Origin of the sequence: Propionivibrio sp. (assembly GCF_029255185.1) — a bacterium.
Taxonomy (GTDB): domain Bacteria; phylum Pseudomonadota; class Gammaproteobacteria; order Burkholderiales; family Rhodocyclaceae; genus Propionivibrio.
On sequence record NZ_JAPUVO010000130.1, the window covers coordinates 55994 to 105970 of the forward strand.

General features: G+C 59.3%; 42 protein-coding genes, 1 tRNA gene, 1 pseudogene and 1 riboswitch (1 of these 45 running past the window's edge). Of the genes and pseudogenes, 22 read left to right on the plus strand and 22 right to left on the minus strand.

The genetic code is table 11. The features are described from left to right. From kdpA to Q1J43_RS13655, 3 genes are all read right to left on the minus strand, one after another. On the minus strand, positions 1-1029 hold the 5' portion of the coding sequence (gene kdpA, locus Q1J43_RS13645; RefSeq protein ID WP_301103053.1) for a potassium-transporting ATPase subunit KdpA. 750 nt of this gene lie to the left of the window's left edge; 1029 of the gene's 1779 nt are visible here — the first part of the coding sequence; it begins with the start codon at positions 1027-1029; the stop codon falls past the left edge of the window. After that, positions 1026-1118 carry a K(+)-transporting ATPase subunit F gene (gene kdpF / locus Q1J43_RS13650; RefSeq protein ID WP_301103054.1) on the minus strand — a complete coding sequence of 31 codons (93 nt, stop codon included), beginning with the start codon at positions 1116-1118 and terminating at the stop codon, positions 1026-1028. Before kdpF ends, kdpA begins: the two co-directional genes overlap by 4 nt. A 259-nt stretch (positions 1119-1377) precedes the next feature. Further along, positions 1378-3576 (minus strand): UvrD-helicase domain-containing protein, encoded by a 2199-nt coding sequence (locus Q1J43_RS13655; protein WP_301103055.1) that lies wholly within the window; start codon positions 3574-3576, stop codon positions 1378-1380. Between the two features lie 233 nt (positions 3577-3809). On the opposite strand from Q1J43_RS13655, the gene Q1J43_RS13660 reads away from it, so the two are divergent. Further along, entirely contained in the window at positions 3810-4166 is a 357-nt protein-coding gene (locus tag Q1J43_RS13660; RefSeq protein ID WP_301103056.1) for a hypothetical protein, read from the plus strand. A 32-nt stretch (positions 4167-4198) separates the two neighbouring features. On the opposite strand, the gene Q1J43_RS13665 is transcribed toward Q1J43_RS13660, so the two are convergent. Next, positions 4199-5095: an SPOR domain-containing protein gene (locus Q1J43_RS13665; protein ID WP_301103057.1), complete on the minus strand. Its 897-nt coding sequence runs from the start codon at positions 5093-5095 to the stop codon at positions 4199-4201. 120 nt (positions 5096-5215) lie between these two features. On the opposite strand from Q1J43_RS13665, the gene fbaA reads away from it, so the two are divergent. Next, positions 5216-6289 (plus strand): class II fructose-bisphosphate aldolase, encoded by a 1074-nt coding sequence (gene fbaA, locus Q1J43_RS13670; protein WP_301103058.1) that lies wholly within the window; start codon positions 5216-5218, stop codon positions 6287-6289. A gap of 35 nt (positions 6290-6324) precedes the next feature. Here the strand turns inward: fbaA and Q1J43_RS13675 are convergent, their stop codons facing one another. After that, positions 6325-6687, minus strand: coding sequence for a hypothetical protein (locus Q1J43_RS13675; RefSeq protein ID WP_301103059.1), 363 nt, complete (start codon positions 6685-6687; stop codon positions 6325-6327). Between the two features lie 82 nt (positions 6688-6769). Between Q1J43_RS13675 and Q1J43_RS13680 the strand changes: the two genes are divergently transcribed. Then, positions 6770-7930, plus strand: a complete 1161-nt coding sequence (locus tag Q1J43_RS13680; RefSeq protein ID WP_301103060.1) for a UbiH/UbiF family hydroxylase — start codon at positions 6770-6772, stop codon at positions 7928-7930. Between the two features lie 24 nt (positions 7931-7954). Continuing rightward, positions 7955-8662: a DsbC family protein gene (locus Q1J43_RS13685; protein ID WP_301103061.1), complete on the plus strand. Its 708-nt coding sequence runs from the start codon at positions 7955-7957 to the stop codon at positions 8660-8662. Positions 8663-8728: 66 nt separating this feature from the next. Here the strand turns inward: Q1J43_RS13685 and Q1J43_RS13690 are convergent, their stop codons facing one another. Beyond that, the gene (locus Q1J43_RS13690) at positions 8729-9010 is read right to left on the minus strand and encodes a hypothetical protein (RefSeq protein WP_301103062.1); all 282 of its coding nucleotides are present in this window, start codon (positions 9008-9010) and stop codon (positions 8729-8731) included. Positions 9011-9088: 78 nt separating this feature from the next. On the opposite strand from Q1J43_RS13690, the gene Q1J43_RS13695 reads away from it, so the two are divergent. The 3 genes from Q1J43_RS13695 to Q1J43_RS13705 all read left to right on the plus strand — a co-directional run bounded on the left by Q1J43_RS13695 (position 9089) and on the right by Q1J43_RS13705 (position 11753). Beyond that, positions 9089-9176, plus strand: a tRNA-Ser gene (locus Q1J43_RS13695). 161 nt (positions 9177-9337) lie between these two features. After that, positions 9338-10447, plus strand: a complete 1110-nt coding sequence (locus Q1J43_RS13700) for a diguanylate cyclase (protein WP_301103063.1) — start codon at positions 9338-9340, stop codon at positions 10445-10447. A gap of 79 nt (positions 10448-10526) precedes the next feature. Next, a complete protein-coding gene (locus Q1J43_RS13705) occupies positions 10527-11753 on the plus strand; it encodes a DUF484 family protein (RefSeq protein ID WP_301103064.1) in 1227 nt (408 codons plus the stop codon). Here the strand turns inward: Q1J43_RS13705 and thiC are convergent. Then, entirely contained in the window at positions 11719-13635 is a 1917-nt protein-coding gene (thiC, locus tag Q1J43_RS13710) for a phosphomethylpyrimidine synthase ThiC (protein ID WP_301103065.1), read from the minus strand. The two genes, Q1J43_RS13705 and thiC, sit on opposite strands and share 35 nt — an antisense overlap. 64 nt (positions 13636-13699) lie before the next feature. Continuing rightward, positions 13700-13798, minus strand: a riboswitch (TPP riboswitch). 129 nt (positions 13799-13927) lie between these two features. Between thiC and Q1J43_RS13715 the strand changes: the two genes are divergently transcribed. Next, positions 13928-15214 carry a carbonic anhydrase family protein gene (locus tag Q1J43_RS13715; RefSeq protein WP_301103066.1) on the plus strand — a complete coding sequence of 429 codons (1287 nt, stop codon included), beginning with the start codon at positions 13928-13930 and terminating at the stop codon, positions 15212-15214. Here the strand turns inward: Q1J43_RS13715 and Q1J43_RS13720 are convergent. Beyond that, positions 15198-16100, minus strand: coding sequence for a DUF4392 domain-containing protein (locus Q1J43_RS13720; RefSeq protein WP_301103067.1), 903 nt, complete (start codon positions 16098-16100; stop codon positions 15198-15200). The two genes, Q1J43_RS13715 and Q1J43_RS13720, sit on opposite strands and share 17 nt — an antisense overlap. Continuing rightward, on the minus strand, positions 16097-16879 hold the full coding sequence (locus Q1J43_RS13725; RefSeq protein ID WP_301103068.1) for a putative hydro-lyase: 783 nt from the start codon (positions 16877-16879) through the stop codon (positions 16097-16099). The genes Q1J43_RS13720 and Q1J43_RS13725 overlap by 4 nt, the downstream gene beginning before the upstream one ends. Positions 16880-17158: 279 nt before the next feature. Here Q1J43_RS13725 and Q1J43_RS13730 point away from each other — a divergent pair, with 279 nt between their 5' ends. Together Q1J43_RS13730 and Q1J43_RS13735 are read left to right on the plus strand one after the other, a co-directional pair. Further along, entirely contained in the window at positions 17159-18127 is a 969-nt protein-coding gene (locus tag Q1J43_RS13730; protein ID WP_301103069.1) for a TAXI family TRAP transporter solute-binding subunit, read from the plus strand. Between the two features lie 97 nt (positions 18128-18224). Then, on the plus strand, positions 18225-20816 hold the full coding sequence (locus Q1J43_RS13735) for a TRAP transporter permease (protein WP_301103070.1): 2592 nt from the start codon (positions 18225-18227) through the stop codon (positions 20814-20816). Between the two features lie 53 nt (positions 20817-20869). Here Q1J43_RS13735 and Q1J43_RS13740 read toward each other — a convergent pair whose 3' ends face one another. Genes Q1J43_RS13740 through Q1J43_RS13750 form a run of 3 tightly spaced genes read right to left on the minus strand, consistent with a single transcriptional unit; the run spans position 20870 to position 23007 of the window. Beyond that, positions 20870-21844 (minus strand): cation diffusion facilitator family transporter, encoded by a 975-nt coding sequence (locus tag Q1J43_RS13740; protein WP_301103071.1) that lies wholly within the window; start codon positions 21842-21844, stop codon positions 20870-20872. Beyond that, positions 21837-22640: an aldehyde dehydrogenase family protein gene (locus Q1J43_RS13745; protein WP_301103072.1), complete on the minus strand. Its 804-nt coding sequence runs from the start codon at positions 22638-22640 to the stop codon at positions 21837-21839. Before Q1J43_RS13745 ends, Q1J43_RS13740 begins: the two co-directional genes overlap by 8 nt. Further along, a complete protein-coding gene (locus Q1J43_RS13750; RefSeq protein WP_301103073.1) occupies positions 22633-23007 on the minus strand; it encodes a helix-turn-helix domain-containing protein in 375 nt (124 codons plus the stop codon). The genes Q1J43_RS13745 and Q1J43_RS13750 overlap by 8 nt, the downstream gene beginning before the upstream one ends. A 21-nt stretch (positions 23008-23028) precedes the next feature. Here Q1J43_RS13750 and tnpA point away from each other — a divergent pair, with 21 nt between their 5' ends. Further along, positions 23029-23445: an IS200/IS605 family transposase gene (tnpA, locus tag Q1J43_RS13755; RefSeq protein WP_301103074.1), complete on the plus strand. Its 417-nt coding sequence runs from the start codon at positions 23029-23031 to the stop codon at positions 23443-23445. A 131-nt stretch (positions 23446-23576) separates the two neighbouring features. Further along, the gene (gene dnaE / locus Q1J43_RS13760; protein ID WP_301103075.1) at positions 23577-27053 is read left to right on the plus strand and encodes a DNA polymerase III subunit alpha; all 3477 of its coding nucleotides are present in this window, start codon (positions 23577-23579) and stop codon (positions 27051-27053) included. A gap of 53 nt (positions 27054-27106) precedes the next feature. Here dnaE and Q1J43_RS13765 read toward each other — a convergent pair whose 3' ends face one another. The 8 genes from Q1J43_RS13765 to hyfB form a co-directional block, all read right to left on the minus strand. After that, positions 27107-27709 carry a peroxiredoxin gene (locus Q1J43_RS13765; protein WP_301103076.1) on the minus strand — a complete coding sequence of 201 codons (603 nt, stop codon included), beginning with the start codon at positions 27707-27709 and terminating at the stop codon, positions 27107-27109. Positions 27710-27826: 117 nt separating this feature from the next. Then, complete coding sequence (locus Q1J43_RS13770) at positions 27827-28120, minus strand: acylphosphatase (RefSeq protein ID WP_301103077.1); 294 nt, start codon at positions 28118-28120, stop codon at positions 27827-27829. A gap of 11 nt (positions 28121-28131) precedes the next feature. Continuing rightward, positions 28132-28656: an NADH-quinone oxidoreductase subunit B family protein gene (locus Q1J43_RS13775; protein ID WP_301103078.1), complete on the minus strand. Its 525-nt coding sequence runs from the start codon at positions 28654-28656 to the stop codon at positions 28132-28134. Further along, entirely contained in the window at positions 28653-30200 is a 1548-nt protein-coding gene (locus Q1J43_RS13780) for an NADH-quinone oxidoreductase subunit C (protein ID WP_301103079.1), read from the minus strand. Before Q1J43_RS13780 ends, Q1J43_RS13775 begins: the two co-directional genes overlap by 4 nt. 8 nt (positions 30201-30208) lie before the next feature. Further along, positions 30209-31660 (minus strand): hydrogenase 4 subunit F, encoded by a 1452-nt coding sequence (locus tag Q1J43_RS13785; protein ID WP_301103080.1) that lies wholly within the window; start codon positions 31658-31660, stop codon positions 30209-30211. Beyond that, positions 31657-32346 (minus strand): formate hydrogenlyase, encoded by a 690-nt coding sequence (locus tag Q1J43_RS13790; RefSeq protein ID WP_301103081.1) that lies wholly within the window; start codon positions 32344-32346, stop codon positions 31657-31659. Before Q1J43_RS13790 ends, Q1J43_RS13785 begins: the two co-directional genes overlap by 4 nt. Next, positions 32343-33296: an NADH-quinone oxidoreductase subunit H gene (locus Q1J43_RS13795; RefSeq protein WP_301103082.1), complete on the minus strand. Its 954-nt coding sequence runs from the start codon at positions 33294-33296 to the stop codon at positions 32343-32345. Before Q1J43_RS13795 ends, Q1J43_RS13790 begins: the two co-directional genes overlap by 4 nt. Positions 33297-33300: 4 nt before the next feature. After that, the gene (gene hyfB, locus Q1J43_RS13800) at positions 33301-35310 is read right to left on the minus strand and encodes a hydrogenase 4 subunit B (protein ID WP_301103083.1); all 2010 of its coding nucleotides are present in this window, start codon (positions 35308-35310) and stop codon (positions 33301-33303) included. 471 nt (positions 35311-35781) lie between these two features. Here hyfB and tkt point away from each other — a divergent pair, with 471 nt between their 5' ends. The 6 genes from tkt (at position 35782) to Q1J43_RS13830 (ending at position 44408) form a co-directional block, all read left to right on the plus strand. Continuing rightward, positions 35782-37797, plus strand: coding sequence for a transketolase (gene tkt / locus Q1J43_RS13805; protein ID WP_301103084.1), 2016 nt, complete (start codon positions 35782-35784; stop codon positions 37795-37797). A 247-nt stretch (positions 37798-38044) separates the two neighbouring features. Further along, on the plus strand, positions 38045-39307 hold the full coding sequence (locus Q1J43_RS13810) for an outer membrane protein transport protein (RefSeq protein WP_301103085.1): 1263 nt from the start codon (positions 38045-38047) through the stop codon (positions 39305-39307). An 86-nt stretch (positions 39308-39393) separates the two neighbouring features. Further along, positions 39394-41772: a 3-hydroxyacyl-CoA dehydrogenase/enoyl-CoA hydratase family protein gene (locus Q1J43_RS13815; RefSeq protein WP_301103086.1), complete on the plus strand. Its 2379-nt coding sequence runs from the start codon at positions 39394-39396 to the stop codon at positions 41770-41772. A gap of 19 nt (positions 41773-41791) precedes the next feature. Further along, on the plus strand, positions 41792-42994 hold the full coding sequence (locus tag Q1J43_RS13820) for an acetyl-CoA C-acyltransferase (protein ID WP_301103087.1): 1203 nt from the start codon (positions 41792-41794) through the stop codon (positions 42992-42994). Positions 42995-43109: 115 nt separating this feature from the next. Further along, positions 43110-43637: a DUF2802 domain-containing protein gene (locus Q1J43_RS13825; protein ID WP_301103088.1), complete on the plus strand. Its 528-nt coding sequence runs from the start codon at positions 43110-43112 to the stop codon at positions 43635-43637. Positions 43638-43664: 27 nt separating this feature from the next. Further along, the gene (locus tag Q1J43_RS13830) at positions 43665-44408 is read left to right on the plus strand and encodes an SPOR domain-containing protein (RefSeq protein ID WP_301103089.1); all 744 of its coding nucleotides are present in this window, start codon (positions 43665-43667) and stop codon (positions 44406-44408) included. Here the strand turns inward: Q1J43_RS13830 and Q1J43_RS13835 are convergent. Beyond that, the gene (locus tag Q1J43_RS13835) at positions 44398-44751 is read right to left on the minus strand and encodes a hypothetical protein (RefSeq protein ID WP_301103090.1); all 354 of its coding nucleotides are present in this window, start codon (positions 44749-44751) and stop codon (positions 44398-44400) included. The genes Q1J43_RS13830 and Q1J43_RS13835 overlap by 11 nt on opposite strands. Before the next feature lie 139 nt (positions 44752-44890). Here Q1J43_RS13835 and Q1J43_RS13840 point away from each other — a divergent pair, with 139 nt between their 5' ends. From Q1J43_RS13840 to Q1J43_RS13855, 4 genes are all read left to right on the plus strand, one after another. Next, a complete protein-coding gene (locus Q1J43_RS13840; protein ID WP_301103091.1) occupies positions 44891-45289 on the plus strand; it encodes a RidA family protein in 399 nt (132 codons plus the stop codon). Beyond that, positions 45267-47312, plus strand: coding sequence for an ATP-dependent DNA helicase RecG (gene recG, locus Q1J43_RS13845; protein ID WP_301103092.1), 2046 nt, complete (start codon positions 45267-45269; stop codon positions 47310-47312). The genes Q1J43_RS13840 and recG overlap by 23 nt, the downstream gene beginning before the upstream one ends. A 144-nt stretch (positions 47313-47456) precedes the next feature. Beyond that, positions 47457-49037: a methyl-accepting chemotaxis protein gene (locus Q1J43_RS13850; RefSeq protein WP_301103093.1), complete on the plus strand. Its 1581-nt coding sequence runs from the start codon at positions 47457-47459 to the stop codon at positions 49035-49037. 49 nt (positions 49038-49086) lie between these two features. After that, positions 49087-49440, plus strand: a complete 354-nt coding sequence (locus Q1J43_RS13855; protein ID WP_301103094.1) for a CZB domain-containing protein — start codon at positions 49087-49089, stop codon at positions 49438-49440. Between the two features lie 80 nt (positions 49441-49520). Here the strand turns inward: Q1J43_RS13855 and Q1J43_RS13860 are convergent. Beyond that, positions 49521-49977 (minus strand): annotated as a pseudogene (locus tag Q1J43_RS13860) (hypothetical protein); the annotation flags it as partial.

The following is a 49977-nucleotide window of genomic DNA, read 5'->3' on the forward strand; positions in this document are numbered from 1 at the left end:
GACACCCAACTGGGTCAATAACGGATTGGCCTGCTGCTCGAAATGCATGGCGGCATAGGCCAGGACGACGAACATCAAGGTCATCGCGGCAAGCACCGCCCAGCCTTGGCGCGCATCACCGACCATACGGCCGAAGGTGAAGCAGAGCGCCGCTGGCATCAGGAAGATCGACAGCATCTGGATAAAGTTGGAGAGCGGTGTCGGGTTTTCATAAGGATGTGCCGAGTTGGCGTTCATGAAGCCGCCACCATTGGTGCCCAGCATCTTGATTGCTTCCTGTGAGGCCACCGGGCCCATGGCCAGCGTCTGGGTCGGTGTTTCAGCTGGCTCGGTGATGGCAACGCCCTTGTCGTCCTTGAGCGGCTGACCGGCGGCATCAACCTTTGGGTTGTCATACTTGGTGACTTCCAGTGTCGTCACATCCTTGTAGGCGTCGAAATTCTGGATGACGCCCTGGCCGGTTAGGAAGACCGCATAGACGATGGAAATCGGCAGCAGCACATGCAGCGTGATGCGGGTCAGATCAACCCAGGCGTTGCCGACTGTCTTGGCGCTATGTCGCGCAAAGCCGCGGATCAGGGCGATAACGACGACGATGCCGGTAGCCGCCGAGAAAAAATTCTGTACCGTCAGGCCCAGCAGCTGGGTCAGGTAGCTCATCGTGGCTTCACCAGCGTAGCCTTGCCAGTTGGTGTTGGTGACAAAACTGACGGCAGTGTTGAAGGCGGAGTCCGGGCTGATATTGGGAAAAGCCTGCGGATTGAGCGGCAATGAGAACTGCAGACGTTGCAGGGCATAGACCACAAAAACGCCTAGGGCGTTGAACGACAAGATAGCGAAGGCGTATTTCAGCCAGCCCATTTCCTCGTCCTGGCGAATGCCACACAGTCGATAGACCGGGCTTTCTATTTTGCCAGCCAGACGGAAGCGGCCTTCCATAACATTTGCGATGTAAGTCCCCAAGGGCTTGACGGTCAGCAACAGGACAGTAAGAAAAATTCCGATCAGAATCCAGGCATGGTTGCTCATGAGAGGTCCTCCGGATTAAGCAGTGCTGCGATCAGATAGATCAGCAGGCCGGCAGCAACGGCGCCACTGAGAACAAAAAGCCAGGTCATTTGGCACCTCCCAGCCGGGCACAGCCGGTGGCGAGGGCGAGCATCAGGGTAAAGAACAGACCGATGCCGGCAAGATAAACGAAATCCATGAGTACTCTCCGTGTTGGTTATTGCGACGGAGTCATACTATGAAAATCGTTATTAAAATTTTCGAGAAATATGGGGGGAGGAATATAAAAAAACGGTAAAAATTAGCTTCGCATCAACGAAAATGACGGAAGTGGATGCAGGCGGTGTCAGCTGCACGGCAGCTTGGTCATCACGCCGGTGTCAGTTTTGCGTATTCGAGCGCCAGCCATTTCATACCCTGTGCGCCGAAATTGACCTGGACGCGTGCATCGTTCCCGCGCCCTTCAGCGGAAACAATTACGCCCAGACCAAACTTTGCGTGCTCTACATTTTGCCCGATGCGCAAGACGTTGGTCGGGGATTGTTCGGCGGCCATCAGCGCTTTTGCCACACGTGACGGCGCGCGCTCCGTATACGCTGGCGCTCGATTGATCTTGCGCAACAGTTCCCCGGGCAGTTCTTCGAGAAACAGCGAGGGCAGGCAATAGCGCATCTGCCCATGCAGCATGCGCGTCTGCGCGTGCGAAAGGTAGAGCCGCCGCCGGGCACGAGTGATGGCCACGTACATCAGCCGCCGCTCCTCCTCCAGGCCATCGCGCTCCTGTGCGGCGTTGTCGTGCGGGAATAACCCCCGCTCCAGCCCGGTGATGAACACCACGTCGAACTCCAGCCCCTTGGCCGCATGAACGGTCATCAACTGCACCGCCTCCTGCCCCTCACCGGCCTGATGCTCACCGGCTTCGAGCGCGGCATGGGCGAGAAAGGAGGCGAGTGGACTGGCCTCGGCCGGGTTAGCCTGGGTATCGGACTCTTCCTGCAGGAAGTTGGTCGCCGCATTGATCAGTTCGTCGAGATTTTCCAGCCGCTCACGGCCCTCCTTCTCGCCGAGGTAGTGCTGGCGCAGACCGCTTTTCTCGATCAGGTGATCAATCACCTCGGGCAAAGGCAGTTTCTCCGTCTCGGCACGCAGGGTTTCGATCAACCGGATGAAGCTGCCGACCGATGCTCCGGCCTTGCCAGCGAGGCTCGCCGCCGCATTGTAGAGGCTGGAATTGGCACGGTGCGCGGCCTCCTGCAAGGCTTCCAGACTGCGACTGCCGATGCCGCGCGTCGGGAAATTGACTACCCGAGCAAAGGCGGTATCGTCGTCCTGATTGCCGATCAGACGTAGATAAGCCAGCGCATGCTTGATCTCCTGACGATCGAAAAAGCGCAGCCCACCATAGACGCGGTAGGCCACGCCAGCGGTGAACAATTGATGTTCCAGAACGCGCGACTGGGCATTGGAGCGGTAAAGCAGGGCAATCTGCGTGTGCGGGAAGCCGTCGCGCACCAGTTCGCGCACTTCATCGACGACAAAACGTGCTTCGTCGACGTCCGAGAAGGCCTCGAAGACGCGGATAGCCTCACCAGCGCCGGCATCGGTCCACAGGCTCTTGCCCAGGCGACCGCGGTTGTTCTTGATCAACGCATTGGCCGCATCAAGGATGTTGCCGTGCGAACGGTAGTTCTGTTCGAGGCGGATCACGTTGGCGACCGCGAACTCGCGTTCAAGATCGCGCATATTGCCGACCTCGGCGCCGCGAAAGGCATAAATCGATTGGTCATCGTCGCCAACGGCAAACAGGCAGGCGCCATCTGGCCTTATCTCACCAGGCTCGGTCGCAGAACGCTTCTGCGCATGCCCGGCCAGCAGTTTCAACCACGCATACTGCAGGCGATTGGTATCCTGAAACTCGTCGACGAGAATATGCCGGAAGCGCTCCTGATAATGCCGGCACAGCGGCTCGTTACGTGATAGCAGCTCGTAGGAGCGCAGCAGCAGTTCGGCAAAGTCGACCACACCCTCGCGCTGGCACTGGGCGTCGTACTCGGCGTAAAGCTCGACGCGGCGCCGGGTGTACTCGTCGTAAGCCTCGGCCAGCGGGGCGCGGATACCCTGGTCCTTGTGTGCGTTGATAAAGCCGGCAAGTTCACGCGGCGGAAACTTGTCGTCATCAACGTCGAGGCGCTTTAGCAAACGCCTGATCGCCGAGAGCTGGTCGGTCGAATCAAGAATCTGGAATAGTGCCGGCAGGCCGGCCTCGCGGTAATGCGCGCGCAGCAGCCGGTTACATAGCCCGTGGAAAGTGCCGATCCACATACCACGCGTGTTGATCGGCAGCAGCGCGGAAAGACGCGCCAGCATTTCCTTGGCCGCCTTGTTGGTGAAAGTCACGGCGAGAATACCGTGTGGCCCGACCTGCCCGGTCGAAATCAGCCAGGCGATACGGGTCGTAAGCACTCGCGTCTTGCCACTGCCCGCCCCGGCAAGGATCAGAGAATGTTGCGGAGGCAGCGTGACGGCAGCCAGTTGGGGTGGATTGAGATTGGCGAGCAGATCGGACATGGAATGGAGGCTGAATGGAGGCGTCATGTAAGCAGCGCCGATTATACCGGTCGCGACGATGCGCGAATGTTGCAATTGCACTACGCAGGCGCCTCCTTGTTAGTAAACTTAGGTGAAAGAGCCTAATGCCAAGTACAAAAACGAACTATACTAATGCTGCGCTGCAACAATAAAGGCTTGCAAGACCTGATTTCCCAGTGCCCGGCAACGGCCGGAACACAAGGAGAAACACCATGAAAGCACCGAAAATCCTACCGTGGATCGCCAGCAAAGCCGGCATCAGCGAAGAACTTGCACTCAATCTGTGGCGCCGTGCCGCCAGCGAAGCCGAAGCACTGACCGCGTGCTGCACCCGCTCGGACTATTACCGTCTGACCGTTGAGCACTTCATTGACCTGGCAGAAGAAGAAAGCGAGAAGTACGCCAATAGCGACCCGCTGACCGGCACGTTAAGCATCCCACGCTTTAACTGGATGCGGCGCTACCAGGAGCGGATTTGGCTGGGTAATCTGCTCTCGGCACAAAACACTTACCGCTTGTGGCTCACCAGCTGGACCAGCATGATCACAGGCCATAAACAATCAGCCTGAAGGCAGCTTGCCGGAACGAGGGCCGTCCCTGCTCAATGCCTGATGACAACGGGAGTGCTTAACGCCAGCGACAGCCTGAGCTTTTCCGCCAGCGCATGGGCCTCCGCTGGCGACGGTAACTGGGTAACCCGAACCGAGTAACGATAGCCGCCTTCCGCACGGCGCGGCTTGATGCTGACGGAATAACCGGTGGCACGAGCCCGGTCATAGAGGGCTAGCGCATTGGACTCGCCATCAACCGCCGCCAGTTCAACCATCCATTGACCGCCACGTCGGGCATAGCCACTCCCCTGCTGAATCTCAGTCTGTGCCGCCCACTCGTTGATCTGTTCAAGATCGACACGGGACACCGGATCGGGCGCGGCCCCTTTGGGAGCCACATAGAAGCTTAGGGGTTCGCTCATCTCGCGAACCTCGTCCAACGGATGAAAAACGGAAATCCGTCCTTCGAGCAGGCAGAGCAGATCGCGTTCGTTATCCGACTTGCCCCACAAGTCGGTGCCGCGGATACCTGCGGTAATTGTCGCAATACGAACGTTGACTGCCCGTTGCTCACGTTGCGTAGAGAACACGCCGGTGGTGAACCGGAAGGCGCCCCTGGCCACATCCAGCGCCGCAGTGAACACCCGGTTCTCGCGCCGTCCCAACGCATTGAGATCGAGCTGAGCATTTTCGCCGAGCTTGACCGCGCTTCCCTCAGCTAAGCGGATGAGCACCCGTGCCCCAGTTCCGGTCAGCACCCGATCGCGGTTGCGCAGCGCCTTCCCTGGCTCGAGCGGTTGCCGAATTCCGTTGCGCTCAACCCAGGCTGGCATCTGCACACTATCGACAACAGCAAAGTCACCAACAACGGCCAGAGCCCTCTGCGCCGTAAGGCTGTAGAGCAGCAAGCCGGTAGCGAGAAGAAAATGCGGTGCGAGCTTCTTCATGAAACAACCTTTCTCGGGGTGGCAAACGCGATTCTAACAGGCTGCGCTAGCAAATTGACCCGAAATACGCAGACATAGTAGGATGGACTCCCTTGATCAACCGTTATCGGAACCGAAACCATGAATGCTCTACAGATAAAGCCGGGTGTTGTCTCCGGCGATGATTTGCAAGCCCTATTCGCACTGGCCAAGACCAAAGGTTTCGCTCTTCCAGCCATTAACGTTATCAACACCAGCACGGTCAACGCTGTCATGGAAACGGCAGCAGAACTCAAGTCGCCGGCGATTCTCCAGTTCTCCAATGGCGGCGCCCAATTTTATGCCGGCAAGGGGCTGAAGAACGAAGCCCAGAGCGCTTGTATCGCTGGTGCTGTTTCAGGCGCCAACCATGTGCACGCTCTCGCCGAAATGTACGGTGCAAGCGTCGTTCTGCACACCGACCATGCCGCCAAGAAGCTTTTACCCTGGATTGATGGCCTGCTAGATGCCGGCGAAAAGTTCTACCAGGCCAACGGCAAACCGCTGTTTAGCTCGCACATGCTCGATCTGTCGGAAGAGCCGCTGGAAGAGAACATCGAAATCTGCGCGCGCTACCTTGAGCGCATGAGCAAGATCGGCATGACCCTCGAAATCGAACTCGGTGTGACCGGCGGCGAAGAAGACGGCGTCGACAACAACGATGTTGACAGCGCCAAGCTCTATACCCAGCCTGAAGACGTGTCTTACGCCTACGAGCACCTGTCCAGGATCAGCAATCGATTCACCATCGCCGCCTCGTTCGGCAATGTGCACGGCGTCTACAAACCGGGTAACGTCAAGCTGCAACCGGTGATTCTGAAGAACTCCCAGGAATACATCCAGAAAAAGTTCAGCACCCAGGCTCGGCCAATCGACTTCGTATTCCACGGCGGCTCAGGCTCCTCACTCGCAGAAATCCGCGAAGCGATCTCCTATGGCGTAATCAAGATGAATATTGACACCGATACGCAGTGGGCCTTTTGGGATGGCGTCAAAAACTACTACAAGAAGAACGAAGCCTACCTCCAGGGCCAGATCGGCAACCCGGAAGGCGACGACAAACCGAACAAGAAATACTACGACCCGCGCGCTTTTCTGCGGGCCGGCGAAGAGGCTTTCAAAGCCCGCCTCAAGCAAGCCTTCGCCGACCTCAACAACGTCGGCACTCTGGTTTGATCAGCACCGCGCAGCGCAGGAAAACCGGCTCAGCATTAAGCCGGTTTTTTTTCGCCTGCGGCCAGGACTAATGCCCCGATATACCCGCGCCGACCACGCTTGAGCAGTTTCTTAAGCTGCCGCTCAGCCTCGTGTCGTGTTAAACAAACGTGGTCGAGAAAGGCATTGCACGCGGCCCAGCGCCCTTCCGGCGTACGCAGCACAGCCACGCTGCGACCACCATCGACGCTGGCCACGACGCACTCGAATTCGTCATTGCGCCACGCGGCAGCAAGCAGATTCATGGCCTCGTCACGCGGCACGCAAAGGGCAAGCAGTGCATCAATCGGCGAGTCGCACTCAACGCAAAGGATGGCCGGGAAGTAACTGATTGATTCGGAATGCTCACATGAATTCATGGAAGAAGCTTCTAACACGCGCCGCCACGCTTGTAAAACGACAGCGCGACAGGGCACAATCGCGGCTTACCGGAGGCATTGAATGCAGTTTGATGTAGTCATCGTGGGTGGTGGGCTGGCTGGACTCTCGCTGGCTTGTGCCCTGCGCGATACGCGCCTGAAAATTGCCTTGGTCGAAAGTCGTGCGCCGGTGCCAGCGACGGGGTGGGATGCGCGCGTCTATGCCATCAGCCCAGCCAATGCCGATTTTCTCCGGCAAATTGGCGCGTGGAAACATCTGGATGCCGAACGCATAACGCCGATCAAGGCCATGAAAATCCTCGGCGACGGCGGCGCACGACTCGACTTTTCCGCCTATGAGACGGGCGTCCCGGAACTTGGCTGGATTCTTGAATCGTCACTTATGGCCGGCGAACTATGGGAAAGCGTCAAACGGCAAGGCAACCTCACCTTGCTTTGCCCGGCTGCACCGCACGCCATTAACATCACAGAGGCCGCCACCCTGCTAACGCTCGACACTGGTCAAACGCTGTCGACACGCTTGCTGGTCGGCGCGGACGGCCGCGACTCCTGGATCCGTGAGGCCGCCGGCCTGCCGGCGATCAATACTCCCTACGATGAAATGGGGCTGGTCGCCAACTTTGAATGCGAACGGCCGCATCGCGGCATCGCTCGCCAGTGGTTTCGCGACGACGGCGTCCTGGCCTGGCTACCGCTGCCCGGACAGCGCATCTCGATCGTCTGGTCGACACCCGATACCAACGCGCAAGCGCTACTGACGCTTCCGGCAGAGGCGTTTGGCGCCCGCGTTGCTGCGGCTGGCAACGACGAACTGGGCAAGCTCAGACTGATTACGCCGGCTAACGCCTTCCCACTGCGTCTGATGCGCGTTCCACGCACCATTGCGCCACGACTGGCGCTAATCGGTGACGCCGCACACGGGATTCACCCCCTGTCCGGGCACGGCATCAACCTCGGCTATCAGGACGCCAGAGCGCTGGCTGAGCTGCTGGCTGCCACGCCGGAGTGGCAGGACATCGGCAGCGCGCGTCTGCTGCGTCGCTACCAGCGCGCCCGGCGCGAAGAAACGCTCCTCATGCAGTACACAACCCATACACTGCGCCGGCTATTTCGTGAGAAACTACCCGGTCTGAGACCCTTGCGCAATATCGGAATGAGCCTTACCAATGCCTTGCCAGTCCTGAAGAACTCGCTTGTACGCTACGCGCTCGGCGCCTTTTAACCCCTGTTCAAACGGAGAAACTCCATGCTCAACAAACTGCTGCCGTTCGCTCTGGCTGCCATCCTCAGCCTGACCGCCCTGGCCGACGAAGCCAGCGTCAAAAAAGCGGTTGAAGCCAAACTGGGGACCAAGGTTAGCAGCGTTGCCAAAAGCCCCTATCTCGGACTTTACGAAATTTACGCCGATGGGCAGATCCTTTACACCGACGAGAAACTCAATGCCATCATTGCCGGCACCTTGATCGACGGCAAGACGATGAAAAACGTAACCGCCGAACGCATGCAGAAACTCTCGGCGATCAAGTTTTCCGACTTGCCGCTCGAACTCGCCGTCAAGCAGGTGCGCGGTGACGGCAAGCGCGTTCTCGCCAGCTTCGAAGATCCGAACTGCGGCTACTGCAAGAAACTGGCGAAAGATATCGCCAAGCTTGACAACGTAACCCTCTACACCTTCCTCTACCCGATTCTTTCGTCCGACTCGCTCGACAAGTCGAACCAGGTCTGGTGCTCATCAGACAAGGCCAAGGCCTGGAATGAGTGGATGCAGGAAGGCAAGGCACTGACCGGCAAGGGCGACTGTGACACCAGCGCAGTCCAAAAAACAGTCGAATTAGGCCGCAAACTGGCGATCACCGGCACCCCGACCCTTTTCTTCATCGATGGCGATCGCGTCCCTGGCGCCGTACCAATAACTCAGATTGAAAAAAAACTGGAGCAAACGCCGAGCAAGTAAGCGGCAACTGCGAGCACAAACGGGACAGGGCGCCATAGCGCCCTGTCCCGTTTTACACTTCCACCCCTATGGCAACTTCGGCTCGTTGCTCAGCGCTTTTTCCGTAATTTCGTGATACAGATTCATCATCCGCGCCGCCAGCGCCTGGTACTCAGGATGGCGCGTCAAAAAAGGCCTCAATTCATTGGTATCGGCGAATACCCGGTCCAGAAAATCGATATCAAAATCATCCAGCACCCCACCCTGATCGACTTTTTCCTTGAGATCAATGGCCCTCGGCAGTCGCTGCGTTTCTATACGTTCAACAATAGCCGCCGCCACCCCAGCCTCTTGTGACTCATTAACCATGCTCACTCCTATCGTTCGGGCGAAAAAGGATGATAAAACGCACCTCTTGGCCAACTTGTGATAGCATGCCGCCCCGATGGAGAGGTGGCAGAGTGGTCGATTGTACCTGACTCGAAATCAGGCGTACTGCAAGGTACCGTGGGTTCGAATCCCACCCTCTCCGCCAGATGAATAATGGAAGCCCGCACTGCCACAAGCTTTGCGGGTTTTTCATTTCTTCCTGCCTATAATTGTAGTGTCGGTAGTATGGATATTCCTAAGAACCTATGTCATCATCCAACCACGTCGTAGCTTGCAAACCTCTTGGCTAGTAAGAGATCGTTCCCGATGATGAAATATCAAGAAACCGTCAATCAGAGCGCCGAATACCTGAGGCTGTCTCTACCCTTGATGTCACGACAGGCGGCGGCACTGCATCCGATCAGTTATGCCGTCTGGTATGAATACGTGGCGGGAATCAATAAACCGCTCCAAGCGGCCATCGATACACTCACCAAAAACGGCGCGCAACTCGATGAAACCATCACCGCCGACCTTTTCCAGAAATACATCGCCGAACTCGATGCGCAGACGGCGCAGCGTCTGGCGGACGGATTCCAGAAAGCTCTGAACGACATAGCGCAGTCTGCCGCACATGCCGAAGATCATGCTGATCAATTCGGCAACGAGCTGGTGCAATGTAGCGAAGATCTTGGAAACGTAGAATCGGACTCCGGCACAATCAAGGTGATCGACAAGCTGTTGTTCGGTATTCACGAAATGCAGGGCGCCATCACTACTCTGAAGGGGCGCCTCGACGACAGTCAGAGCGAAATCGAGAAGCTTCGGCAGGAAGTTGATCGGGCACGCGAGGAGGCGCTCGCCGACGGCCTGACTGGACTGGTCAATCGTCGGGGATTTGATCTGGCCCTGGCCGCCTGTTTGTCTACGGTGGAATCGGGCGAGCAAGGCCCCAGCCTGCTGATCGCCGACATTGATCATTTCAAGCAAGTCAATGATAACTACGGGCATCTCTTTGGTGACAAGGTGCTGTGCAGCGTGGCGAAAATCCTGCAAGCGAACATTAAGGGCAAGGATACGGCGGCCCGCTATGGCGGCGAGGAGTTCGTTGTCCTGCTGCCCGAGACGACAATTGAAGGCGCACACGCGCTGGCCGAAAAAATCCGCTCGACGATTGAAAGAAGCCGGATTCGACGCGCCAACAACGGTCAAGAAATAGCTCAGATCACGATATCGCTAGGTGTGGCCAGTTATTGTTTCGGCGAAACCGCCGGCGCCTTTGTTGAACGTGTGGACAACGCCCTGTACGTCTCGAAGAACCAGGGACGCAACCGCGTCACCCTGGCCCCGGCCGGGCCACAGCGCAAACCGGCGAAGGCTGCTACGGAAGATCTTATGCCCGAGCGTGGCTCTGTCGAGACTGTTCAACCCCTGTAATCCTGAGCGCCGAAACTGCGCGAGCCGCCCGACGCGTCCGACGGGTATCACCTTTGACTATTGGTGGTAGCATGCCGGCATGATCACGAACAATCTTCTTGAGGCAGAGAATGTTTCCCTTCGACAGCAGTTGGGAACCCTGCTGCACGAGGCGCGGCAAAACGAAGACAAGATGCGCCGTTTTGATCAACTCGAACGCCTGCTGATTGGCGCTGGCTCCCTGCTCGAACTGGTCCGTCTGCTGCTTGCCGAGTACAAGCTCGCGTTCGGGCTTGAGTTTGTCACCCTCGCGCTGGTGGATCGTGACGGCGAAGCCACCCGCATTCTGGAAAGCGGGCTGGACAGCGGGTTAAACAGCAATCGCGCCTGCACCGGACTCACTCTACTGTCGTCGCCAGCGCCGCTGGAAACGTTGTACAAGGCGTTACGCCGACCGTTTCTGGGCGCCTTCAGCGAACACCACCGGCCCCATTTCAATGCCCCACCGGGGGCCATTGCCTCGGTTGCCCTGTTGCCCCTGACGCGCCAGGGTGAGCTGATCGGCAGCCTACACTTTGGCAGCGCCGACCCGGAGCGTTACCGGACCGGTTGTGCAACGGACTTCCTCGAACGACTCGCTGAAATCATCGCCATTTGCCTGGAGAGCGCCCTCACCCAGGAACGTTTGAAGCTGGCGGGGCTGACCGACGGTTTGACCGGCGTGCAAAACCGCCGTTATTTCGAGCACCGCTACCCGGTGGAAATCAGCCAGGCTCGCCGCTATAAGCATTCACTGGCCTGCATGTTCCTCGATATCGACAAGTTCAAGCGGATCAATGACAGCCATGGTCATCAAACGGGTGATGAAGTGCTGCGCAGAGTAGCCAGAATCATCCAGTCCCAACTAAGGGCAGGCGATACGATAGCCCGCTACGGGGGTGAGGAATTCGTCGTTCTCCTGCCACAGTCCGGGCTGCATCATGCTCGTCAGGTCGCTGAACGGATTCGTAGCAGCATCGAAGAAATACGTTTGCAGGCGCATTCCGGGCAAGCCATCAAGGTCACCATCTCGATCGGCCTATCGATGCTGCCTGACACAGAACAGGCCGGACAGCATCCGCAACTCGCCGAGCGCCTAATCGCCGCTGCCGACCAGGCGCTCTATCAGGCCAAGAACGGCGGACGCAACCGAGTGGTCTGTGCCGGAAATCTGCCGCCGGGCCTGGCCAGAAACTCGCGTTGGGCGAGGATTTTGCGTCCGCTGCGGACGTGCGTTAGTCGCCTGAAGCGCGTCAAATTCTACGGTAGACCTCGGCGCCAGCCTTGACGAACTCGACGGCTTTGACCTCCATCCCCCTGACCAGCGCTTCGCTTTCGCTGACGCCTTGCTTGGCAGCGAACTCGCGGACATCCTGGGTGATCTTCATCGAGCAGAAATGCGGGCCGCACATCGAGCAGAAGTGGGCTACCTTGGCTGATTCCTTGGGCAGTGTTTCGTCGTGGAATTCACGCGCTTTGTCCGGGTCGAGGCCGAGGTTGAACTGATCATCCCAACGGAATTCGAATCTGGCCTTGGATAAGGCATTGTCACGGATCTGTGCACCAGGGTGGCCCTTGGCGAGGTCGGCGGCGTGCGCGGCGAGCTTGTAGGTGATGATGCCTTCCTTGACGTCGTCCTTGTCGGGCAGGCCAAGGTGCTCTTTGGGCGTCACGTAGCAGAGCATGGCAGTGCCGAACCAGCCAATCATCGCAGCGCCGATGCCACTGGTGATGTGGTCGTAGCCGGGGGCAATATCGGTGGTCAACGGGCCGAGAGTATAGAACGGCGCTTCACTGCACTGTTCGAGTTGCAGGTCCATGTTCTCCTTGATCATGTGCATCGGCACGTGGCCGGGACCTTCGATCATTACCTGCACGTCATGCTTCCAGGCGACCTGCGTCAGTTCGCCGAGCGTCTTCAGTTCGCCAAGCTGCGCTTCGTCGTTGGCGTCGTAGATCGAACCGGGACGCAGGCCGTCACCAAGACTGAAGGCGACATCGTAAGCCTTCATGATTTCGCAGATATCCTCGAAGTGCGTGTACAGGAAACTCTCTTTATGGTGCGCCAGGCACCATTTGGCCATGATCGAGCCGCCGCGTGAAACGATTCCGGTCAGGCGCTTGGCAGTCAGCGGCACATAACGCAGCAGGACACCGGCATGAATGGTGAAGTAGTCGACGCCCTGCTCGGCCTGTTCGATCAGCGTATCGCGGAAGATCTCCCAGGTCAGCTCTTCGGCGCGGCCAGAGACCTTTTCCAGCGCCTGATAGATCGGCACCGTGCCGATCGGCACCGGGCTGTTGCGGATGATCCACTCGCGCGTTTCGTGGATGTTCTTGCCGGTCGACAGATCCATCACCGTGTCGCCGCCCCAGCGGATCGACCAAGTCATTTTCTCGACTTCTTCCTGGATGCTCGAACTGAGCGCCGAGTTGCCGATGTTGGCATTAATCTTGGTCAGGAAATTGCGGCCGATGATCATCGGTTCGGATTCAGGGTGGTTGATATTGTTCGGGATGATGGCACGGCCGCGGGCGACTTCGGAGCGCACGAATTCCGGCGTGATTTCGTCGGGGATGCTGGCGCCAAAGCTGTGGCCGGGGTGCTGGCGGCAAAGGATTTCGGCGAAGCGATTGCCTTCCGGGCCGGAGGCTTTCAATTGTTCGACGTAGGCACGGCGGTTGTTGTTTTCACGAATGGCGACGTACTCCATTTCCGGCGTGATGATGCCGCGTCGTGCATAGTGCATTTGCGAGACGTTAGCGCCCGGCTTGGCACGCAGGGGCTTGCGTTGCAGGCCGGGGAAACGCAGCGCATCAAGTTTTTTGTCGGCCGCGCGAACACGGCCGAAGTCGGAACTCAAGTCGGTCAGAGCCCCGACATCACCGCGTTCGGTGATCCACTGCGCACGCAGCGCCGGCAGTCCGTTGCGGATATCGATCGTGGCCCGTGGATCGGAGTAGGGGCCGGAGCAGTCGTAGACGTAGATCGGCGGGTTCTTTTCGCCACCAAAAGCGGTGTCGGTGTCGGACTGTGAAATTTCACGCATAGGAACCCTTAGGTCGGGACGGCTGCCGGTGACGTAGATCTTGCGCGAATTCGGCAGCGGCAAAATGGCTGCGGCGTCCACGTGGGCGTCGGAGGCGATGAATTTTTCGTTGGCGTTCATGATGTTTCCTGGCTAAAGGGCACGACAAGCACGGGATGTCGGAGAGGGGCGGCAAAGAAGTGAAATGACCGGCTTTCCGCTTCCCTACGACGGCATTACCCGTACAGGTTCAAAGGGACTATCTCAGCAGCGCCATTATGGCGCGGCACCCCTAACGTGATTTTGCAAGTTACTGGAATTGCTAACTTTAAGCAAGACTCACCTGGCCCGTAGGGTCAGCACTCTGAAGTTTGTTCCGGGGATTACGGAAAATTCGGCTAAAGTATTCATCAGGTTTTCCGTGATCCAGAAGATGAGAGCAAAAACGAATAGCGGGAGTCCCGTCCTGTGCATCAAGCTTTGCGCTGCCCTGATTGCAACAGTGCTTCCGGCAATGGCCTGCGCGGCTTGGCAGGTGGTCGCCAGCGAACAGGGCAAGCGCGTTGAAATCGACCGGGCCAGCATCGTCAGCAATCCGAATGGTGAGGCGACAGCGACGGGGCGTATTGTTCTCGACAAGCCGATTGTCGACCCGAAAACGTCATCGGCCTACCGCATTATCGAGGTCATGAGTCGTTACGATTGCACCGAGCGTACACACTCGACGCTCAAACGCAGTTACTTCAAGGAAGAAGGCGAGTTGGTGCGGCAGGAGGAAGTAAAGATTCCCTATGACATGCCGGTGCGCTCGGGAACGCCCGACGATAAATTGTTGCGCGAGGTCTGCCGGCCGAAATCCGGAAGTCCGGCCGTCGCTCTGGCCAGCAGGACTGCCGAAAAAGTTAACGAGGCTGCCGGCGCGTTGCGCAAGGAGAACGAATCGCTCGTCGAAAAGGAAGTCCAGAAAGAGTTGAGGAAGATAACGTCGAATGCCTCGTCAGCCTTACATGGGATCCGGAAAGACGCTTCGGCCACGGACCTCTCCAACATCCCGTGGTCTTACGACGGCACTGGCGGAGCGGATAACTGGAGCCGGCTGAAAGCAGAATACGCGACCTGCGGCAGCGGTCGTCGACAGTCCCCGATCGACCTGCGTGATGGCATCGCGCTTGATCTTGAGCCGATTCAGTTCGCCTATCGGCCGGCGTCGTTCCGGGTAGTCGATAGCGGCCGCAACTTGCAGATGACCGTCTATGGCGGCAGCCTCGGTCTGCTCGGCAAGAACTACGAGTTGATCCGCATTCAGTTCCATCGACCGTCCGAGATTACGATCGACGGCCGAGCCTTCGCCATGGACGCGCAACTGGTGCACAAATCTGACGATGGGAAACTGGCCATCGCCGTCGTCCTGCTGGATACTGGAACGGAGAATCCGGTGATCCAGATGGCATTGAACAACCTGCCGCTGGAAAAAGGCGGTGAAGTGGCGCCACCGGCGCAGACCCTCGACCTTAGCCGCCTATTGCCTGGAGATCAGCGCTACTTTACCTTCATGGGGTCGCTGACAACACCGCCGTGCACTGAGGATGTACTGTGGCTGGTACTCAAACAACCACAGCAACTCTCACCCGAGCAACTGGCGATTTTCGAGCGCCTGTACAAGCCCAATGCACGGCCAGTACAGCCAGGGTGGGGACGCATCATCAAGGAGTCGCGATAGTTTCCAGGGCGCTCAGGGTTTCCTGATAGATGTCTGCGATAGTTCTCGCATAATCTGCCCAGCACAGCCCGTCCACCGACAGTTCATTTTTTTTCGTGCAGCCATCCACCGCACCTGCGGCGAGCAGGGCTTGCAGCACGGCGTACTCGTGCTCTGGCGCACGCAGCAGGAGGCGGCCGGCGAGCAGGGATAGCGTGGCGACCAGAGCAAAAGCGCCCCAGTTGGAAATTCCCGCAGGGATCAGGTAGTCCGCCGGCGTCGAGCAAAAAATGAGTTCGCCGTGGACGACTCGCCCCTTCAGCGACTCGCGCAGACTGCCGAAACCCAGCTCGTTGCCGCCGTCGCCGATGGCGATACTCCGGTACGCGGATGGCGATGCCAGCAGGCGATCTGCGGCGGGGACGAGGTCGTCGAGAATTTCGCCACGCATCGAGTAACAATGCCCGTCCGCAGCACGCCCTGGGCGTTCTATGGCGACCACCTGGCTTGGCGCGAAGGTGGCGAGGAGCTCCTCAATCTGGCGCTCGGCCACATCCTGAGGCAGACTCAGGGTAAGCGTCGGGAAGGGGGTGCCGAAGACCGTCGCGCCGGCACTGAGCAGACAGGCGCTGTACTTGTCGGTAACCAGCACCACCTCCTTGCCAAGTTGACGCAGAGCATCAGCGATGGCCAGGGCACCCGGCGGCCCGTCGGTTTCCCCGATCATCTCGGCGCGGATGCAAAAACCGGTAACCACGATCACGCGCTCGCCGCGCAGGAGTTCGGCGGCTGCGGGGAGAAGATGGCGGGTGTCGGCGAAAGACGCCAGTCCCCGGCTGCCCGGGTCGCGTCGCGCCAGTGCTTCAATGCGAGCGATGGCTTGCGTCATCAGGCTAGATTCATTCACGATTCAGCCAGGTCCTTGTCCCTGATGTCGGTGATGAACATATAACCCGGGGCATGAGTGATGACCAGTTCCGGCTTGGCCCGTTTGAGCGCCATCTGGGGCGTCACACCACAGGCCCAGAAGACCGGAATCTCGCCCTGGCGAATTTCCGGCGGGTCGCCGAAATCGACGCTTTGCAAATCTCTGATGCCAAGAGCGGCGGGATCACCGATATGCACTGGCGCGCCGTGCGCTTTGCGATATTTGGCGGTGATCGCGCGGGCCTTGCCGACCAGGGTCTCCGGGATGGGGCGCATGCTGACGACCATCGGCCCGGAGAATATTCCGGCCGGACAGCATTCGCGATTGGTGACGTACATCGGGACGTTGCGATCAAGTTCGATGTGCCGCACCGGGATGCCGTTATCCAGAAGATCCTGTTCGAAGGTGAAACTACAGCCGAGGAGAAAGGTGACCATGTTGTCGGTGAAATGATCGCGAATATGCTCGGTCTCCTGCTCCAGCACACCATTGCGATAGATGCGATAGCGGGGAATCTGCGTGCGGATGTCGGCGTCGGGTCCAGCCAGCGGCGGCGCGGTGATTCCGCTCTCGCAGACGTCAATCACCGGGCAGGGTCTGTCGTTGCGGGTGCAGAACAGTAGGAAATCAAAGGCGTATTTTTTGGGCAGGATCACGACATTGGCCTGGGTAAACCCTGAGGCCAGGCCGGAAGTCGGTTTGCGCCATTCGCCCCGCGCAATCGCGGCGCGAATTTCCTGTACTGTGCTAACGCCCATGGCAACTCCTTTTTGCACGGATCGATGATAGCCACCCCCGAAAGCGAGCGCTCATCCTAGCACGACTTGAAACAAGCCGACCTTGGCGTTGGCCTGGTCAAACGGCGCTTCCTCAGGGCATTTTTTGCAACGTACTTTACGAGTCAGTCGTTTAGCGCTACCCTACCCCCGGCTACAACAGGCCCAATTCATGTAGAGGTCGAGGGGACGCAAAGTAAGCGAAAGAGGCGCTTGCCTCACCAGCTTTCATTTATCGGCACACTAAAGGAGAGATCAACAATGAAGAAACTAACAATTATCGCCGCCGCTCTGGCGCTTGGTGTAACACTGGCCAGCCCGGTCGCCGTGGCACAACAGAAATTTGTCACCATTGGTACCGGCGGTGTGACCGGCGTCTATTACGTCGCTGGTGGCGCCATCTGTCGTTTGATGAACAAGGAAAGAGCCAAGCACGGTATCCGCTGCTCAGTCGAGAGCACCGCTGCATCGGTCTATAACATCAATACCATCAAGGCCGGCGAACTTGACTTCGGTGTCGCCCAGTCCGACGTTGAATACAATGCCGTCAAGGGCCTGGCTCAGTTCAAGGACGGTGGAGCGCACAGCGATCTGCGCGCAGTGTTCTCGGTATTCCCCGAGGCGCTGATGGTGCTGTCGCGCAAGGAAGCCAACATCAAAAAGTTCGAAGACTTCAAGGGCAAGCGCTTCAATGTCGGCAATCCAGGTTCCGGTACGCGCGCCACGGTCGACATGCTGATGGCCAGTATGGGCATGAAGACCAGTGACTTCTCGTTGACCTCCGAACTGAAGCCCGACGAGCACGGCCCGGCGCTGTGTGACAACAAGATCGACGGCTTTGGCTTTGTCGTCGCCAGCCCAGCGGCCAACATCCAGGATCCGACCACCACCTGCGGCGCCAAGCTGGTGCCGGTTACCGGTCCGGCAGTCGACAAACTGGTCAAGGAGTATCCGTACTTCGCCTACGCGACGATCCCCGGCGGCATGTATCCAGGTAACCCGGAGGCGACCAAGACCTTTGGCGTCGTGGCCAGCTTCGTCACCTCGTCCAAGGTTCCGGATAATGTCGTCTATGCCATGGTCTCGGCGGTCTTCGACAACTTCGAGGAGTTCAAGAAACTGCATCCGGCGCTGGCCAATCTCGAGCCGAAGGACATGATCAAGAACGGCATGTCGGCACCGCTACATCCGGGCGCCGTCAAGTACTACAAGGAAAAAGGCTGGATGTAAGAATGGCCTAGGCGACGCGATGCGCGCCTGCTGATTCGGGACGGCTCCTCAACGGAGCCGTCTTGCGTTTTATGTTATTTAAAATAGGGGGCAGTCAGTGAACGAAAATGAAGTTAAGACGTCGGAATTGACCGACGACGAAATCCGGCAAATGGTTGCCGAATCGGATACCGGGGGGCGCCGACCGAGTGGCCTGGCAGCCAAGATCGTAATGTACGCGGCGATGGCATGGTCGCTGTTCCAGCTCTGGATTGCCTCGCCGCTGCCGTTCGCGTTTGGCATATTTGTTCTCAACGATACCCAGTCACGCTCAATCCACTTGGCCTTTGCGATGTTTCTGGGCTACATGCTTTTCCCACCACTCAAGAGTTCGCCACGCACCCGCATCCCGGTGCAAGACTGGGTGCTGGCGCTGCTCGGCGCCTTTTGTGGGGCTTATCTATACCTTTTTTACGCCGAACTTGCCGCGCGGCCCGGTCAGCCGACCGCCTTCGATCTGGTGGTTGCATTGGCCGGCGTCACTCTCCTGCTGGAAGTAACGCGCCGCGTCATTGGCCTGCCGATGACGTTGATGGCTCTGCTCTTCATCGGCTACATCTTTCTCGGCCCTTACATGCCAGAGATGATTGCGCACAAGGGGGCATCGTTCGGCAAGGGCATGACGCATCTGTGGTTGTCCACCGAAGGCGTTTTCGGCGTTGCGCTGGGCGTCTCGTCGGGCTTCGTCTTTCTCTTCGTGCTCTTCGGTGCGCTGCTCGATACGGGCGGCGCCGGCAACTACTTCATTAAGTCAGCGCTCTCGCTGCTCGGCCACATGCGCGGCGGCCCGGCCAAGGCAGCGGTCGTCTCCTCGGGCTTGACCGGCCTTATTTCGGGCAGCTCGATCGCTAACGTGGTGACCGTCGGCACCTTCACCATCCCGCTTATGAAACGCGTCGGCTACAAGCCCCACGTGGCCGCTGCCGTTGAAACCGCCGCCTCGGTCGACGGCCAGATCATGCCGCCGGTGATGGGCGCTGCGGCCTTCCTGATGGTCGAGTACGTCGGCATTCCCTACACCCAGATCATCAAGCACGCCGCCCTGCCGGCGCTGATGTCCTACATCGCGCTGTTCTACATCGTGCACCTGGAGGCCTGCAAGGCCGACATTCGCGGCATCCCGCGCGATAACATGCCGCCGTTGATGAATCGCCTGATCGGTTTCGTACTCTCGGTGAGCGGCGTCATTCTCTTGGCCAATGTCGTTTATTTTGGCCTGGGCTGGATCAAGGGCGTTGCCGGTGACGCGTCCACGCTTGTCATCGCCTTGCTCATGCTCGGCGCTTACATCGGCCTGGTCAAGTACGAGTCAAATTATCCCGAGCTGCACATGGAGGATCCGAATTCACCGATTCTCAAGCTGCCCGAGCCGGGGCCGACGATCAAGAGCGGCCTGCATTTCCTGTTGCCGGTCGCCGCCCTGATTTGGAATCTGATGATCGAGGAGCTTTCGCCAGCGCTGTCGGCCTTCTGGGCAACGATGTTCCTGATCTTCATCCTGGTTACGCAACGTCCGCTTGGCGCTTGGTTCCGCGGTCAGCGCGAGATCAAGGCTGACTGGGCGCAGGGCTTCCAGGATCTGAAAACGGGCCTGATTGCTGGTGCGCGAAATATGGTCGGCGTCGCCATCGCCACCTCGACCGCTGGCATCATCGTCGGTACCGTAACGCTGACCGGCATCGGTCTGGTGCTGGCTGAAGTGGTCGAGCTGATCTCGGCCGGCAACCTGCTGCTGATGCTGTGCATGGTCGCCGTCGCTTCGCTGATCCTCGGCATGGGCGTGCCGACGACGGCCAACTACATCATCGTGTCGACGCTGATGGCGCCGGTAGTCGTCGAACTTGGCGCGCAGAGCGGACTGGTCGTCCCGCTGATCGCCATCCACATGTTCGTCTTCTATTTCGGCATCATGGCCGACGTGACGCCGCCGGTCGGACTGGCGGCCTACGCGGCGGCGGGCATCGCCAAATGCGATCCGATGCTGACCGGCTTTACCGCCTTCTGGTACAGCATCCGCACCAGCGTCCTGCCCTTCATGTTCATCTACAACACGCAACTGCTGCTGATCGGCATCGACAGCATTTCGCAATTCATTCTGGTCGTCGTTTCGGCCATTGCCGCCAGCCTGATTTTCGTTGCCGCGTCGCAGAACTGGTTCATCACCCGCAGCAAGTGGTACGAAAGCGCCCTGCTGCTGCTGATCGCGTTCAGCCTGTTCCGACCGAACTTCTGGATGGACATGATTGTTCCGCCTTACAACAAGGTGGCGCCAACGCAGATCATGCAGATTGCCGAGAAAGCACCGGCCAACGAGGATCTGCGCGTCTGGATCGAAGGTGAAGATCTGAACGGCAAGTTGGTCAACAAAGGCATGCTGCTGCCGCTCGGCGAAGCGGGCACGGCGGCCCAGCGCTTCGAGAGGTTCGGTCTGCGCTTGCAAACCAATGGCGATCAACTGGAAGTTGCTGCGGTCAAGTTCCGTAGCAAGGCTGACAAGGCCGGCTTCAAGCAGGGTCAGACAGTGACGGCGATTGAAATGGAATCCACTCAGCCGGCGCCTGAGTGGCTGTTCATCCCGACCTTGGGAATGCTGGCGCTGGTTATCTTCGTACAACGCCGGAGGGCGGCGGCTACGGCGGTAGCTGCGTAGTTTTTCGGGGTCGTATGCGCTACCTGAAAACGCTGCCTTCGGGCAGCGTTTTTTTATGCATCTTTGCTGCTGGCGGCGGCAGCGCGCGATAACCAGCGAACCGGGTGCATGGCAGACTCTGGCTGCAAGGTGACATGGGCAATTCCCTGATGCAGCAACACGTGCCGGGCAGCCGCCAGAACGTCGGGCCACTGGGAAAAGTCATCGACCACCAGATGCGCTGACAGCGCGATGCGATTTGACGACAAGGTCCAGATGTGCAGATCATGGACCGAGTTGACGCCGGGAACGGTCGCCAGCGCCTGCCCGACCTGCTCCAGGGAAAGGTGCGCCGGAACACCTTCGAGTAATGCGTGCAAGACCTCACGCAAGAGCCGCAGGCTGGAGCCGAGGACCAGCAAGCAAATGAGCAGAGAGAGCAGCGGATCGATCGGCGTCCAGCCGGTGAAAACAATCACCGCACCAGCGACCAGCGCCGCCACCGAGCCGAGCAGATCACCGAGCACATGCAGCAGGGCGCCACGTGTATTCATCGTTTGCTCACCATGCATGAGCAAGCAGGCAACACCGATGTTAATGAGCAGACCGGCCAGCGCAACCAGCGTTACGGCCTGACCATTGATTGCCGTCGGCTCAAGAAAACGCTGGATTGCGGCCACCGAGATGCTGACCACCACCACCACCATGAACAGGACATTAAGCAGAGCGGCCAGTGTTTCGACGCGACCCAGGCCGTAGGAGTGACGTTTTGAGGGAGGACGCCTGCTCAGCCAGACGGCAAAAGCGGCCAGGCCGAGCGAGGCACTGTCAGTCACCATATGCCCGGCGTCGCCGAGTAGCGCCAGCGACCCGGACCAGAAACCGGTTACCGCTTCAAGCACTGCAAAGCCGAGTGTCAACAGCAGGGCCCAGACCAGGCGCGGCCCGGGATCGGCGTGATGATGGTCGTGATGGCTGTGGTCGCTCATGGTCTTGGAAGGATAAGCCGACGCAGCGGAGAAGGGATCATAGGGCGCCAGGTCACGCAATGAGCAGGCTAACGCCTGCGGCAGCGCGCAAAGCGTCTACCGCCACATCGCCGCCCTGCAGAATATTGAAAACCCCGCCGGGGAACCCACAACGGCCGGTCAACTCGGCCAGCGCGAAAATCGCCGATGGTGTTTCCGGAGACGGCCGGATAACAACCGTCGAACCCGCCATCAGTGCTGGGACGGCAAGCCGCAAGGAAGAGAGCAGGGGGGCTTGTGCGTTGCCGACAATAGCTAACACTGCCGAAACATCGCCGGTTGGCGCAGAACGCAGGAGCGCCACAGCGTCGGCAACTTCGGCAGCGGCCAGCGCGCCGTCCTTACCGGATTCCTCGACGATCAGTTGGGCGAGATGCCCGGCATAAGCGGATACTGCCTCACCCACCTTAGCCAGCAGTGCAGCACGCGCTACGCTGGGTTGTGCCGCCCAGGCTGGCAGCGCGTCTGTTGCCGCAACGACCGCCTGTTTCACTTCACCCGCGCCACACAGCGGTGTGCGGCGCAATACCTCGCCACTGGCCGGATTGCGGACATCGAGAAAGGCCGGAGCTAGCGTGAGATAAGCGTGGCCATTGATCCACAGGGGGATCGCCAGCGGGTCGTCGCTCTGCATTAGTACATTCCTTTGCTGTGGTTTGCCTTGCTTACGGGCGCGAAGCAAAATATTTTTCCCTGACTTCTGGTATCCGACACACGCACGCAGCAGCTCCAGAGGAGAGCTAACGAACAGGGCAGCACGCATGATGTTGACATCCTCTCCGGCCTGAAGGCTGGGGATTCCTACGGCGTTAAACAAGCAAACCCCTGCTCAGTCGCATCGCGCCGACCAGATCGGCGTTGTTCTCGTAGCTGCAACCCACATCGATGCCGATGATCGAGGCTGAAGGATGGACCGGCTCTGCAATCTCGCGCTCAGTCTGAATCGACACGAACCACTTGCCGCCGTTGCAAGATACGGTGATGTTCTGCGCTGTGCCGAGAATGTCCCGGCTATTGCGGTAGCGAATCCAGCCCAGCTTCTTCTCGCCCTGCTCGTATCTGGCTTTCTGCATCGCCAGCGCCTTGTTGAATACGAACCGGCACGAGCCAACGAAGCGGCGCGTATTGCGCTGCTGGTCGCCGTTGGGCTGTAGTTCGTATTTGTAGGCTTGCAAGCAGTTCACGGCTAAATTATAGTTTGGTCTATGCAAACAAACAATGACATTCGACACGGGCGGCACTGTGTTTTTAACATGCACATCCACCTGGTTTTTGTGGCGAAATATCGCCGCAAGGTCTTCGATAGCGATGCAATTTACCGGCTCAAAGAATTGTTCGCTAAAACATGCACTGGCTTCGAGGCCGACCTGGTGGAAATGGACGGCGAACGTGACCATGTGCATTTGCTGGTGAACTATCCACCCAAGGTTGCCGTATCGGCACTAGTGAACAGTCTCAAAGGGGCTTCCAGTCGGGTACTGCGCAAGGAACGACCGGATATTGCCCAGCGCTACTATCTCAAGGGCGGATTGTGGTCGCCCAGCTACTTCGCCGCCTCCTGTGGCGGTGCCCCAATTAGCATCATTCGGCAGTACATCGAGCAACAGGCAACTCCCGATTGACAGCCAGGGCAAGGACACCTATGGCGTCCGCGCTATCCATCCCCGACCAAACTCGGCGGCTTCGCCTAAAGGGTACTCCGCAACCAGATCGTTGGGGCGAGGCTTTCCGCGCATTCGGGTAAAATGCCAGGATGCCTGAAACCCGTTTCGTCCATCTTCGTCTGCACAGTGAATATTCGATCACCGATGGCATTGTCCGTCTTGACGATGCGGTGGCCCGCGCGGTCGCTTACGGCATGCCGGCACTGGCGCTCACCGATCTGTCCAACCTTTTCGGTCTGGTCAAGTTTTATTCTTCGGCGCGCGGCAAGGGCGTCAAGGCGGTGCTCGGCAGTGATGTTTTCGTGGCCAACAAGAGCGATCCCGACCGCCCCTATCGAATGCTTCTGCTGTGCCGTTCGCGGCAGGGCTATCTGCAACTCTGCGAACTTCTGTCCCGCGCCTACTTGGCACCAAGACTGCGAGGGCGCGCCGAAATCACGCGCCAGATGCTGCGTGACGTTGGGGTCGATGGACTGATTGCACTCTCTGGCGCGGGTAGTGGCGACATCGGGGAATCTCTGTTGCAGGGTAATGTCGAGCAGGCGGCGAGTCGCGCCCGTTACTGGGCAAGCCTGTTTCACGGCGCTTTTTATCTGGAGGTGCAGCGCGTCCATCCGCGCGGACAGGCGCAACAGGAGTCGCTGATTGCAGCGACCGCCGATCTGGCCGCCGATCTGGGCCTGCCGCTGGTGGCCACTCATCCGATCCAGTTCCTTGTGCGCGACGACTTCAAGGCGCATGAGGCGCGCGTCTGCATCGCCGAGGGCTATATGCTGGGTGACGCGCGGCGTCCGAGACTGTACACCGAAGAGCAATACTTCAAATCAATGGACGAGATGGCAGAGTTGTTCTCCGATCTGCCGGAAGCGCTTGCGAACTCGGTGGAAATCGCCAAGCGCTGCAATCTGCAGATTACGCTCGGTAAAAATTATTTGCCCGATTTCCCAACCCCGGAGGGCATCACGCTCGACGATTTTCTCTGTCAGGAAGCGGCGCGCGGCCTTGAAAAACGCTTGTTGCAGTTGTTCCCGGATGCCACCGAGCGTGCGACACAGCGCCCAACTTATGCTACCCGCCTGAAGATCGAGACCGACACCATCGTACAGATGGGTTTCCCCGGCTACTTCCTAATCGTTGCCGACTTCATCAACTGGGCGAAGAAAAACGGCGTCCCGGTCGGCCCCGGACGGGGGTCCGGTGCCGGTTCGCTGGTCGCCTACTCGCTGGGCATCACCGATCTTGATCCGCTGCGTTACGCGCTTCTCTTTGAGCGCTTCCTGAATCCGGAACGGGTTTCGATGCCCGACTTCGACATCGACTTCTGTCAGGATAACCGCTGGCGCGTCATTGAATACGTTCGCGAAAAATACGGTGCGGCGGCAGTGTCGCAGATTGCCACCTTCGGCACCATGTCGTCGAAAGCGGTGATCCGCGATGTCGGGCGCGTGCTCGATCTGCCCTACAACGTCTGCGACCAGTTATCCAAGTTGATCCCGCTGGAAGCCAACAAGCCGTTGTCGTTGGCCAAGGCGATTGAGGCCGAACCACAACTGAAAGTCAAGATCGAAGAGGCTGAGGAAGTCCGGGATCTGTTCGATCTAGCCGCCCGTCTTGAAGATCTGACGCGCAACGTCGGCATGCACGCCGGCGGCGTGCTGATTGCTCCGGGCAAGCTCACCGATTTTTGCCCGCTCTATTCGGCTGACGGCGGTGGCTCGGTCATCTCGCAGTTCGACAAGGATGACGTCGAAAAAGTCGGATTGGTGAAGTTCGACTTTCTCGGCCTGCGCAACCTGACCATCATCAAGCTGGCCGTTGATTACGTCGAGCAACTCACCGGCGCGCGTCCCGATCTTGACGTGCTGACCTTCGACGACCCGAAGGCCTATCAGATACTCAAGGATGCCAACACCACGGCGATCTTCCAGGTCGAATCCGAGGGCATGAAGAAGCTGCTCAAGAAGCTCTCGCCCGACCGTTTCGAGGACATCATCGCCGTCCTCGCGCTCTACCGTCCCGGACCGCTCGGTTCCGGGATGGTCGATGACTTCATCCTGCGCAAAAAGGGTCAGCAGAAGATCGACTACTTCCATCCCGATCTGACCGCCTGCCTGTCGCCGACCTATGGCGTTATCGTGTATCAGGAACAGGTGATGCAGATCTCGCAGATCATCGGTGGCTACACACTGGGCGGCGCCGACATGCTGCGCCGTGCGATGGGCAAGAAAAAAGCCGAGGAGATGGACAAACACCGCGCAACGATTGCCGCCGGCGCCAAAAAACTGGGCTACGATCCAGCGCTCGCCGAGCAACTGTTCGACCTGATGACCAAGTTTGCCGAGTACGGTTTCAACAAGTCGCACACTGCGGCCTACGCCGTAATCACCTATCAAACGGCCTGGCTCAAGGCGCATCACTGTTCAGCCTTCATCGCGGCAACGCTGTCGTCAGACATGGACAATACCGATGCGGTCAAGATATTTTATGACGACGCCATCGCCAACAAACTGACCGTCCTCGGCCCGGACGTGAATGCCTCGGAGTACCGTTTCACGCCGGTTGATCGCAGTACCATCCGTTATGGCCTGGGCGCGGTCAAGGGGACCGGTGAGCAGGCGGTGAGCTCGATTCTCAAGGCTCGCCAGAATGCGGGGAATTTCAAGGATCTGTTCGACTTCTGTCTGCGCGTTGATAAGCGCATGGTCAACCGGCGCAGCATCGAAGCATTGGTTCGCGCTGGAGCCTTTGATTCGCTGGATGACCATCGGGGACGCCTGATGGCTTCGGTGGGCATCGCGATGGAAGCGGCTGAACAGGCCGAACGCAACGCCATGCAAGTCAGCCTGTTCGATGTTTTCGACAGTGCCACCAACGCCGAGCACGGACCCCAGTATCGTGACGTGCCACGCTGGAAGGAAAGGCAACAGCTGACCGAGGAAAAGCTGGCACTCGGTTTCTTTTTTTCCGGGCACCCTTTCCACGGCTACAAAGCCGAGGTTTCGCGCTTCGCCCGCAAACCACTTTCCGCGTTGGAGGCCAGAAAAGAGCCGCAACTATTGGCCGGCCTGGTGGTTGGGGTACGCACCAAGTTCACCTCGCGCGGCAAAATGGCCTTCGTACAGATCGACGATGGAACGACCTTGCTGGAGGTTTCGGTGTTCAATGAACTGTTTGAAACCGAACGGAGCAAGATCAAGGACGACGAAGTGCTGATCATCGAAGGCAAGGTTCAGCGCGACGACTTCGCCGGCGAAGGCAAAGTGCGCGTCATCGCCGAGCGCTTGCTGACGCTGGCCGAAGCACGCGGCCGCTTTGCCCGGCATCTGCGCCTTTCGCTTAACGGGCAGGCCAGTGGAGCGAATGCCCAGACTGCCGTGCAGCGTCTGCGCAGCTTGCTGGCCCCCTATACCCCGGGCAATTGCCCGGTGCGTCTGGCCTACCGCAATGCCGATGCGGTCTGTGAATTGACGCTCGGAGAAGACAGTCGGGTACGACTGGAAGACGATTTACTGGCGTCGCTTGGCGAATGGCTCAGTAGCGAGAACGTCAGCGTTGACTACAACTGACCGTCAATAAAAAGCCTGCCGGCGTTGCCGGCAGGCTCGTGCTCGGGAATGCGTTACAGTTCCTTGGAGTGCGCCGCCAGATATTCGGCAACGCCAGCCGTTGAAGCCTTCATGCCAGCCTTGCCCTTGTTCCAGCCGGCCGGACAGACTTCGCCGTGCTCTTCGGTAAATTGCAGGGCATCAACCATGCGCAGCATTTCGTCGACATTGCGGCCGAGCGGCAGATCGTTGACCACCTGGTGGCGAACGGTGCCTTTCTTGTCGATCAGGAAGGAGCCACGGAAAGCCACGCCAGCGGCAGCGAATTCGACGTCATAAGCGCGGCAGATTTCGTGCTTGACGTCGGCAATCAGCGGGTACTGCACCTGGCCGATGCCGCCGTTGTTGACCGGGGTGTTCTTCCAGGCGAGGTGGGTGAATTGCGAGTCGATCGAGACGCCGATGACTTCAACGCCGCGTTGCTTGAATTCGGCCAAACGGTGGTCGAAAGCGATTAGTTCGGATGGGCAGACGAAGGTGAAGTCGAGCGGATAAAAGAAAATCACCGCATACTTTCCACCGGTTTCGGCGGACAGGGTGTAACTGCGGATTTCATTGTTGCCCATGACGGCGTTTGCGGTGAAATCAGGGGCTTGTTTGCCAACGAGAACGGCCATAACTTTTCTCCATAGATCGGTTGTTAAAAGGGATAAAAAAACAAGGGATAAGAAACGGCTGAGTACCGAATCCTGAGCAGATTAGTAAGCATAGCGGCTCGGCAAGTTCCCGGCAAATCAAAAAGTCGGACGCTGTTCAAAGCCGGCTGCTGCTTCGAGGTTTTCAGCGTCGGGCTCGTCGCTGCATAAAACGCGCTCGACCCGGGCGCTGGGCGGGCCGCGATAGGCCCAGGCGGTAAGCGCTTCGACAGTTTGCGGCGTACCGCAAATCAAGGCTTCTACGCTGCCGTCACGACGGTTGCGCACCCAGCCACGCAGCCCTAGGGCTCTGGCTTCGGCACTCAGCGACCAGCGGAAACCGACGCCCTGTACATGGCCGTGAATGGTGAGACGACGGGTGAGCTGTACCATGTGCTGTCCGCTCAGGACGTACTGTCTGCGGCCGGGGTGATGGCGGCCAGGATGCCCTGAATCAGTTGCAGCGGGGTAGGTGGGCAGCCGGGAATGGAAACGTCGACCGGGATGATGTTGGATACCCGGCCACAGGAGGCGTAGCTTTCGCCGAAGAGGCCGCCGGTACAGCCGCAATCGCCAACGGCAACGACCAGCTTGGGTTCCGGTGTGGCGGCGTAGGCGCGCTTGAGCGCGACTTCCATGTTTTTTGCGACCGGGCCGGTGACTAGCAGCAGATCGGCGTGGCGTGGACTGGCGGCGAATTTAATGCCCATCGCTTCAAGGTTGTAATAGGGATTGTTGAGGGCATGAATTTCGAGTTCGCAGCCATTGCACGATCCGGCATCGATGTGGCGGATGACCAGCGCACGGCCAAGCTGCCGGGTCAGCGCGTTGGAGAGGCGTTCGGTGGTGGCGCACAAGGCATCGTCAACGGTGGGGGCCGGCTCGCTGACGATGCCGGTGCGAAGGATTTGTCTGAGCAGCGGGATCATAAATCCTGTCCGGCGTAAGAGAGGTTGAAGGATTTGTTGATCAGGGGAAAATCGGGAACGATGTTGTCGATCGCCGCGTGTTCGAGCGCCGGCCAGTTCTGCCACGACGGATCGTGGCAATGGCAGCGCCGGATCTGGCCATCAGTACCGGTTTCCAGGGCGACCAGGACATCACCGCGCCAGCCTTCGATCCAGCCAAAGCCGCGCCGATCGGCGGCGCTAAAGAACTCGCTGCGGATTGGGCCGGGTGGCAGGTCGCTGGCGATTTTGTGGATCAGGTGCAGCGACTCGCTGATCTCGGCAAAACGAACGAGAGCACGTGCGGCGACATCGCCGTTGCGTTCGATAACCATTTTTGGCGCCAGTTGATCGTAAGGTTCGCAGGGATGATTGCAGCGCAGATCCCAGGCCTGGGCGCTGGCCCGCCCGGCCAGACCAATCATGCCGAGGCGTTTGGCGAGTTGGGGTGTGATCCGACCGGTACTGAGGAAGCGGTCCTGCAGACCGGCATGCTCGTCGTAGATTTTCTTCAGCTGGCGTACTTCGTTCGCCAGCGTGTGGCAGTGGTCGATGACGGCCTGCGCGCCCTGGGCGTCCAGGTCGACGGCGATGCCGCCAGGAACAATGCGATCCATCAGCAGGCGGTGGCCGAATAGCCGGGCGTTGAGCCGGGTCCAGTCTTCCTTTAGGCGCATGAATTGGGTCAGTCCGAACGCCAGCGCCACATCGTTGCCCAGGTATCCGAGATCGCCCAGATGGTTGGCCACCCGTTCGTGTTCGAGGAGCAGCGCGCGCAGCCACAGTGCACGCGGCGGCGGCGGGGTGCCGCTGATGGCTTCGGCGGCCTGGCTATAGGCCCAGGCATAGGCGACCGTCGAATCGCCGGAAACGCGGCCAGCCAGGCGAGCGCCGTCGCTCAAGGCCATGCCGACAAAGCGGCGCTCGATGCCTTTGTGCTTCCAGCCGAGCCGTTCTTCGAGGCGCAGCACGCTTTCGCCCATCACCGAAAAGCGGAAATGGCCGGGTTCGATGATTCCGGCATGGATCGGGCCGACCGCGACTTCGTGGACCCCGTCACCCTCGACGCGAACGAAGGGATAGTTCTCGTTGCAGGTTGCGAAACGGGTATCCGGGGTATCGCGACGCAAAGGGTAATGGTCGGCGGGCCAGTTGGCGTGACGCAGCCAGGGGCGCTGATCGCCGTCCTGCGGGGCGGCGCCGAGCAGGTCGCGAACGGTGCGTTGCATGCGGTCAGCGGCCGGGAAAGCCAGTGCCAGGTCGGGGAACTCCGGATTTTCAGTCGGCAGCGGCAGTGTCAGGCAGACCAGTCCTTCGGCCAGATCGAAGGCGAGGTGCAACGCATAACCAAATTTTGCGTCACGATCCCGTTCATCGCTGCCCCACAGCGCGATCAGCCGGCGTTCGGCCTGATGCGCGGCGGTGCAGAAGGCGAGCAGCTCACGAGTACTGACCCGCGCCGCGAAGGTCAGCGCCGCGTGCTCGGCAAGCGGTTTGAATTCGATGGCTTGATTGAGAAATTGCATGGGTCTGTTCAGCCGATCAATTTGGCGGCCTGCCGGTACCAGTCGGCGAGGTAGGGCGGGATCCACAGGCCGAGCATGAGCACCAGCCCGAGATGAACAAATACCGGCAGCAGTGCCGGATTGTGCGCCAGCGGCCGCACCGTCGGTTCGCCAAAAACCATGGATTGTACCTTTTGAAACATGGCGGCAAAGGCCACACCCAGCGCCATCAGCAGAATCGGCGTGGCCCACGGGTAATGTTTGATGGCGGTGGTCAGGATCATGAATTCGCTAGTGAACACGCCGAAGGGTGGCATGCCGAGAATGGCCAGCGAGCCGAGCATCAGCCCCCAGCCGATGGTCGGTGATTGCTTGATCAGCCCCTTGATGTCATCGATGATCTGGGTTCCGGCCATTTGTGCGGCGTGGCCGACGGCAAAAAAGATCGCCGATTTGGTTAGCGAGTGCACGGTCATGTGCAGCAAGCCGGCAAAGCTGGCGACCGGGCCGCCCATGCCGAAGGCAAAAGTGATCAGACCCATGTGTTCGATCGACGAGTAGCCAAAGAGTCGCTTGACGTCTTTTTGCCGCGCCAGATAAAAGGCCGGGACAACGACAGTGAGCAGGCCGAAGGCGATCATCAGGTTGCCAGCGAAGTGCGTTCCCAGCGCGCCGTCAACCAGCACCTTGCAGCGGATGATGGCGTACAGCGCGACATTGAGCAGTAGGCCGGAGAGCACCGCAGAGACCGGCGTCGGGCCTTCGGCGTGGGCATCCGGCAGCCAGTTGTGCAGGGGTACGAGGCCGGTCTTGGTGCCGTAACCGACAAACAGGAAGACGAAAGCTAACGAGAGTACGGTGGGTTCAAGCTGGCTCTTGACGGCATCAAGGTGCGTCCACAAGAGCGCGCCGCTTTCGTGACCAAGGATCCGTTCGGCAGCGAAATAGATCAGGATGGTGCCGAACAGCGCCTGGGCGATGCCAACGCCGCACAGAATGAAGTATTTCCAGGCCGCTTCCAGGCTGGCCGGCGTGCGGTAGAGGGCGACCAGCAGGACGGTGGTCAGCGTCGCCATTTCCATGGCCACCCAGAGGATACCGAGGTTGTTGGTCGACAGGGCGACCAGCATGGTGCACATGAACATCTGGAACATGCTGTGATAGAGGCGCAGCCGGTTGACTGACAGGCGGTCGTGGTCGTGCTCGACACGCATGTAGGGGCGCGAGAAGAGCGAGGTGGTGAAGCCGACGAGGGCAGTGAGGGCGATCAGGAAAACATTGAGCGGGTCGACGAAAAACTGTTCGTCATAGAGAACCATCGGGCCGTCGTTGATTACGCGGATGGTCAGCAGTGCGGCCGCCAGCAGCGTCAGCAGGCTGCCTGCCGAGTTGATTTCGGCGGCGCCGCGGCGGTGGCCGAAGAGCGCCAGCAGCAGCGCGGTGGCGAAGGGGGTGACGAGCACCAGCACCAGTTCGATCATTGCTCCTTGTTCCTCTCCATGTGCCGGATGTCGAGACTATCGAACTGTTGCCTGATCTGGAAAAAGAAGACGCCGAGGATGACCATGCCGACCATCACGTCGAGTGCAATGCCGAGCTCAACGACCATCGGCATGCCGTAGGTGGCACTGGTGGCGGCGAAGAAGAGCCCGTTTTCCATGGCCAGGAAGGCAATGACCTGTGGCACCGCCTTGCTGCGCGTAATCATCATCAGGAAGGCGAGCAGGACGCAGGCCAGCGCAATACCGATTGTGGCGCGCGTGATGGTTCCTGAAAGTTGCGAAATGGGTTGCGCCACGTTGAAGGCGATAACCACCAGTGCAATACCGATCAGCATGATGGTCGGGATGTTGAGCAGGGTTTCGATGTCCCACTTGACCGACAAGCGGCGGATCAGGCGATGCAGGATGAGCGGCAGGGCGATGACTTTGAGCAGCAGGGTGAGTCCGGCCGACCACAGCAGATGACTCTGACTGGTGGTCAACGCGACGATCAAGGTCGATATAAAGAGCACCAGACCTTGCAGCATGAATAGGTTGATCAGCGTCAGGACGCGGCGCTGCGCCAACATGGCGAAGCCGAGCAGGAGCATAATCGCCGCACACAGATTGATTACCTGGCTACTGAGCGGAATGGCGTGGATCAGCGAGGCGTTCACTGCACTCATTGCCCCGTCTCCAACAGCAGGTGCACCAGCATGGCCAGTACTGCAAGCAGGAATGCGGTGCCGAGGAATTCGGGCGCACGGAAGATGCGCATCTTGGCGCTTACGGTTTCAATTAACGCCAGCATGAAACCACCGGCCAGCAGTTTAAGGATCAGGATGACGCCGGCCAGGGCAAGTGCGGTCGGGTCAGCCGTTTCGGGTATGCCGAAGGGGAAAAATAGGGCGATGCCGAGGCAGGAATAGGCAAATAACTTGAGGTTGGCGGCCCATTCGATGAGCGCCAGATGACGGCCCGAGTACTCGAGGACCATGGCTTCGTGAATCATCGTTAGTTCAAGGTGGGTGGTCGGGTTGTCGATCGGTACGCGGGCGTTTTCAGCCAGCGAAACCATAGTGAAGGCGACGCCGGCAAACGCCAGGCTCGGATAAATGACAAACTCGCTGTGGGCCAGCGTTTCAACGATAGTTGACAGTGAGGTGGACTGCGAAATCAGCGAGGCCGTAAAGAAAACCATCAACAGGGCGGGTTCGGCCAGGAAGCCGATCAGCATTTCGCGTCTTGAGCCGAGTGAGCCAAATGAGGTGCCGACATCCATGCCGGCCAGCGCGATGAAAACCCGCGTCAGCGCGAAGAGGCCGACGAGGGCGATGGCGTCGGCGGCCGGAGAGAAAATCAGGTCGGTGGACAAGGTCGGCACGATGGCCGCCGCCAGCGCCATGCACGAAAAAATGATGTAGGGTGCGGTCCGAAATAGCGATGAGGCGTTGTGTGCCAGCAGCACATCCTTGTGCAACAGCTTGGAGAGCGTGTAATAGGTTTGCAGCAGCGGCGGCGCTGAACGGTTTTGCAGCCAGGCGCGGCACTGATTGACCCAGCCATTGAGGATAGGCGCCAGGATTAGTGCGATGACGAGTTCGAGCAGTTGGGCAAGCAGAGCGTAGACGTTCATGCGTTCATCCGCGGGTCAGCACCAGAAGGGTGAGCAGCGTCACAAAGCTGTAAAGCAGATAGATCGCGATCCGCCCCTGCTGCAGGAAGGCGATCAGCCGCGTACCCTGCTCGACGATCCTGGCGATGGGCAGGTAGAGCCAGTACCAGAAGGGGTCTTCGACCAGGCTGCGGTAACGCGGGTGGGTATCAAAGGGTGACGGGTGTTCGCGCGTGCGTTTGAAGAAAGGTGAGAAAATTCTGCGAATCGGCTGGCCGAAACCCTCGGCGGTGTCCTGCATGCGGCTGGTTTGCAGCGGGAAACCGCAGTCCCAGGCCGGGACGCGCTGTAGGCGTCCATGGTAGAAGCGGCGCACCACCCAATAGACCAGCGGCATGAACAGGGCAATGCTGACCAGGAAAATGGCCGGACTGTAGCTGGCCCGATCCTCGCTGATCGGCGCCAGTAGCCACCAGCCATGGCTGGTCGCGGTGTAGCGCAGACCACTGCCGACCAACAGGCGGGTGACCGGGTCGAGCAGCGCAATGACGACATTGGGGAGCAGGCCAAGCAGCACGCAGCCAACGGCCAGCCAGAGCAGCCCAAGACGTTCCAGGCGGCCAGCGTCACGGGCTTGCGCAAGCTTTTCCTCGCGTGGTTGGCCGAGGAAGACGATGCCGAAAAACTTGACCATGGCAAAACCGGCCAGTGCGGCGATCAGCGCGACGGCGCCGGCAACGACCGGCAGCAGCATGTTCAGATAGCCTTGCGGCAGACCGGAGGTGAACAGGAAGCTTTGCAGCAGCAGCCATTCGGAAACGAAGCCGTTGAATGGTGGCAGGCCGGCCGAAGCCAGCACACCGATGAGTGCCAGCCAGGTGACCCATGGCATGCGGTGAATCAGGCCGCCGAGCTTGCCGAGGTTGCGTTCGCGTGTGGCATGCAAAACCGAGCCGGTGCACAGGAAGAGCAGGCTTTTGAAGAAGGCATGATTCAGACAATGGTAAAGGGTGGCGGTCAGCGCCAGGGCGGCCAGACTGGGCAGCAGGAAGGATTTGAAGATGAGGGTCAGCCCGAAGCCAACAAAAATTAGCCCGATATTCTCGATCGACGAGTAGGCGAGCAGGCGTTTCATGTCGCTTTGCACCGTTGAGAAGATCACGCCGAACAGGGCAGTGACCAGTCCGAGCAGGAGAAGCAGAATGCCCCACCACCACAGTTGCGCATGCAGCAGGTCGAAGCTGACGCGCAACAGGCCGTAGATTGCCGTTTTGAGCATGACGCCGCTCATCATTGCCGAGACCGGCGAGGGGGCCGCTGGGTGTGCTTCGGGTAGCCAGATGTGCAGCGGCAGGAGGCCGGCCTTGGCGCCGAAGCCGAAAAGTGCGAGCAGGAAAGCGATGGTTGGCCAGAAGCCCGCAACTGAAAAGTTGCGCATGGCGTCGAAAGTGTAGTCTCCGGCGCTGCCCGCCATCACGCCAAAGGACAGCAAAATGCCGACGGCGCCGATGTGCGCAACCAGCAGGTAGAGATAGCCGGCACGCCGGATTTCGGCATGGCGGTGTTCCGAGGTGACCAGGAGGAAGGAACTGAGCGCCATTGATTCCCAGGCCACCATGAAGGAATAGCCGTCGTCGGCGAGCATAACGAAGGCCATGCTGGTCAGGAAAATGTGATAGAGCAGGCATTGCAGGCCGGGCGCCGTACCCTCGCCCTTGCGGAAATAACCGGCGGCGTAGATCGAGATGCCGGCAGCGGTCGCGCCAAGGAGGAAAAGGAAGAAGGCGGATAGTGCGTCGAGACGCAAATGGAAGGGCAGGTCAGGCAGGCCGAGGGGCAGGATGCGCACTTGCGGGCTGGCGCCGACGCCAAAGAGTGCGAGCAGGGCAAGGAGCAGGGCGCAGAGCGCGCCGAGCGGGAAAAGAACGCGGCTGATCAGTCTGAAATTGCGTGGAAAACTCACGCCAATGACGCCAATCAACAGCCAGCCCAGGGCGGTAATCAGAACCCAGTCGATCAGCAGCGCTTGGCGCATTTTTGGCGCTCTCCTAACAGCCCGTCGGACTTAAGCGCGAGCAGCGGTCAAATTCCCCGATCCGGGAAAAATGGACGCGCCTTTGGATAAAATCAGGGTAATTCGGCATAGGGATGCAATGCTTCTGTTCTATTCTGGTGCGGCGTTACTGCCGATATAGATTTTCCCGTTTGGAAACGTAATTTTGTAGAGGATACTCTGATTCATTTTTGAGATTTCCGGCCCGTCATCTCACCGCCACCAGAACCGTCGCCCTCCCCATCATCCTTTTTTGCTCAACTGCCGCAATCAACTCTTGATCGATAAGTGGTCAGAATATACATCAGCTTCTCTTTCACGACCGTCATTTCTGACTGCCAGAAATCGAACTCAGGCAAATACATTGTTTCCGCTGCGCTTGCCCGTATACTTCTCGCCTTTAGCGACGCGGTGTCTTCGTAAAGTCTTTTTCGTTCTACCAGGAGTTTCTAAATGAGTTCTCAAGTTTCACTGGCCAATGCCATCCGCGTGCTCGCCATGGATGGCGTACAGGCGGCCAATTCAGGGCACCCGGGCGCGCCAATGGGGATGGCTGAAATCGCGGTGGCGCTGTGGAATCGGCACCTCAAGCACAACCCAGCCGATCCGAAATGGCCCAACCGCGATCGTTTCGTCCTCTCTAACGGCCATGCCTCGATGTTGCTCTACTCGCTGCTGAACCTGACCGGCTACGACTTGCCGCTCGACGAACTCAAGCGCTTCCGGCAACTGCACAGCAAAACGCCGGGCCATCCGGAATATGGTCACACCGTTGGTGTCGAAACGACCACCGGCCCTCTCGGCCAGGGTCTGGGCAATAGCGTCGGTTTCGCCCTCGCCGAACACTTGTTGGCGACCGAATTCAATCGCGATGGTTTCCCGATTGTTGACCACTACAGCTACGTCTTCATGGGCGATGGCTGCATGATGGAAGGCATTTCCCACGAAGTGTGTTCGCTGGCCGGCACCTGGAAACTGTCCAAACTGATCGTTTTCTACGATGACAACGGGATCTCCATCGATGGCGACGTCAGTGGCTGGTTCGCCGACGACACTGCGAAGCGCTTCGAGGCCTACGGCTGGAACGTGATCCGCAATGTCGATGGACACGACATCGATGCCGTGGATCGCGCCATCATTGCTGCCAAGTCGCAAAATGCCAAGCCCACCCTGATTTGCTGCAAGACGGTCATTGGCCAGGGCTCGCCGAACAAGGCCGGCGGGCATGACGTGCACGGCTCGCCGCTGGGCAAGGACGAAGTCGCCGCGACGCGCGCCGCGCTGGGAATTGCCGACGGTGCGTTTGAAGTCCCCGCAGCAGTGCGCACGCTGTGGGACGGTCGCGTCGCTGGCGCCAAACGTCAGCGCGAGTGGCAGGACCTACTTGCTGCCTATCGTGCCGCCCACCCGGCGCTGGCCGCCGAATTCGAGCGCCGCACCCAGGGTGGTTTGCACGCTGACTTTGCCGCCAGTTCGGCCGACATACTGAAAGCCATTGCGGCCAAGGCGGAAGTCATTGCCACGCGCAAATCATCACAGAACGCCATTCAGGCGCTGGCGCCGGTGATGCCGGAATTTATTGGCGGCTCCGCCGACCTGGCCCCGTCCAACCTGACCCAGTGGCGAGGTTGCCATGACCTGCGTCCGGAAGCGATGACCGCAGGCGGTAACTACATTCACTACGGTGTTCGTGAATTCGGCATGGCCGCAATCATGAACGGTCTGGTCCTGCACGGGGGCTTCCGGCCCTACGGCGGCACCTTCCTGATGTTTTCCGAGTACGCGCGCAATGCCATCCGAATGGCAGCTCTGATGAAGATCAATCCGATCTACGTGTTCACGCACGACTCCGTCGGCGTTGGCGAAGATGGCCCGACGCACCAGCCGATCGAGCAGACGGCGACCTTGCGCATGATGCCCAATCTGGATGTGTGGCGCCCCTGCGACAGCGTCGAAACCTTCGTTGCCTGGCAAATCGCCATCGAGCACCGCAACACGCCCACGGCGCTGATCCTGAGTCGGCAGAATCTGCCGCATCAGACGCGCGACGAGAAACAAATCGCCGAGATTCGGCGTGGCGGCTATCTGCTCAGGGATTGTTCCGGCGCACCGCAGGTGGTCATCATCGCCACCGGCTCCGAAGTGGGTCTGGCGGTTAGCGCACAGCAGACGCTGGCCGAACAAGGCGTCGCCGTGCGCGTCGTGTCAATGCCGTCAAACTTCATCTTCGACCAGCAGGACGCAGACTACCGCGACGCCGTGTTGCCGCGCGGCGTGCCGCGTGTGGCGGTGGAAGCCGGTGTCACCGGCTACTGGCGGCAGTACGTCGGACTCGATGGCGCGGTGGTCGGTATTGATCGCTTTGGCGAATGCGGGCCAGCCGGCCAGGTTTTCGACTACCTCGGCGTTACCGTGGCCAAGGTGGTCGAGGCCGTCAATCGGGTGGTCGCATTTTCTCACAGCCTCTGAGTCCCGGACTGCAACGTTCGGTGATTATCAAGGCATGGACACCAACGCCCGTACAGCGTCGTCGTCAATGGTCCACATCGACCCTTAGTTATGTTGCAATAAACCAACAGGGCGCCAAGCGTGAACTGCCAAGCAATGAAGATTAACGGTGTTTCGAAAAGGGGCGCTTTAGAATCGACGCTGTTACCCTGTGGCGGGGTGTCGTTCCGTTTGCCATGACCATAAGTAATTCATAGGAGGGGCTGTAATGTCGCAAATTAACTCAATGAAACTGATTCCGGCATTGGTGCTGGCCGCTTTTTCGGGCGCGGCAAACGCGTCCGGTTTCCAGCTTCTGGAGCAGAATGCCAGTGGCATCAGTAGCGCCTACGCCGGTTCGGCAGCGGTCGCCGAGAACGCCAGTACCATTTACTTCAACCCGGCCGGCATGACACAGTTGCAAACTCATGAAGTTTCTGCCGGTGTTGCAGCAGTGGGTCCCACCTTCAAGTTCCACAACCAAGGATCGAGTGTAGGCGCCTTTGCTACGGCAGGCGAGGGCGGTAACGCTGGCGGCTGGTCGGCTATTCCCAACGGCTATGTGTCGTGGGCGCTGAACAAGGACGTCTACGTTGGTGTCGGCTTTAGCGCACCGTTTGGCTTGAAAACCGAATATGACAAGCCGTGGCTTGGCGCCGCGCAAGCCACGATGTTTGAGATCAAGACCTATAACATCAATCCGTCTATCGCCTATCGCGTTAACGACAAGGTTTCTCTTGGTGCTGGCCTTAACTGGCAGCGTGTTGAGGCGACTTACGAACGGCAGGCGTCCATCGGAGCGGGAGCCGCTACGCCGATCAAGCTGGGTCTGGATGATGATGCCTGGGGCTGGAATGTGGGCGCTCTATTTACCCTGTCGCCGTCGACCAAGGTGGGGGTTTCCTACCGTTCCACCATCCAGTACCACACTGAAGGAAGGCTGGATGTAGCTAACGGGGGGCCGTCATCGGCCGATGCCAAGGCCGATCTCAAACTGCCCGATACCTTCATCATGAGCGTGACGCAGAAGCTAAGCGACCGGTGGGAAATGCTCGGTGATGTGTCGTGGACCGGCTGGAGTTCGATTCCGAAGGTGGACATCATGAACGTCACGACGGGTTCATCGACACCTGTGCAGACACTTGAAACCGACTTCCGCGATACCTGGCGGGTCGCTCTTGGTGGTAATTACAAGTACAACGATGCTTGGAAACTGAAATTTGGCATGGCTTACGATCAGACGCCGGTCAAGAGGCCAGAAAATCGCTTGGTTTCGCTGCCCGATAATGACCGTGTATGGTTTTCCTTTGGCACACAGTGGGTTGTGGACAAGGCATCAAGGCTGGATCTGGGATTGACTTACATTGTCATCAAAGACAGCAAGATTGACAATGATCAGGGCACAGTTGCGGCGCCTCTGCGCGGTCGGGTGACCGGCGAATATACCGGTAACATCTGGCTGCTCGGCGCCCAGTACTCGATGTCTTTCTGACCTGGTTCGTCGGCTTCTCCAAAACGCCCCGAATTCCGGGGCGTTTTTTTTAATGAAAAATCCAGGACTACCCCAAGGAGGATAGCTTGAGCAACTTTATCGTACGCAAGGCCGCAGTACTCGGGGCCGGGGTGATGGGCGCGCAGATTGCCGCGCATCTGGTCAATGCCGACGTTCCGGTGGTGCTGTTTGATCTGCCGGCCAGGGAGGGCGATCCGAACGGGATCGTCAACAAAGCACTCGACGGACTGATAAAGCTTGAACCGTCGCCGCTCGCCACAAAAGATCGCGTTGCTTACATTGATGCCGCCAATTATGAGCAGCACCTTGATCGACTCGGGACCTGTGACCTGATCATCGAGGCCATCGCCGAGAAGATGGAGTGGAAAGACGATCTGTATCAAAAAATCGCGCCCTTCATTTCACCGAACGCGATCATCGCCTCGAACACCTCGGGTCTGTCGATCAACCGTCTGTCGCAGGGCTTGCCCGAAGCCTTGCGCGCGCAGTTCTGCGGCATCCATTTCTTCAACCCGCCGCGTTACATGCATCTTGTTGAACTGATCGCGACCCAAAGCACAGCGCCGGAACTGCTCGACAAGCTTGAGTCCTGGCTGGTTTCCCGTCTCGGCAAGGGCGTCGTGCGGGCGCTCGATACGCCCAATTTCGTCGCCAACCGCGTCGGTGTCTTTTCGATTCTCGCCGTCATGCACCACACACAGCAGTTCGGGCTCGGCTTCGATGTCGTTGATGCGCTGACCGGTCCGCTGATCGGCCGGCCGAAGAGCGCAACTTATCGCACCGCCGATGTGGTCGGCCTGGACACCATGGCGCATGTCATCAAAACCATGCAGGACACCCTGCCCGATGATCCCTGGCACGTGTTCTATGCTGTGCCGGCGTGGCTGTCGGCGCTGATCGCCCAGGGCGCGCTTGGGCAGAAGACCCGCTGTGGCATCTTCAAAAAAGAAGGCCAGGCGATCAGGGTGTTCGACCTGGCAACGCAGGAGTATCGCGATTCAGTGGTCGACATCGCGCCTGAGTTGCTGGCCATTCTCAAGAACCGCAATCCGGTCGAGAAATTCGCGCAATTGCGTTTCTGCGAGCATCCACAGGCACAGTTTCTGTGGGCCATTTTCCGCGATATTTTCCATTACGCCGCCTTCCACCTGGCCGATATTGCCGACAATGCACGCGATTTGGATTTCGCCATGCGCTGGGGGTTTGGCTGGACGCAAGGCCCGCTGGAAAGCTGGCAGGCCGCCGGCTGGAGCGCCATAGCCGAAGCCGTCAAGGCCGATATCGACGCTGGCCGGGCGATGTGCTCAGCAGCTCTGCCAGCCTGGGTTTTCTCACGCGACGGCGTGCATTCCGCAGCCGGTTCGTATTCGGCGAGCGCCGACGACATCCGGCCACGTTCGGCCCTGCCCGTCTATCAACGGCAGATTTTCCCCGAGCGCGTATTGGGTGAAAACCCCGTCGCCGGAACAACAGTGTGGGAGAACGAGGGTGTGCGTTTATGGATCCTGCCGCAGCTTGACAGCGAAATTGCCATCGTCAGCGTCAAATCCAAAAACCACACCTTGGGCCGCGATGTGATCATCGGTATGCGCGAGGCGATTACACGGGCTGAGGCCGACTTCCAGGGTTTAGTCGTTTGGCATGAAGCGCCGTTTGCCCTCGGCGCCAACCTCAAGGAGGTGGTCGAGGCGATCACGGCCGGTCAGTTCGAAATGCTCGAAGCCTATGTTGGCGAGTTCCAGAACGCTGCGCTGGCGCTCAAGTACGCCAAGTTGCCGGTGGTTGCTGCCGTGCAGGGCATGGCCCTGGGTGGCGGTTGCGAGTTCCTGATGCATTGCGCTAAACGCGTGGTCGCGCTCGAAAGCTATATCGGCCTGGTCGAAGCCGGCGTCGGCCTGATTCCAGCCGGCGGCGGTTGCAAGGAGTTCGCCATTCGCGCCTGGCAGTTGGCGGCGAAAACGGGGGGCAACGACCCCTTCGAATTCATCCAGCCGGTATTCTCGACGATTGCCATGGCCACTGTGTCCAAGAGCGGCGCGCAGGCGAAGGAACTCGGTTTTGTTCTCGATACGGACAAGGTCGTATTCAACGCCAACGAACTACTCTACGTCGCGCTGCGCGAGGCGCGCGGCATGGCCGAAGCTGGCTATTGCCCGAAACTGTCGCCGCGCAATATCAAAGTGGCGGGGCGCACCGGGATCGCCAATTGCGAGATGATGCTGGCCAACATGAAGGAAGGCGGAATGATTTCCGCGTATGACTATCTGGTCGCCAAATACGTGGCGACAGCGTTGTGTGGGGGTGATGTCGAGACCGGTTCTCTGGTTGATGAAGCGTGGCTGCTCACGGTTGAGCGCAAACTCTTTGTTGAGCTGCTAAAGAACGAAAAAACCCGGCAGCGTATCCAGTACACGCTGGAAACCGGCAAACCGTTGCGCAACTGAGCGACAGGAGACAGACAACATGAGCAAGCAGATTCAGGAAGCCTATATCGTCGCCGCGACACGTCTGCCAGTGGCCAAGCGCAAGGGAATGTTCGGTTACGTGCGTCCGGACGACATGCTGGCGCATGCCATCAAGTCGGTCATGGCGCAGGCGCCGGGGCTCGACCCGGCGCTGGTCGAGGACGTCATCGTCGGCTGCGCCATGCCGGAAGCCGAGCAGGGGATGAACGTCGCGCGCATCGGCCTGCTGCTGGCCGGCCTGCCCAATACCGTGCCGGGCATTACCATCAACCGCTTTTGCTCCTCCGGGGTGCAGGCGGTGGCCGATGCCGCTGCGCGTATCCGTCTGGGTGAGGCGGACGTGATGGTCGCCGCCGGCACCGAAACCATGTCGCTGCTCAACCAGATGATGGGTAACAAGATTGCCATGAACCCGGCAATCTTCGAGAAGGACGAGAACTACGCCATCGCTTTTGGCATGGGTTTGACCGCCGAGAAAGTGGCAGCACAGTGGAAGATTTCGCGCGAAGACCAGGACGCCTTTGCCGTCGCGTCGCACCAGAAGGCCTGTGCAGCCATCCAGGCCGGACACTTCAAGGCCGAGATTTCACCCTACCCCATCAAGTCGCATGTGCCGAATCTGAAAACCGGTGAAGTGATGATAAATGACTATCTGGCCGATACCGACGAAGGCCCGCGTCCGGATAGTTCGCTGGAACGTCTGGCCAAACTCAAGCCGGTATTTTCAGCGCGTGGTTCGGTAACTGCGGGCAACAGTTCACAGATGTCCGACGGCGCAGCGGCCGTACTGCTCGTTTCGGAGAAGATCCTCAAGCAGTACAAGCTCAAGCCCTTGGCTCGCTTTGCCGGTTTTGCGGTGGCCGGCGTGCCGCCGCAGATCATGGGCATTGGCCCGGTCGAAGCCATTCCGCGCGTGCTCAAACAGACCGGCATCAGCCAGCAGGACGTGGATTGGTTCGAGTTGAACGAAGCTTTTGCCGCCCAGTCGTTGGCCGTCATGCGGACTCTGGATCTCGACCCGGCGAAGGTTAACCCGCTGGGCGGCGCCATTGCCCTGGGTCACCCGCTCGGCGCCACCGGCGCGGTACGCACGGCAACCCTTGTGCATGGCTTGCAGCGGACGAAACAACGCTACGGCATGGTGACCATGTGCATCGGCACCGGCATGGGCGCCGCCGGGCTGTTTGAAGCGATGTTCTAAAGGACAGTGTGGTTTGGGGTCTGTGCGGTGCTTCATTTTGCAGCGGGGAATAAGCGAATAAGCCTGCGAGAGTGTCTGGCATAATACCGTCCAGATACTCTGACGCAGGCGACTAATGGATTTTGAAGTACTGGCCAATTTGAGCTGGCGCGAAGCGCTGATCGCGATTGTTGCGTTGCTCGCGCTCTATGTCGTCGTCGTTTTTTTTCGCCTGCGTCGTCTCGGACAGGGGAAGGTAAACGTCAGCGTTCCTGAGCAGTTGGCCGCAAAGTCGGCCATTTCCGCCTACGCTGCGGTGCAGGAGTCGCCCGCGGCGCTGGTTGCACCGTCTGAATTCGCCTTTCCATGGAATGAGCCGCCCGCAGAAATTCCAGGCCAGCAGCGCGTCGAAGCGCTGGAACGCGAACTTGCGCAACTGCGTGAAGAGGTCAGGGACTTGCGTGCTGACGTACTAAACCTGCGCGAAAAACAGCGGTGCGACTTGGCGCAGTCACAGGCCGTGCAAAATGTCTCACCGCTTTATAGCGATGCAATGCAGATGGTGATCCAGGGGCATGATGCGGCCAGCATTTCGCAGCATTGCGGCATTTCCCGCGCGGAGGCCGAACTGGTTGTCGCCCTGGTGCGCAATCGCAACGACTGAACATGATGCTACAGGCAGGGAGAGACCATGGCGATTAGCCAGACTAATAACAGCGAAGTTCACGCCGATTCGTCCGACATCAAGCGCAAGCTGGCCTGGCGGATGGGGTTTGCCGGATTGATGATTATCGGCCTGCTCGGCGGACTGGCGCTGTTTGATCGCCTCGGTACGCAAAGCGACCCCGAGCCGAGCGCACCACAATTTACCGAGCCTGTTCCGGTTGCCAAGAAGGCGCTTACCCAGCCGGTAACGCCGGTCGAGCCGAAAGTCGAAACGGTCAAGGCCGCAGCGGTCCCTGAATCCTCTGCGGCGCCGGAGGACCGGTTGACGCCACGCGCTGAGCCGCCACCACGTCCCGAGGTAGTGGCACAACCGGCCTTGCCACGCGCGGCGCAGCCGGCTGGTCGTCCAGCGGCGAGTCAGCCGGCGCCCGTTGCTGGGAGCAAACCTGGCGAGACGAGAGCGACCCCAGTTGGCGTTGCGTCCGCGCGCAGCGAGCCGCCTGCCGTGGCCAAACCGCCGCCACCTCCGTCACCCACACCGCCCCGATTGTTCTCGGGCTATGCTTTGCAGGCCGGGGTCTTCTCAGACCCACGTCGTGCCGAAGAACTGCACGCCAAACTAACGCTTGAAGGAATCCCGTCAACGATTGAAGCGCGGGTACAGGTCGGCCCCTTCAAAAGTCGGGCAGAAGCCGAAGCGGTTAGCGAGAAAATGAAGGCGCTGGGCTTCGCTACGGTGCTGCTGTTGCCCAAGGGCGTCAAGCGCTAGGCGTTTGCTTCGCACCGGCATCCGCCTGCCGGCGCAACCGTTTGACGAACACCGCCATTTCTTTGGCGGCCTGGATGTCGCCACTGGTTTTTGCGGCAATGATTCCTTGCTGGTAAGCGGCGAGCGCTGCCAGAGTTTCGCCGCTGTCGACCAGCGCCTTGCCCAGCAGCTTCCAGGCCGCCGAATAACTCGGCTGGCGTTCGACGGCCGCACGAAAAAAATCGGACGCCAGCGTGGGTTTGCCGGCCTTGAGCCACTCGTTGCCGAGCGAATAACGCAGCAGCGCGCCGTCACGCGGCCCGCCGAGCAGTTTTTCCAGATTGGCGATGGTTGCATTCGTCATAAAAACTTTCCAGTGAAGGCATTAAGCACAACGCGCACGACGAACACAATGAAGACCAAAATCATATTTTTTTGCTTCTCGTTGTGAACGTTGTGCGCGTTGTGGTTCAATCGCATTTTTACCTTCATGAGACAGCGCCATGAGCAAAACGATCATTTCAACGGCCAACGCCCCCGCCGCCATTGGCACCTACTCGCAGGCTGTCAGGGTCGGCGATACGGTCTATCTATCGGGGCAGATTGGTCTTGATCCGGCGACCATGCAGATGGTCGAGGGGATAGATGCGCAGGTCATCCAGGTGTTCGAGAACCTGAAGGCTGTGGTCGAGGCCGCTGGCGGTTCCTTGGCTGATGTTGTCAAGCTCAACGTTTTTCTCACCGATCTCGGTGATTTTGCCAAGGTCAATGCACAGATGGCCCAGCATTTCTCTGAGCCTTTTCCGGCGCGCGCGGCGGTTGGTGTCGCTGCGTTGCCGCGTGGGGCATTGGTCGAGGTTGATGGTGTCATGGTGCTTGATGGCTCCTGCCGACGAGATTAAGGCGCCCGACGCGATTGCCACCAGGTTGCGCAAGCTGGGATTGTTGCGTGTTGACGATCTTGTTCTGCATTTGCCGATCCGTTACGAGGACGAAACACGCCTTACGCCGATCGCCGAGGCGCTCGACGGTGGTCCGGTGCAGATCGAAGCCCAGGTGCTTGAGGTTTCGGTGCAGTTTCGTCCCCGCCGTCAACTGGTGGCGCGCGTCAGTGATGCCAGCGGCGAACTCGTACTGCGCTTTCTCAATTTTTACGGCAGTCAGACCCGGCAGCTTGAAATGGCGCGTGACGAAGGGCGCAAGCTGCGCCTCTTTGGAGAGATTCGCCACGGCTTTCTCGGCGCCGAAATGGTTCATCCCCGCTACCGGGTGCTTGCCAGCGATGAGGTGCTGCCGCAATCGCTGACGCCAGTCTATCCGAGCGCTGCGGGCCTTTCGCAGAGCACGCTGCGTAAGCTCATCCGGAAGGCGCTTGCCGCCGCCACCGACCTTTCTGAACTGCTTGATGCGCACTGGTGCCGCAAGAATCGGCTGCCGGTTTTCGCCGATGCCGTGCAACTGCTGCATGCGCCGCCACCTGGTACTCCTGAAGCGACCTTGCAATTGCGTACGCATCCAGCCTGGCAGCGCATCAAGTTCGATGAAGTGCTGGCGCAGCAGCTTTCGCTGCGCCGCGCCTATATGGCGCGGCGGAAGAAGGGGGCGCCGCAGCTTAATGCCTCTGGCATGCTGGCCAGGCAACTGCTGGCCGCGTTGCCTTTCAGTCTGACTGGCGCGCAACAGCGGGTGCATGCCGAACTGGCTGCCGACCTGATGCAGCCCTATCCGATGCAGCGTCTGTTGCAGGGCGATGTTGGCAGTGGCAAGACCATCCTTGCCGCGCTGGCCGCCTGCCAGGCCATTGAGGCGGGTTGGCAGGCGGCTTTCATGGCGCCGACCGAAATACTGGCCGAGCAGCATTATTTCAAGCTGCGGGCATGGCTTATGCCGCTCGGCGTCGAAGTCGTCTGGCTCTCCGGCAGCCTCAAGAAAGCAGCAAAAAAAGCCATGCAAGCGCAAGCGGCGACCAGTGCGCAACTGGTCGTTGGCACCCATGCGCTGATTCAGGGCGGCGTGGACTTTGCACGGCTCGGCTTGGCCATCGTCGATGAGCAGCATCGCTTCGGCGTTGCGCAACGCCTCGAATTACGCAGAAAAGGCGGCAATCCGCATCAGCTCATGATGTCGGCGACACCGATCCCGCGCACGTTAGCCATGAGTTATTACGCCGACCTCGACGTTTCGGTGCTCGACGAACTGCCGCCGGGGCGCCGGCCGATCAGAACAAAGCTGGTTTCCGATGCCCGGCGCGCTGAAGTGATCGCCCGCGTACGCAGCGCCGTGACTGCTGGCCGGCAGGCTTACTGGGTGTGCCCGCTGATCGAGGAATCGGAAACACTGCAACTGCAAACCGCCCTCGAAACGCACGTCGCACTCTCCGAAGAACTCAGTGAACTGCGCATTGGCTTGGTGCACGGGCGCCTAAAACCCGATGAAAAAGCGACAACAATGGCCGCTTTTGCAGCCGGTGAAATCGACGTGCTGGTCGCCACCACGGTTATCGAGGTCGGTGTCGATGTGCCCAACGCCAGCCTGATGATCATCGAGCACGCCGAACGCTTCGGCCTTTCGCAATTGCACCAGTTGCGCGGCCGCGTCGGGCGCGGTGTTCATGATTCGGTGTGCGTACTGCTTTTTGCCCAGCCGCTCTCGGAAACTTCCCGGGCGCGCCTGAAAATAATTTTCGAGAACACCGATGGCTTCGAGATCGCTCGCCAGGATCTGCACCTGCGCGGCCCCGGCGAGTTCGTTGGCAGCCGACAATCGGGCGTTCCGCTGTTACGCTATGCCGACCTCGAAGCCGATGCCGATCTCGTTGTACTGGCACGTGCGATGGCCGAACAGCTTTTGCGTGACGACCCGGAGTGTGTCAGGCGACATCTGGCGCGCTGGCTCGGGAGTCGAGAAGAGCTGTTGAAAGCCTGACTTTCTTTACCCAAGAAAGCCCATCTGAAAAATCTCAATCGCTGCCGGCACGTGAAGTAGAATATCGACTCGCGGCAAATTTTGAGGACAGATATGACGAGCCCCCAGCTTTCTCTGAGTACGCGTCTTGTTTTGGTACTCCTCGTGACGATTACTGCGCTCGCAGGACTCCTGGCTGGGGTTCTGTATTCCGAAAGAGCCTTGCTGCTCAACGATCGCAAGGACAAAGTACGCAGCCTGGTCGAGTCGGCCCATAGCGTCGTAGCCCATTTTGAAGATCAAGCACGACAGGGGAAAATGCCCGTCGAGGCTGCGCAGGGGGCGGCTCTGGCCGCATTGCGCTCGATGCGCTATGACAACAACGAGTATTTCTGGGTCAACGACATGGCGCCCAAGACCCTGATGCATCCGATCAAGCCTGAACTCGAGGGCAAGGATATGTCGGGTCTGAAAGATCCGAACGGAAAGTATCTCTTCAACGAATTCGTCGCGGTCGTAAGAAAAGACGGCAAAGGGTTTGTGGACTACTTCTGGCCCAAGCCTGGCGAAAAGGATCCGGTGGCCAAAATTTCCTATGTCATGGGCTTCGCGCCATGGGCCTGGGTCATCGGCAGCGGGGTATATGTGGACGACGTCGACCGTGCTTATCGTGACGAGGCGCTAAAGTTCATGTTCTGGGGACTGCTCGTCGCGATCTTCGTGACCGTGCCACTCGTGTTGTTGCGGCGGGACCTGCTCCGTTTACTCGGCGGCGATCCGCAGCAGGCGGTTGCAATGGCTCGCCGAATTGCCGGGGGAGACCTTTCCACCCCGGTTAATTGTCGTGCGGGTGATAAAGACAGTCTGCTAGCCGGCATGAAGGACATGCAGGAACACCTGCGCGGGGTGATTGCCGACATTGGCAAGGATGCGGAACACCTCGGCCGTGCCGCCGACGAAATGATGAAGGCTACCGAAGCGCTATCGGCACATGCCAGTGGGCAGTCAGATGCGGCATCGTCGATCTCGGTTACCGTGATGCAAATGACGATCAGCATGGGTCTGGTGGAGACAAGCGCCAACGAAGCCTTCACGCTGTCGCGGCAGGCCGGTTGCGTGGCCGACAGCGGCGCGGCGGTGATCCAGGAGGCGGTCGACGAAATCCGCCGGCTGGCGGACGCGGTGAACTCGGCTGCGACGACGATTGAGGAACTCGGCCAACAATCTGCGCAGATCTCCTCAATCGTCAATACCATCAAGGAAATTGCCGACCAGACCAACCTGCTGGCACTCAATGCCGCCATCGAAGCCGCCCGCGCCGGTGAGCAGGGGCGCGGCTTTGCCGTCGTCGCCGATGAGGTGAGAAAGCTTGCCGAACGGACGACTCAGTCGACTGCCGACATTGCCAGGACCATCGGCAGTATTCAGTCGGGGACTCATGGCGCTGTCGCCAGCATGGAATCCGGCGTAGCTCAGGCAACCAAGGGTGTCGGACTGGCCGAGCAGGGCGGCGAGTCGATCGGGCAGATCAGAGACAGCGCCAAGCGTGTAGTCGCTGTGGTTAACGATATTACCGGCGCGATTCACGAGCAGATGGTAGCAACACAGCAAATTTCCAGTAGTGTCGAGCAGATTGCCAAGATGTCCGAGGAATCCGCCGCTGCCCTTAATGACAACGCGGGGGCAGCGCGACGCCTGCGCGACTTGTCCAGCACCCTGCAGGAGAGCCTCAAGCGATTCAAGTGAGGCTTGCCCATGCCGATTTTTTGACCCGAGTAAAAGAGGAGGACCATCAATGAACTTCGATGACGCAATTGCTGCTCATATCAAGTGGAAGGTCAGACTGAATCAGTTTATCGACGGCACGAGCACGGAAAAGCTCAGCAGCACGACGGTATGCAAGGACAATCTTTGTGATCTCGGTAAATGGATTTACGGCGAAGGTGCCAAATTCAAGGCAGCGTCGCACTACCAGGACCTGATCAAAAAGCACGCCAACTTTCATGTCTGCGCAGCCGATGTTGTGAAGAAGGTGGAAGGCGGCGACAAGGTAGGCGCCGAGTCGTTGCTCGGCGGTTCGTTCGCCAACGCGTCGAAGGAAACTGTCGCGGCAATCATGGAAGCGAAGAAAGAAGCGGCAAAGATTTAGTCTTGATCGCGGCTTTTCCCTGGCTTGAACGGCAAGGAAAAGCCCACTCATGACCGGGAAAATCGGCACTGAAATCGTCGTCAGGATGACCGCTGCAGGCCACCCACGCCGTCAGCGCTCGGACCCTGCAAGGCCAGATTGCCGCTGCGTCCGGCAATCTGGCCGTAGGTGACGTGATGTCGTGGCAGGCTGGACGTATCCAAGGTGGCAAACAACTCACGGCAACTGACCAGGCGATAGCCCTGCTCTTGCCAGCCCGCGAGAAGTCGCTCGAAGGTTTCGGCCAGACGCATACCTTCCAGTTCAGCATGCAAGGTGTATACCTGCGACTTCTCCTGGTCGGCGGTCAATGCCAGCACGTGTTGATCAACGTTCTTGGCAGTCAAGCCATCGAGCCCGATCAATTCATCAAGCGTTGGCAGCGTGGTTGGTATCTGAGGAATGCCGAAGACCGCGCCGGTGTCGTCTACCGGCTGGAACGGGTGACTGCCCCGCCCGTCTGAGGCGTAGTCAAAGCCCAGTTCCCGCTCACCGGCA

What these genes read in the sequence shown, in the direction of transcription:
- kdpF (WP_301103054.1), bottom strand. Translation starts at nt 1,118, where the DNA reads ATGACCTGGCTTTTTGTTCTCAGTGGCGCCGTTGCTGCCGGCCTGCTG.
- Q1J43_RS13655 (WP_301103055.1), bottom strand. Translation starts at nt 3,576, where the DNA reads ATGTCCGATCTGCTCGCCAATCTCAATCCACCCCAACTGGCTGCCGTC.
- Q1J43_RS13660 (WP_301103056.1), top strand. Translation starts at nt 3,810, where the DNA reads ATGAAAGCACCGAAAATCCTACCGTGGATCGCCAGCAAAGCCGGCATC.
- Q1J43_RS13665 (WP_301103057.1), bottom strand. Translation starts at nt 5,095, where the DNA reads ATGAAGAAGCTCGCACCGCATTTTCTTCTCGCTACCGGCTTGCTGCTC.
- fbaA (WP_301103058.1), top strand. Translation starts at nt 5,216, where the DNA reads ATGAATGCTCTACAGATAAAGCCGGGTGTTGTCTCCGGCGATGATTTG.
- Q1J43_RS13675 (WP_301103059.1), bottom strand. Translation starts at nt 6,687, where the DNA reads ATGAATTCATGTGAGCATTCCGAATCAATCAGTTACTTCCCGGCCATC.
- Q1J43_RS13680 (WP_301103060.1), top strand. Translation starts at nt 6,770, where the DNA reads ATGCAGTTTGATGTAGTCATCGTGGGTGGTGGGCTGGCTGGACTCTCG.
- Q1J43_RS13685 (WP_301103061.1), top strand. Translation starts at nt 7,955, where the DNA reads ATGCTCAACAAACTGCTGCCGTTCGCTCTGGCTGCCATCCTCAGCCTG.
- Q1J43_RS13690 (WP_301103062.1), bottom strand. Translation starts at nt 9,010, where the DNA reads ATGGTTAATGAGTCACAAGAGGCTGGGGTGGCGGCGGCTATTGTTGAA.
- Q1J43_RS13700 (WP_301103063.1), top strand. Translation starts at nt 9,338, where the DNA reads ATGATGAAATATCAAGAAACCGTCAATCAGAGCGCCGAATACCTGAGG.
- Q1J43_RS13705 (WP_301103064.1), top strand. Translation starts at nt 10,527, where the DNA reads ATGATCACGAACAATCTTCTTGAGGCAGAGAATGTTTCCCTTCGACAG.
- thiC (WP_301103065.1), bottom strand. Translation starts at nt 13,635, where the DNA reads ATGAACGCCAACGAAAAATTCATCGCCTCCGACGCCCACGTGGACGCC.
- Q1J43_RS13715 (WP_301103066.1), top strand. Translation starts at nt 13,928, where the DNA reads ATGAGAGCAAAAACGAATAGCGGGAGTCCCGTCCTGTGCATCAAGCTT.
- Q1J43_RS13725 (WP_301103068.1), bottom strand. Translation starts at nt 16,879, where the DNA reads ATGGGCGTTAGCACAGTACAGGAAATTCGCGCCGCGATTGCGCGGGGC.
- Q1J43_RS13730 (WP_301103069.1), top strand. Translation starts at nt 17,159, where the DNA reads ATGAAGAAACTAACAATTATCGCCGCCGCTCTGGCGCTTGGTGTAACA.
- tnpA (WP_301103074.1), top strand. Translation starts at nt 23,029, where the DNA reads ATGCAAACAAACAATGACATTCGACACGGGCGGCACTGTGTTTTTAAC.
- dnaE (WP_301103075.1), top strand. Translation starts at nt 23,577, where the DNA reads ATGCCTGAAACCCGTTTCGTCCATCTTCGTCTGCACAGTGAATATTCG.
- Q1J43_RS13765 (WP_301103076.1), bottom strand. Translation starts at nt 27,709, where the DNA reads ATGGCCGTTCTCGTTGGCAAACAAGCCCCTGATTTCACCGCAAACGCC.
- Q1J43_RS13770 (WP_301103077.1), bottom strand. Translation starts at nt 28,120, where the DNA reads ATGGTACAGCTCACCCGTCGTCTCACCATTCACGGCCATGTACAGGGC.
- Q1J43_RS13775 (WP_301103078.1), bottom strand. Translation starts at nt 28,656, where the DNA reads ATGATCCCGCTGCTCAGACAAATCCTTCGCACCGGCATCGTCAGCGAG.
- Q1J43_RS13780 (WP_301103079.1), bottom strand. Translation starts at nt 30,200, where the DNA reads ATGCAATTTCTCAATCAAGCCATCGAATTCAAACCGCTTGCCGAGCAC.
- Q1J43_RS13785 (WP_301103080.1), bottom strand. Translation starts at nt 31,660, where the DNA reads ATGATCGAACTGGTGCTGGTGCTCGTCACCCCCTTCGCCACCGCGCTG.
- Q1J43_RS13790 (WP_301103081.1), bottom strand. Translation starts at nt 32,346, where the DNA reads ATGAGTGCAGTGAACGCCTCGCTGATCCACGCCATTCCGCTCAGTAGC.
- Q1J43_RS13795 (WP_301103082.1), bottom strand. Translation starts at nt 33,296, where the DNA reads ATGAACGTCTACGCTCTGCTTGCCCAACTGCTCGAACTCGTCATCGCA.
- hyfB (WP_301103083.1), bottom strand. Translation starts at nt 35,310, where the DNA reads ATGCGCCAAGCGCTGCTGATCGACTGGGTTCTGATTACCGCCCTGGGC.
- tkt (WP_301103084.1), top strand. Translation starts at nt 35,782, where the DNA reads ATGAGTTCTCAAGTTTCACTGGCCAATGCCATCCGCGTGCTCGCCATG.
- Q1J43_RS13810 (WP_301103085.1), top strand. Translation starts at nt 38,045, where the DNA reads ATGTCGCAAATTAACTCAATGAAACTGATTCCGGCATTGGTGCTGGCC.
- Q1J43_RS13820 (WP_301103087.1), top strand. Translation starts at nt 41,792, where the DNA reads ATGAGCAAGCAGATTCAGGAAGCCTATATCGTCGCCGCGACACGTCTG.
- Q1J43_RS13825 (WP_301103088.1), top strand. Translation starts at nt 43,110, where the DNA reads ATGGATTTTGAAGTACTGGCCAATTTGAGCTGGCGCGAAGCGCTGATC.
- Q1J43_RS13830 (WP_301103089.1), top strand. Translation starts at nt 43,665, where the DNA reads ATGGCGATTAGCCAGACTAATAACAGCGAAGTTCACGCCGATTCGTCC.
- Q1J43_RS13835 (WP_301103090.1), bottom strand. Translation starts at nt 44,751, where the DNA reads ATGACGAATGCAACCATCGCCAATCTGGAAAAACTGCTCGGCGGGCCG.
- Q1J43_RS13840 (WP_301103091.1), top strand. Translation starts at nt 44,891, where the DNA reads ATGAGCAAAACGATCATTTCAACGGCCAACGCCCCCGCCGCCATTGGC.
- recG (WP_301103092.1), top strand. Translation starts at nt 45,267, where the DNA reads ATGGCTCCTGCCGACGAGATTAAGGCGCCCGACGCGATTGCCACCAGG.
- Q1J43_RS13855 (WP_301103094.1), top strand. Translation starts at nt 49,087, where the DNA reads ATGAACTTCGATGACGCAATTGCTGCTCATATCAAGTGGAAGGTCAGA.